Source organism: Myroides gitamensis (genome assembly GCF_029894455.1).
Lineage (GTDB): Bacteria > Bacteroidota > Bacteroidia > Flavobacteriales > Flavobacteriaceae > Flavobacterium > Flavobacterium odoratum.
The window spans coordinates 1,902,371-1,960,041 of the sequence record NZ_JARYHN010000001.1; the positions used below are offsets into that span (position 1 = coordinate 1,902,371).

A 57,671-nucleotide genomic window follows, 5' to 3' on the forward strand; every position below is an offset into this window, starting at 1 on the left:
TAACCACCCAAAGGGCTATACTCAACCCCAAATACACCAACGCTTCTGTTGGGTTTACAGTTTCTAAATGATGCCTTTGAAATTCACTCCCATAATAGATAATAGCAGGATGAGCGAAAATAAAATACAAGAAAAACAAAAGCCAAAAAAGCCCAAAAATCTTACTCATGTACGTGTTTTTTGTTTAGTTTTTTCGTGTAAGGTGAAGGTAAAACGCTAGTAGAAATCTATTTTTTGCTTGATGATTCTACAAAACTACAAAAAAAACAATAAAACGGAGCAAAGCGAAAAGGGGGTGCTTTGTGAAGTCGCTTTTTTGCTTTTTCCGAAGTTGTAAGATTTATCGATTAACTTGGCAAATTGCCATTTGCCACTACGGGATTTTACCTCTCACCACCTCACCTTCTCAAAAATCTACTCCTCCACTTCAAAAATCGCTTGGATCGAAACACTTGATCCCAGTGGCAATGAACTTGCGCCTCCCGTATTTCTCGTATGTTTTCCTTTTTCTCCCAAAACCTCAACGACCAAATCTGACGCTGGATTCATCAATACTGCGTGTTGTGTATAGGTATCTACCGTATTAAAAGCTCCAATTAATTGAACACAACGCTGTACTTTATTCAAATCACCTCCAACAGCATCTTTCAAAATAGCTAACACATTCAGCATGGTTACTTTTGTTGCTTCTTTTACCTGTTCTTCCGTAACATCTACGCCTAATTTTCCTGGGTTGAATATTTTCCCGTCTTTCAAAGCAACTTGATTAATAAACACCAAATTACCCGAACGTACATACAGCTCGTAATTACCTACTGGTTTAGGTAAGCTAGGCAATACTATCTTTTTATCCTTCAACTGTTGATTAACATCTACAACTGTTTGAGTTTCCTTGGTTTTCACTATAGCTGGTGATTTTTTAGTTCCGCGTAATGCACTTGCAACTCGAGCTAATTTCTCTCCTTGATTTTGAGCCAAATAACGCTCCTCTTGGGTCGGTCGTTCTCCTTTGTTAATAGACATCGGACTCGTAACGCCCAATACGGAATTTCCTTGTTTTTTGGTGGTATCTATTTGATCAAACCCTTGAATACCATTGGGAATTAACAACATTCCATGAACAGCTAATGTATTCCAAAAAGATTGCAACGCTAATTCATTTGCTGCTCCACTGCCCCCTGACATAAACACTGTCGCTGGTTTTTCTTCCAATGCACGTGCCGTCCATAGGTCAATCGTTTGTGCAAAGAAAGCACTCATTCCCGTACTCATATTGCCAAAATAAACGGGAGAACCAAAGGCGATTCCGTCGTATTGAGGCAATTCATCCACTTGTACCAGAGGAACAGTAGCTAATGCTGGATTATTGTTTTCTTTTACCTTTTTAATTGTCGCCTTAGCTCCTGGCCAGCGCTCAACACCTTGAGCAATTTCTTTGGCTAAAGTATACGTACCTCCTTGATCCGAATCAAGGAGTACTAAAATATGAGTGGTTGGTTCTTGTGCCATACTGCGTTGGGTACTTAAAGTTAATACGATTGCAAAAAGCAGGATCGATACTTGTTTCATCTTTATCAATTTTGACTTGTTCTATACAAAGATACACTTGCTTTTTTTATTAACTTTGCCAAAAAGTATATGCAAAACGACACACCTAAATGTGGATTGATTGAACAAAATCAGGGGAATTATAGGGATAAGCTATCCATTGATGCCTATTTTTGGTATGTCCAAGATTGGCAACATGATGCTTATACCCACTCCCATCAACGCTACCAATTGACCTATGTAGAGCAAGGGTATCAATATTTTCATCTGAATAATAAAACCTATTTAGTTCCACAACATCACGTTATTTGGATTCCCTCTCATACGGAGCATCGCATTAGTTCTGAAGCTAAAACGGTACACTTGCGTGTTGCCTTATTTAAAACCGTACCACAAGATGATTTCTTTCAACAAGTGCACGTTTTTTCAGCTCCGCCTGTATTGAAAGAGATGCTGTTGTACGCAAGTAAGTGGAATCAAGTCGTTGATGAAAATCCAGATCAAGCGCTTTTCATCCAAGCCATTCTGAGAAATCTTCCTGAATTCTGTCAGGAGAATGAGTCGCTGCGTGTAACGATTCCTACTCATCCGCGTTTATTGGAAGTTTGTACTTACATCCATACACACTATCACACCAACTGTGCAACTGCGGATTTAGCTAGTATTGCCCAGATGTCTACCCGAAGTGTACAACGCCTTTTTAAGCAAGAAACAGGTATTACTCTTCAGAAATACACCCAGCTCATTCGCATTTTAAAAAGCATTGAGCTCCGTGATACCCAGCAATATACGCTAAGTGAAATTGCACATCTCGTAGGATATAGCAGCTTATCCGCTTTTACGTTATCCTACAATACTATTATGAAATCCAAACCACACAAACACAAATAATAGTACTAACGATCCCCCCAATTGTTTAAATCTTTCCCCTCTATTTGCGAAGTTGTTATACTTTTTTCACACTCCTTTGCATGTAACCCATTCTTTTTACTTAATTTAGCCTCTAATTAAAAAAAACTAAATATGAAAAAATTAGGCCTACTTTTTAGCATTTTACTGACGTCATTTGCTTTTAATTCTTATGCTCAATCACCTATCAATATAGGGATTAAAGCGGGCGCTAACTTTACAAACTTTTCAAGTAATCCAAAAGACTATAGCAGCAAAACAGCTTCTGGTTTCGGAGTAGGTGCTATGGCGCGTATTAACTTAAATCGTTCGTATATTCAAGCAGATTTGATGTATTCAGAAAAGAGCATCAAGTTTGAATCTGATCTTAGCAGTGATAAAACAAAGATGAAAAACATCGAAATTCCTGTGGTATATGGATACAAATTATTAAAAAGTCCATTGTATAACCTAAGAGTTTTTGGTGGTGGTGTATACTCTGTTGTTTTGAACGACTTATCTAAAGGTTCTGTCGATAATGCATTCAATGAATTTGATAAATCTAATATCGGATACCGTGTAGGTGCTGGTGTGGATCTTTTAAAATTCACGGTAGACGTTTCTTATGATGGTGGTTTAAACAACGTAAGTAAGAGTTTCTCTTCAAAACCAAATACTTGGTTCATTGCTGTTGGATATAAATTTCTATAATCCCACTTCTCATTATAAAAAAAAGGCTATTACTATGCGTAGTGATAGCCTTTTTTTATTTTATCCCTTATTTTGCAACAGCCGTTGAACAGTTTATATTCAACACTAGTTTTACTTTAAATTTTTATTATTTTTGTGCTATGCAAAAGAACATCAACATTCTAAATAAACGAGCTAAGTTCGAATACGAGATCTTAGATAGATATACTGCTGGAATTGTACTGACAGGTACAGAAATTAAATCTTTGCGACTAGGTAAAGCTAGTATTGCAGAGAGTTTCTGTGAATTCCAAAACCTAGAGCTTTTTGTGATTAACTCTCAAATTGAAGAATATGCTAACAGTAGTCATTTCAATCACAAAGCAAAAACAGAACGCAAGCTGTTATTAAATAAGAAAGAATTAAAGAGTTTACACAAAAGTGTTCAGAATCAAGGATTAACTATTATTCCCTTACGCCTATTCATCAATGAAAAAGGATTGGCTAAGATGGACATCGCGCTGTGTAAAGGAAAGAAAAACTACGACAAACGCGAAACAATTAAAGATCGTGACAATAAAATTGCACTAGATCGTTTGAAAAAAGCGTTTTAATTTTAAGGGTTATGGGTTTGGTGTGATGGGTTATGAGGTATGAGGTATGAGGTGAATGAAAAGATGGTAAGATGTAAAGTACCGTAGTGGCAAATGGCAATTTGCCAAGTAATTAGATAAATTATGGAAATAAAAGATCTACTTCACAAAGCACAAACCTCACATAGGTAGGTTGCTTTTTTGTTTTTTGTGAAGTTGTAGGGGTTATCGACTAAAGACGATTTGCAAAAAACAACTTTACAAAAAAAGCCTCTTGCAAAAAAAGCCTCTTGCAAAAAACAAACTGTAGGTTAGGCACTGGCATTTAATAAACTCCTCCATATTTCCATTCCGCTTATCACACCCAGTATGTCGTCCTGAGGCTACGAAGGGTCGCATCCAGCGCTCACAGCATGCTGGACGAAATGACTAGCGTTGAGTGACGGATGCGATCCCTCCTTCGTCGGGATGACATACTGGGTGTGAATGGTGAGAAGATGAGGTGGTGAGAAGATTTCTAATTAAAACAGAGTTCCTTCTTTAATCGATAAATCTTACAACTTCACGAAAAAGCAAAAAAACGACTTCACAAAGAACAAACCTCACAAAGCCCCCCGACCCGACTCCACTTTTCCATTATTTATCTAAAAACAACAACATTTCCTCTGCCACTTCCTTTGGTTTTTCAGCCAATATAAAATGGCCACAATTTGGAATCTGCACTAACTTTAAGTTCGTTGCTACTGGTACCAAAGACCCCTTTAATATTTCGTATCCACTCCCTCCTATTCCCAATACAGGCATATTTAAATTTGCATACGTTTTACTGTCTTCAATATCTTGACCAAAGGCTTGATACCAAGCATTAGAGGCGCGTATTGCTTCTTTTGAATTATAAGCATGGGCATAAAGGTCTCGATCAAATTCAGAAATAGCTTCTTTATTTACGGTAAGTTGATCAAATAACCAATGAATAATAATCCCCATTCGGCCTTCTACTAACTGTTCGGGTAGTTCCCTTACTTGATTAAAGGCCAACCACCACGGATAAGTATAATTTCCACCAGGAATTGGCAACATAGGTAAATGATACATCCCTGCATTTGGATGAGGCGTATCTAACATCACTAACTTCGCTGTTTTCTCTGGATAATTACACGCAAAACTAAAAGCCACATGAGCTCCAATATCATGACCGCCAATGTAAACGCGATCAAAACCTAGTTGTTGAACAAGGGCATCAATATCTTTTGCCATATTTTTCTTTTCATAGCCTTGAAAGGGTTTGTCTGACTCTCCCATCCCTCGCATTTCAACGACAATTACCTGATATTTTGCAGCAAGCAACGGCATTATTTTATGATAAGCCCACCAAGTTTCAGGATACCCTGGCAGTAAAAGTAAAGGTTCTCCTTGCCCTCCAATTACATAGTGTAATTGCGTAGAATTAACGGTTAAAAATTTACTTTCAAACCCCTCTAATTCACTCTTTAACAACTGATTGGTTCCGTATTTTTCCATAACTATTCCTTTAGTATTTCGTCAACTTTCATTTGTACACCGTAAAACTAAATACTATTTTTACATCGTACAACCATGAAGTATACTTCATAGTTTGTAATTTAAAAAAAATTTAACAGATGAAGTTAATTAGCCAGTTAGCCAAAGAAGTAGGTCTTCCCATTGCAACCATTCGATTCTATGAAAAAAAGGGTCTTTTTAGAAGTATAATAAAAGAGGAAGTTACCACAAATAACTATGCATATTACGATGAAGAAGTCATCGATAAATTAAGATTCATTCAAATGGCTAAAGCCGTTGGCTTTACTCTATCCGAAATAAAGGAAGTTATTGATGCTTGGTACGAAAAGCAATTAACGAAAAAAGCCAAATTGGAAGTCTTAAACTTAAAACTCAAACAAATTGATGAGAAAATGAAAGAACTCAAAGCCATGAAGAAACAAATTGGCCTTTGTAAGTTTAATATTGAACATGATTTAAGTTAGTTGTGGTGGGAAGGGTGAGGCGGTGTGGTGGTGAGAGGAGTCAGGTGGTTAGAAGGTGAGGTGGTGAGGCGATGAGCAAAGAACAAACCTCACAAAGAACAAACCTCACAAAGAACAACCTCACAAAGAACAACTTCACAAAGAACAACTTCACAAAGAACAACTTCACAAAAAAGCAAATTAATCAAATTCGACAAGAATCATTCTTACACCCGAAATTAAATACTGCTTGAATAATCAAGTATACCACGGGAACCAATAAAATCCAAACTCGAGCATCAATAGCTTGAAAGAGCAGTAAAAAAGCGAGTCCTAATCGGACATAGCGTACAGGGGTCCATTTCTTAAAGTACTTGATTATCGTTTCCATATCATCCTTCCTTTTAATTCACTCAAAAGTAAGCTTATCTTTTTTGATTTACTGTAACAATTGTTACTGTACACGGAGCAAACAACAGCTAGATTTGCTCTACATAAATATCAAAACTTACGATTATGAGAAAAATGCTTTGGGCTATTGCCGTACTACTTGGAACCACAACAATGGTCAATGCGACAAACCTTACGCATACCGTAAACGAAGCAACTTTACAAGCAACAACAGGAAATCAGTATGCGATTTTAGTTCAATCAACGAAGAACTTACGCGCTTCTATTATGACGGCTTCGGAAATGAAAAAAGACAATCCAGCTATTGCTTTTGAAATTATCATGATGGGGCAGATGGTACAGGAATTAAACGATAAAGAATTACGTCCAACCTTAGATGCAGCAAACAAAGCTGGAATTAAATTAGTGGTGTGTGAATTTGCACTTCAAGTATATGGGGTGAGCTTAAAAGATCTACCGCCTTACTTTGTTGGAACGCCTAATGCTCATAAGTACCTGTTTCAATTAAACGAAAAGAACTATAATACACTTTCAATTTAAATAAACAACAACTTAACAAGTCCCTTTTTCCAAACAAAAAGCATCCCTCGGGATGCTTTTTTAATTCGTTTAATTTTTATTTTCTAACATCGGTACAAATTTAAAATCGCCGTGTTCGTGTTTTTCAAATTGAGTTTCATTGAGGCGGATGAGTTCAATCATCGTTTGTTGATCCTCCCCTACGGGAATAATCATGCGTCCTCCTATTTTGAGTTGTCCCATTAACGCTTGTGGGATAAAAGGAGCACCCGCTGTTACAATGATTGAATCAAAAGGGGCATAATTAGGTAATCCTTTATAACCATCTCCGAAGGTCAGCAATTTAGCACGAATCCCTAATTTCGGCAACAACAAAGCCGTTTTCTTATATAATTCCAACTGGCGTTCAATGCTGTATACTCTGGCTCCCATAGCGACTAAAACAGCCGTTTGATAGCCACTCCCCGTTCCTATTTCCAATACCTTATCCTCTGGTTTCACTTGCAATAACTGCGATTGAAAAGCAACGGTATAAGGGTGCGAGATGGTTTGACCTGCACCTATGGGGAAAGCGGTATTTTGATAGGCAAAATTTTCAAAACTCGAATCTATAAATAAATGCCTAGGAATGCGTCTAATCGCCTGAAGTACGGCTTGATCTTCAATGCCTTTTTCCTTCAATGCTTCAACCAACTGATTGCGCAATCCCTGATGCTTCGTAGAATCCTTCACTGTAATTAAATAATTTATACAAAAGTAACCAATATTTTTATAAAAAACACCTTTTAATCCCTTCCAAACAAAGTATTGCAAAAGATTTAAAGCTGAAATTTTACCCATTCCATAAATAAGTTTTATTTTTGTTCAAAATAATTTTTTATGCTTAAAATTGGCGTATTGGGAGCTGGGCATTTAGGTAAAATTCACTTGCGTTTGCTGAACCAATCAGAAAAATACGAATTAGTAGGTTTTTATGACCCTTTTGCAGAAAATGCAAACAAAGTAGCACAAGAGTTTGGTTACACCAAATTTGATAGCATTGACGAATTAATTCAAGCCGTTGATGTTATTGATATTGTGACTCCTACACTCTCCCATTTTGACTGTGCAAAAAAAGCCATTGAAGCGGGAAAACACGTTTTTTTAGAAAAACCCATTACAACTACAGTTGAAGAAGCGGAAGCTATTATTGACTTAGCCAAACAATACAACGTTTTGGGACAAGTGGGGCATGTGGAGCGTTTTAACCCTGCATTCGTTGCGGTAAGTGCTAAAATTGAAAATCCCATGTTCATTGAAACACACCGTTTAGCGGAATTTAATCCTAGAGGAACAGATGTACCTGTTGTGTTAGATTTGATGATTCACGATTTAGATGCTATTCTTAGCGTAGTAGATTCACCCGTAAAACACGTGAGTGCTAGTGGGGTATCTGTTTTAAGTGAATCTCCAGACATTGCCAATGCTCGTATTGAGTTTGAAAATGGATGTGTGGCTAACGTTACAGCAAGTAGAATCTCGATGAAAAACATGCGTAAATCGCGTTTTTTCCAACGTGATGCTTATATCTCTGTCGATTATTTAGAGAAAACATGTGAGGTAGTAAAAATGAAAGACGCTCCAGAAACACCAGGAGATTTCGATCTTATCTTGCAAAATGCCGAAGGATTAAAGAAACAAATTTACTATGATAATCCAAAGGTTTTACCAAATAATGCTATCTTAGATGAACTAGAAACGTTTCACGATGCGATTGTCAATCAAACAAGACCCGTGGTAACTCTAGAAGATGGTACAAAAGCTTTGCGTTTGGCTTATCAAATCATAGACGCATTTAAAAACTAACAAATCATTAACTCGTAAATACATACTTAACTTATGAAAAATATTGCTGTAATTGGTGCAGGAACAATGGGAAATGGAATTGCTCATACTTTTGCTCAAAAAGGCTTTAAAGTACTTTTAATCGATATCTCTGAACAAGCGATTGAAAGAGGAATGAATACGATTAGCAAAAATTTAGATCGAATGATTGCGAAAGGTTCTATTACAGAAGCAGACAAAAAAGCAACGATCGAAAATATTATCACCTATACAGAAATTAAAGATGGTGTTGTAAATGCGGATTTAGTTATTGAAGCAGCAACAGAAAATATCAATTTAAAACTAAATATTTTCAAAGAATTAAGCGCTGTTTGTAGAGAGGATGTGATTTTAGCATCAAATACCTCTTCTATTTCTATTACGCAAATTGCATCGGTTGTAAAAAACCCAGAGCGCGTAATCGGTATGCACTTTATGAATCCAGTGCCAATCATGAAATTGGTAGAGATCATCAGAGGATATAATACAACGGATGAAGTAACGAAAGCGATTATGGATTTATCGTTGAAATTGGATAAAACACCAACAGAAGTAAACGATTACCCAGGTTTCGTAGCGAACCGTATCTTAATGCCAATGATTAACGAAGCGATTGAAACATTGTATAATGGTGTTGCTGGTGTTGAGGAAATTGACACGGTAATGAAATTGGGAATGGCTCATCCAATGGGACCTTTACAATTGGCTGACTTCATTGGTTTAGATGTGTGTTTATCTATTCTAAACGTGATGTATGACGGTTTCAAAAACCCTAAATATGCACCATGTCCGTTATTAGTAAATATGGTAATGGCTGGTAAATTAGGTGTAAAATCAGGAGAAGGATTTTATGACTATTCAGAAAGCAAAAAAGCAGAGAAAGTGGCGAAAATGTTTTCTTAATTGAACAGTAAATAAAACAAACAATCATACCAAGACAATCGATATCATTGTCGATTGTCTTATTTTTTGATACCATATAGTAAAGAATGGCAAAAATAATTCCTTTTCAGGGTATACGCCCAACACGAGATAAAGCTAATTTGGTAACTTGTAGGTCCTTTGAAGACTACAATGCGGTAGAATTAGCCTATCTTTTAGATTACAATCCTTTTTCATTTCTACACGTTTTAAACCCAGCTTACGTCAATCCTCAAAAGGTAACTAGCGATAAGCGATTTAAAATGGTTGCAGCTAAGTTTAATGATTTTAAAAAGGAAGGAATCTTAACAAAGGAAGACACTCCCGTTTTATACCTCTATCAAATTGAGACAAAAAACTGGAAATTCACGGGTATTGTTGCGGGAACTTGCATTGAAGATTATGAAAATAACATCATCAAAAGGCATGAAGATACGCTAGAATACCGTGTTAATCTCTTTAAAGAATACTTGTATCACAGTCGATTTAATACTGAACCCGTACTGATGATGTATCCTGATAAAGAAGATATCAATGCGTGGATTACAACTTACAAAGAGAATCGTCCCATTTACGATTTTACAACCGTAACCAAAGAGCGACATACGATTTGGAAAGTAGATGATCAGGCGTGTATTGATTGGTTATGCCAAGAATTTGATGCTATTTCAGAGCTGTATATTGCCGATGGACACCATCGCTTTGCCTCTGCCGCATTACTCAAGAAAGAAAATGGTTTTGAACCGCATTCGCATAGCAATACGGTCATGACGTTCTTAATTGCAGAAAACAACATTAAAATTTATGAGTTTAATCGCATTATCCACGATTTAAACAATCATAGTAAAGAGGAGTTTTTAGCTTTATTAAGCGAGAAATTCAACGTAAAAAACAAGCAACAACAGTTGTGGAAACCCTCCAAAAAGATGGAATTTGGCATGTACTTGGACGGGGATTTTTACTCCCTCAAACTCAAGGATAAAATTAAAACAGACGATATTTTAATGCAACTCGATGCACAAATTTTGTATGACGCTGTTTTAAATCCTATCTTAGGATTGGATGATTTAAGAAATGATGCTAGAATCGATTACATTCCTGGAAATGAATCCATTGTAGCCATTAAAGAATTAGTTGATGATGGAGAATATGAGGTTGGTTTTATGTTATACCCAACCAATGTACACGAGATCAAACTAGTAGCGGATAATGATTTAATCATGCCGCCAAAGAGCACCTATATTGAACCTAAGTTCATGAATGGGCTATTAACCTACGAAATTTAAAAATACAATATGATGTCAATGATTGCTGAGAATCTAAAACGAATTAAAGCTGACTTACCTGCACAGGTACAGTTGGTTGCTGTTTCTAAAACAAAACCCAATGCGGCTATTTTAGAAGCATATGAAGCAGGACAAAGAGTTTTCGGTGAGAATAAGATACAAGAAATGACGGATAAGTATGACGCTCTACCTCAAGACATAGAGTGGCATATGATTGGGCACGTACAACGCAATAAAGTAAAGTATATGGCTCCTTTCGTCGCTTTGATTCACGCTGTTGATAGCCTGCGTTTACTAACTGAAATTGATAAACAAGCGGAGCGCAATAATCGCGTTATTCCATGTTTATTGCAGTTATTTATTGCGGATGAAGAAACGAAATTCGGCTTAAGTGAAGACGAACTATTCGAACTTCTAGACAGTGAAGCTTTCAAAGCCTTACACCACATTAAGATCCAAGGGTTAATGGGAATGGCAACATTTACTGAAAACCAAGATCAAATTAGACAAGAATTTTCTACACTACACCATATTTTTGAAAAGGTACAAACCTACAATCACTTACCCAATGTGGAATGCAAAACATTATCTATGGGGATGAGTAATGACTACCCTATTGCTATCGACTGCGGAAGTACAATGATTAGAATAGGAAGTACTATTTTCGGAGAACGCAATTACGAATTAAACAAATAAGATAATATTGTACGCAATTTTAGATATAGAGACCACAGGTGGTCAGTTTAATGAAGAAGGGATAACCGAGATTGCCATTTATAAATTTGATGGTCATCAGATTGTTGACCAACTCATTAGTTTAGTCAATCCCGAGAAAGAAATACAGCCCTTCGTTGTAAAACTGACAGGGATCAATAGTGCTATGCTTCGCTTAGCGCCTAAATTTCATGAATTAGCAAAACGCATTATTGAAATGACAGAAGATTGTGTGCTGGTAGCACATAATGCGGCTTTCGATTATCGCGTGTTGCGCAATGAATTTAGTCGTTTGGGATACAATTTTCAAAAAGATACGTTGTGTACTGTTGAGCTTGCCCAAAAGTTGTTACCTGAAATGCCTTCGTATAGTTTGGGAAAATTGGTGCGCACCTTGGGAATTCCCTTGGCAGACCGCCATCGTGCTTATGGTGATGCCCTAGCAACACTCAAACTATTTCAGCTACTCTTATCAAAAGACACCGAAAAGACAATACTAACTAGCATGATTAAGTCCGATATTAAAACAGGACTTAATCCCAAGTTTTTTGATATTACAGATAACCTCCCTACTTCGGTTGGTATTTACTATATCCATAACGAAGAAGGTGAAATCATCTTCATTGGTAAAAGTCGCAACATCAAGAAGAAGATCATGCAGCACTTTACCAATAATTCTGTCCTATTCAAAAAGGTTCAAAAAGAAACGTATACCGTTACTTTTGAAAAAACAGGAAATGAACTGATTGCTATTTTAAAAGAAGCAGAAGAAATTCTTTTAAATAAACCCAAATACAACAAAGTAACCAAAAAAGGGATTTTCCCCTATTCGCTGTATGTAAAAACCAACCTACAAGGTTATTTTTATTTCAGCTTAGAAAAAACAGATGGACGTAAAAGAAATCACATGGCTTTTACTTCTTTAGCTGAAGGGAGAAAATTTGTAGAAAAAATCACGGCTGATTTTGAACAGCCTTTTTACTTGGAAGTTTTGCATGAAAAAAAATCAAAAAAAGTAACAGAAGATACTTTTTGTACTACATTTGATTTAGCATTTCAAGAATATAATACGTTATTAATTAACTTATTACAACATTACAACCTAGATGATGGCAATGTGTTGATCCTCGATAAGGGACGCACCATCAACGAGAGAAGCGCTGTGGTGATGGAAAGCGGAAAGCTAGCCGGCTATTGTTTTTACGATTTGAATTATCAAATCAACGATCCCGCAAGGATTGCGGCAAACCTTACGCCTATTACCTTTCACCGCAACAACAGAAATATTATTCTCAATTATTTGAATAAGAAAACCGGTTATAAATTAATCCATTATTAAAAGTATATACGTTGAGACGCAGACTAAAAAATAAGTGGGATATTCTTAAACAGAAGATTTATATCATCATCTATGGCTCCAATACATTTGCTGGTAAACTATTCGATTTAGTTCTACTTGCAGTGATTCTATTGAGTGTGATTTTGGTTATGTTGGAGTCGATTGAGAGCTACGACATGAAACATCACACCCTACTGAAGGTATTGGAATGGGTGATTACTATTTTCTTTACGATTGAATACGTGTTGCGGATTATCTGTAACAAACAACCGCTGAAGTACATTTTCAGCTTCTATGGTATTGTCGATTTAATCTCGATTATGCCGATGTATTTGTCGTTCTTTGTTTCGGATTTAGGTATTTTATCTGTAGTTCGAGCCCTGCGTTTACTGCGTTTATTCGGTATTTTAAACTTAGTTCCTTACATCGGACAAGAGTCCAACTTAAAGCTTGCAATCAAAGCGAGTAGAACGAAAATCATTGTTTTCATCTACTTTATCGTGGTTGTTTCGATTTTACTAGGGGCCTTGATGTATGTTATTGAAGGCAAAGACAATGGCTTTACCAGTATACCGAAAAGTATCTACTGGTGTATTGTAACCCTTACGACAGTAGGTTATGGAGATATTGCTCCACAGACCACAATAGGACAGATGATTGCTTCGTTTATTATGATTATGGGATATGGTATTATTGCCGTTCCTACTGGAATTGTAACAGCGGAATTTACAAGCTTAAAACGAAATAAAAGCATTGATGCTAGACGAAGAAGAACTTGTTCTTCTTGTACAACAACAATTTATGATGATGACGCTAATTATTGCTATAATTGCGGCCAAAAATTAGGAGATGTCTTTACCCGATAAACCCCATTATTTACTTGTCGTTATTGGCCCAACAGCCATCGGAAAAACGGCTTTAGCTATACAATTAGCCCAACATTTTCAATGTGAAATTCTATCTTGTGATAGCCGTCAATTCTTTAAAGAAATGACGCTAGGTACTGCTGTTCCTTCCCAAAAGGAACTCGACGCTGTACCGCATCACTTTATTCAACATATCAGCATTCAGGATTCCTACTCTGTAGGGGATTTTGAACGTGATGCCATTGCGCATTTGGACCGCCTATTTGAGCAAAACAACGTGCAAGTACTGGTTGGTGGCTCTGGTTTGTATGTCAATGCTATTTTAGAGGGATTAGATGAATTCCCAGATATTGACCCGCGTATCCGTGAAGAACTCAACCAAGCCTTGGAAGAAAAAGGCTTGCCTTATCTTCAAGCTCAACTCAAGGAGTTAGACCCGGTGCACTACGAAAAGGTAGCCTTAGACAATCCGCAACGTGTTACACGTGCCCTAGAAGTTTCGATTGGAACAGGACAGCCCTACTCTAGTTTTTTAGCGAAAAAGAAGGTTCAACGCAACTTTATTCCCATCGTTATTGGTTTAGAAGCTCCGCGTGAAATCATGTATGATCGCATCAATAAACGCGTGGATCTCATGCTAGAGGGAGGACTTTTAGAAGAAGTACAAGCCCTACTGCCCTATCAAGAACTAAATGCTTTACAAACCGTAGGTTATCGTGAACTCTTCCATTATTTTAATGGAGAAGGTACGCTTGAAGAAGCGATCGAAGAAATCAAAAAGAATACGCGTCGATTTGCCAAGAGACAAATTACTTGGTTCAAAAGAACGCCAAACGCGACTTGGTATCCCTATCAAACAGACCCAAAACTGATTATAGCAGCGATTACCGAGCAACTAAATTAATCAATTATGCCCATTTCCAACCAATTTACATCCATTCACCAACAATCTTATGAAATAGACTTCTTTGCATGCTCTCCTTCTGGACATCTAAAATGGGTAGATTTATGTAAACTCATTCAAAGTGTTTCGGCAGATCATTCGGTGCTTGGTGGAATTAGTTTTTGGGATTTAAAAAAACACAACCAAGCGTGGGTACTTAGCAAATTTCGAATTGAAAAGAAAGCTGAACTCCCTCAATGGCAAGATAAGATTACTATTAGCACTTGGATTGAACGCTTAGATGGTGTGCGATCTATTCGAAATTTTGAAGTTTATCTCGGTGAACAGCTCATTGCAGTGGCTTCCTCTCTATGGGTGATTATCAATACGGAACGCCGTAGACCAGAACTCATTGCTTTACCCCACGAACATTTTATCAAATACACGGATAAAAAGGTAACGCAAGCGGAATTTGCAAAACTACACAAAGGAGCCTACCATAAAATTGATGAACTACGCGTTAAGCTATCTGATTTGGATATGGTGCATCACGTAACGAATATCAAATATTTGGAATGGTGTATTGACGCTGCTTTTGCTTGTCAACAAGCGGTAGATAAAATACAAGTCATTGACATGCACTTCTTAAAAGAAACGCGAATCAACGACACTTGTGAAGTGCATCTACTGCAAGAAAACAACCAATTACACTACCAAATTTGTGTGGATAGTGTGGTTCATTTTTATTGCTTGATGGAGGTAGAAGAATAATTGCAAACATGAAGTAGCGTTATTCTTACGTTTTAACGCTAAATAGACTGAAATGATAGACCAAGAATTAAAATATTATGAAGGAATTGAAAACCTAAAAATAGAGATTCCTACAAAAAATGATTATTATACTATTTTAATCTGTCATCACGGTTTTAGTACCATCAAAGCTGGATTTCACCAATTCAAATTAAATCCTGGTACAATTGCAATTATCTCTCCTAATGTTATACTCTCCACCAGTGATATTTCTCCTGATTTAGAAGTCAAACAATTATTTTTTACCAAAACTTTTTTACAAAAGATCTTTTTGAAGGATGAAATTGTTGATGAACTATTATTACTCAATAATAATTATCCGCCTATGTATGAATTACATACAAGATTTCAGCTTGTTGCAGATAAGTTTACAGCGATTAAAAATGAAATTGATTTGCAATATGCTTATCACCTTGATATTGTGCGACTGTTAGTAATGGAAATTTTGTATGAATACAACCGTGCTTGTGAGTTCTGTTTATTGGGATTTGAAAAAAACATGAATCGGAATTATCAAGTCACCTATGAATTTAAAAAACTAGTTGATCAGTATTTTTCAACTTGGAACTCTATTGGTCAATATGCCTCTACCCTCAATGTATCTGCAAAACATTTAACTGAGGTTGTCAAAGAAGAAACGGGACATACTGCCCTTCAAATCATACATGAACGAATCTTTTTGGAAAGTCAATTTTTATTAAAACACTCAACAAAATCAATAAAGGAATGCGCTTTGACTCTTGGTTTTGAAACGGCTTCTTACTTTTAAAGATTTTTTAAAAGTCATATGAATATTTCTCCTCATGCGTATAGAAAAAAACAATAACCTTCTTATTGTTCTTTTTCAAAAACACAAACTACACAATCAGGCTATCCTTTCCGAAAAAATTGAATTTTTTTCCGAATATTGGATATTGCTCCTCCCTTCCTTGTTCATGAACTTTGCAAAGTAATTTTAATTATTTAAAAATGAATGATATGGAAGTATCCCCTACCCATACACAAGCTTCTTGGGCGGTTCTTTTTTCAAAAGGGAATGCTCTAAAAGCAATTGTGCTCGCTTTAGGCGTAATGTTACACGCAACCAATGTTTATTTAGCAACAACTATTATGCCTTCAATTATAAAAGAAATTGGTGGAATTCAATACTATGCATGGAATACCACAATCTTTGTTGTTGCTTCTGTCATTGGGTCTGTTATTTCTGCCAATCAAATGACTAAATCAGGACCTCGAAAGGCTTATCAGATTGCAATTTTACTTTTTTCATTGGGTACACTACTGTGTACGTTTGCACCAACAATGTATATTTTACTTCTTGGTCGATTTATTCAGGGGTATGGTGGCGGATTGCTCTTTGCCTTATCCTACGCAATGATTCGCTTAGTCTTTACAGAAAATCTATGGTCAAGAGCCATGGCTTTAGTTTCAGCTATGTGGGGAGTTGCTGCTTTTTCGGGGCCTTTTATCGGAGGAATCTTTGCTGAACACGGGCATTGGAGATGGTCTTTCGGTATTTTACTCTTCTTTTGTTTATTTATTTTACTGGTAGCCACCGTTATAATTCCTCAGAAACACAACGCACAAACGGCAAGCCCAATTCCAACAGTAAAACTCCTACTACTTACCTTGTCTGTTTTAGCCGTTTCGATTGGAAGTATTCAGCAAAGTATAGGGAAGAATGTCCTAGGGGTTAGTGTCGCTATTTTATTACTTGCTGGAGTAATCTACTTAGAAAAAAACAGTAAAAACAGATTGCTGCCAACAGGTGCTTATAAAATATCTTCCATACTTGGTTCAACCTATGCAATTATGGCATTATTGACAATCGCTACCGCTATTGAAATTTACGTTCCTTACTACGCCCAAGTAATCAATGGTTTTACTCCTATACAAGCAGGATATCTAACTGTTTTAATAGCCTTAGGATGGACAATATCCTCTATTTTATTTTCTGGTTGCAAAGGAAAAACTATTCGCAACATCATCCTACTAGGTGCTTTTCTTATGTTTGTTGGATTAATAGGTTTGAGTTACATTAGTTTGAACTCTACTTTAGCTCCTACTTGGCAGCTTGTATTGAACTGTATTTTTCTTTTAGCAATAGGTGCAGGTATTGGAATGGGATGGCCACATTTATTAACTAAAGTGTTTGCCTTAGCTCCCAAAGGAGAGGAGAACTTAACCTCTTCCTCTATCACAACCGTACAACTTATAGCCACCTCATTTGGAGCTGCTCTCGCGGGATTAGTTACCAATCTAAGTGGTATTACCCAGTCAACAGATATAGTAGCTATAACAAACTCATCGCTATATCTATACTCTATTTTTGCAATAACTCCTTTAGTTGCTATTGTCTTGTTCCTTCGAGTTAAAAACAAAACCAACTAATCAATCGATCCTATCAAATTTACATGTAGCTTATACTTCCATTCTTCAACTATAATGATTGTTTTTTATAGTCGCTATTTCAGGACGGGACATATATTCATAAAAAAAGGTTTCTAATTCAATAGAAACCTTTTTTTATATCAATTTTATCGAGACTCATCTCCCCTCTCCATTTTCCTCTCTCTAAAAGTCTACCAAACGAACATTGGGCGTTCAGCCATCATTTCATTTACTTCATCTGCAACTTCTTCGATGATATCTTCATTTGTATGGTTAAGGATTACTTTATCAATTAAAGCAACGATTGTTTCCATATCTTCTTCTTTCAATCCTCTTGTCGTGATTGCAGGTGTACCAATACGGATACCTGAAGTTACGAATGGTGATTTATCATCAAATGGCACCATGTTTTTATTTACTGTAATTTCAGCTTTTACTAACGCTTGTTCTGCGTCTTTTCCTGAAATATTTTTGTTTCTCAAGTCGATCAACATCATGTGGTTATCTGTTCCTCCAGAAATGATGTCATATCCTCTTTTTACAAATGCATCTGCCATTGCTTTTGCATTTTTCTGTACTTGCAACATATAAGTGAAGAACTCATCTGTTAATGCTTCTCCAAAAGCAATTGCTTTTGCAGCGATGATGTGCATCAAAGGTCCTCCTTGGTTTCCAGGGAATACAGCACTATCCAATAAAGCAGACATCATGCGTACTTCTCCTTTTGGTGTTGTTAAACCAAATGGGTTAGGGAAATCTTTTCCAATCATGATCATTCCTCCACGTGGACCACGCAATGTTTTGTGTGTCGTTGTTGTAATGATATGACAATGAGGCACTGGATCATTCATCAATCCCTTTGCAATTAATCCTGCAGGGTGAGAAATATCTGCCATTAACAGCGCTCCAACGCTATCAGCGATTTCTCTAAAGCGTTTGAAATCCATATCGCGAGAATAAGCAGAAGCACCAGCAATGATTAATTTTGGTTGCTCTTTTTTCGCGATTTCTGCGATTTTATCGTAGTTTAATAAACCTGTTTCTTGCTCTACACCGTAAAATACTGGATTATACAATTTTCCAGAGAAATTCACTGGTGATCCGTGTGTTAAGTGTCCACCGTGAGACAAGTCAAATCCTAAGATTTTATCTCCTGGTTTTAAACAAGCAGAAAAAACAGCTGTATTCGCTTGTGATCCAGAGTGAGGTTGAACATTCACATATTCAGCACCAAAAAGAGCTTTTGCGCGATCAATAGCGATTTGCTCTACAACATCTACTACTTCGCATCCTCCGTAGTAACGTTTGTTTGGATATCCCTCTGCGTATTTATTAGTTAAACAAGATCCGGCTGCTTCCATCGTTTGCTCACTTACAAAGTTTTCAGAGGCAATTAGCTCAATACCGTGTACTTGTCTATCCCCTTCTTCTACGATTAAGTCGAAAATTTCTGTATCTCTTCTCATCTGAATTGTATATTTCGTTAAATTGACCTCAAATGTACAAAATTCGTTTGTTAATTTGCCCTATAATTATATATTTGATTAAACTATTCATTCAATTAATTAAGCAATAAATATGATGATTACGGCAAATGATCCGAAAAGAGAATCTTGGTTAGAAGTTCAGGCAAAATCTGACTTCCCGATCCAAAATATTCCTTTTGGGGTTTTTATTACGAAAGATGATATTGTAACAATTGGAACTCGTATTGGCGATTATGCCATCGATTTAAGTGCCTTACAAATGTTAGGGTATTTAAAAGGAATCGAACTGACAGACGATGTGTTTTTACAAGACAATCTTAATGATTTCATTTCTAGTGGAAAGAAAACATGGCGTGCAGTTCGAAATAGAATCGCTGATATTTTCGACAAAGCAGACCCAACCTTACAAAACAATGCCAAACACAAAGAGGCAGTTATCTTTAAAATAGAAGAAGTAGAAATGCAATTACCCGTATATATTGGTGATTACACGGATTTTTACTCGAGCAGAGAGCATGCAACCAATGTTGGTAAAATGTTCAGAGACCCAGCAAATGCCTTATTGCCAAACTGGCTTCACATTCCAGTAGGTTATCACGGTAGAAGTTCGACTGTTATTCCTTCTGGCATTCACGTAAAACGACCAATGGGACAGACGTTACCAAAAGGAGAATCACAACCTATTTTTGGACCTTCTACTCGCATTGACTTTGAATTAGAAACCGCGTTTATCACTACAGATGCCAATTTGTTTGGAGAAAGTATTCCGGTTGATGAAGCTGAAGAGCACATCTTTGGAATGGTCTTATTAAACGACTGGAGTGCCCGTGATATTCAAACATGGGAATATGTTCCACTAGGGCCCTTCTTAGCTAAAAACTTCGCGACCTCTATTTCTCCATGGGTGATTACCCTAGATGCTTTAGAGCCATTTAGAACAGTGAGTCCAAAACAGGACCCTACTCCTCTACCGTATTTACAACAAACAGGAGATAAAACATTTGACATCAATTTAGAGGTATATCTTCAACCAGAAAATGGTCAAGACAACCTAATTTGTGAGTCAAATTTCAAATATTTGTACTGGACTATGAGTCAACAATTGGCGCATCATACAGTTAACGGTTGTAAGATTAACGCTGGAGACTTAATGGGATCTGGAACAATTTCAGGAACTGCACCCAATAGCTTTGGTTCTTTACTGGAGTTAACGTGGGCAGGTGCAAATCCAATAACCTTAGCAGATGGTAGTACACGTACTTTTATCGAAGACTACGATACCATCACCATGAAGGGATATTGCCAGAATGACGACATCCGCATTGGCTTTGGAGAAGTAAGCAGTATGCTGCTTCCCTCAACAGCAACAATGAAGTAATAAAAAAAGGATTTCTCGAGAGAGAAATCCTTTTTTTATGAAGTGAAGTTTGTGCTTTGTGAGGTTTGCTCGGTTTGTTATTTGTGAGGTTTGTCGGAATCATCCAGTTATTTGGCAAATTGCCATTTGCCACTACAGGTTTTTTTCATCATCTCACCTTCTCACCACCTCATTCTCTATCTCATGGGTTTATATTTGTTTGCGTATTCGATGAATATATCTCACTGAGTTGTTATTTTGTTTTTGGTGTTCGATGAATATATCTCACCGAGTTGCTATTTTGTTTTGGTGTTCGATGAATCTACACTACGTTCCGATTTTCACTTCGTTTCGATTTTCACTTCGTTCTGATTTCACCACCTCATCATCTCACCCTCTCACCACCTCACCCTCTATCTCATGGGTTTATATTTGTTTGCGTATTCGATGAATATATCTCACCGAGTTGCTATTTTGTTTTGGTGTTCGATGAATCTACATTTCGTTTCGATTTTCACTGCGTTCCGATTTCACCACCTCACCTTCTCACCATAAACCGTCAACCATACCTCTAATACCCTTTATTTTGTTCAAACGTAGCATCAATATCGATAATCGTCTGTGGAATTGGAAAAATTCTACGGTACGGTTGTGATTGCGGTTTAGCTGATTGTGCTAAAGGCAAATCAAACTTTCCGAAACGCACCATCTGTGGTCTGCGTTTAATTTCCCAATACAGCTCATACCCCAATTCTTTGTACAATACCTCAGCATCTAAAGCACCGATTGGCTTACCTGCTGCAGCTGCGTGTAAAGCATCATGTGTACGAGTAGTACGAACGGTATTAATATCGCTCAATGCCAATCCGACATTCCCTTTTCTGAAATAAGCTTCAGCACGCAGCATATACATTCCACCTAAACGGTAGATTGGAATATCTACTTCCGAAGAACCATTATCCCCTTTAGAAGCATCAAATTCAAACTTAAAACAACGAGCTCCACGATTGATTTGATCCTGTTTAAAGATGGCTTCCGTAGGATTATCAAAATTAAAATCAGGGGTAAAATCCATCGGTGTTGTCGAACTTTTCTCCATTACCAAAGGCATGACTTTGATACGCCCATCTGTTGTCATTTCAAATTTCCCCGTTGCTTGTACTAACTTAGGACCATGTTGAACTCCAAATTGAATCCCTCTATTGAAGTGAAACCAAGGCTCTGAGGTTCCTGGTGCAATCGATGTCGCTGGTACAGATACATCTGTCCCATCATTTTTGAACCAAGTACCATCTTCATATTGATAGCTGCGTTGAAAACGAGGATCATCTTGATTTCCATTCCAACTATAGAAAAACTCGGGGCGAATCGCACTAGCATTCGTGCCTCTATTTTTGGCCGTTACGCGTTGATTTCGCTCCATTGTATTATAAGCCAAATCATTACTTGAGCCTTTGATATCCGAAACATACTGAACAACTGCAAAAATCATTTCTTTCGATGTATGATTATCCATCGCAAAATTGTGGAAGTAATTTTCCTCTAATTGAAAACGTCCTTCATCAATTAACAGGCTCGTATAGTGAATTACTTTATCCATATTAGAGCTCGAACCATCAGCTGCATTAGCATTAAAATCAAAAGTAGAACTTGCATTATAACGATCCTTATACACGGCGCGATTCATATAAAGCTCCGCTAATAACCCATAAGCCGCTTGCTTCGTAAAGCGCCCTACATGCGTTTGATTTTCACCTAAACTTGGCAAAGAAGGAAGTAACCCTTCTACTTCTGCAATAACAAAGTCAATATCTGATTCTGCCTTCAAAATTCGGATTGGTCCTTTAAGGTTATTGAGATCTTTATAAGGAGCCTGCCCGTATAAATCCAACAATTGTGCGATATAGAAATACAACAATCCCTTTGCTTCCGCTAGGTAAAATTCTTTTGAAGCTCCTTCTCCATTTAAGGTAATAGCTTCAATTGCGGTATAAGAACGCGTAACGCCATTCGTTAGATCATTGAAATTTCCTTGTACTAATCCGTTGTCTGAAGCCCAAGTAAACTCCGAGATGGCTCTCCATTTTCCTGCATCTCCCCAATCACTTCCTCTCGTTGGTAAAATAGCCACATCGCTACTTAATTCTTGTAAGGCAAACAATCCACCCGTTCCTACAAATAAATTTTGTCCCATACGAGCATAAGCAGAGGTCAATGCGGCAACGGGATTAATCTCAGATGAACCCAAATTTTCATCTAACACTTTTTCTTCCAAATCCGTACATGAAGTAGCTGCCAGAAGTGCCCCTACTACAAGTAATCCATTTACTTTATTGAATATTATATTCTTCATAATTAAAATTTCACAGTTAATCCAAATAGGAATGTTTTTGACGTTGGATAAGATGTATAATCAACGCCTATTGATTGGTTTCCACCTGTTGCTTTGTTTGAGTTAATTAGCGGATCATATCCTGAATAACCTGAGAGAGTCAATAAGTTTTGTCCACTAACATAAAAGTTCATGCTATCCAACCATTTTAAATCTTTCAATGGAACAGTATAACCTAAACGAACAGAATTCAAGCGAATGAAATCGGATTTCTCAATGTATAAATCCGAAAACTGAGGCGGATTACTGCTATTGGCTCCTGAATTGGCGTATTGTGTAGCGACATTTCGATCAGAGGCAAGATTATTGATATTCAACGCATTTAACATCGTATTATTCGCTAAATATCCTCCTGTTTGTCCAATAATAGAGAAGGAGAAATCCCAGTTCTTATACTTCATATACGAGTTGATACCAAACGTAAAATCGGGAATTGCACTTCCAGCAATCACACGATCATCCATACTGATGATACCATCCCCATTGACATCGCGGTACATATCTCTACCTTCTTCATCATATCCGATGTGATCCAAGGCATAAAAACTACCTAAAGCATACCCACTTTTGTAAATATTAGCCGTTACGCCTGATTGTCCAGGTCCTGAAATACTTCCAGAGAGGATTTGAGAAACAGGTAAATTCTTAATGGTATTAGATAAGAATGTTCCATTTACATCTACATTCCAAGAAAAATCGCCCTTATCAATGATATTTGATCCCAACATAAACTCAACACCTTTATTGACAATCTCTCCATCAATATTTACCCAAACATCAGACGTTGGACTTAATGGTTTAGAAGGGATATTCAAGATTGCTTCTGTAGTGGTTTTATTGAAGTAATCTAGTGTTCCATACAACTTATCATTCCATAAGCTAAAATCCACACCCACATTAAATTGGGTTACAACCTCCCATTTCAAATCGGGATTTGGTGTTCTAGAGATGGTAATACCTGGCATTAATTCTCCATCATCATTGAGGTAATATCCATCACTATAAGATTGAGAATAACTGGCTTGTGTAATTTTATTTTTCACTTCTTGGTTTCCTGTTTGTCCCCAACTCGCTCTTACCTTCAAGTTATTGACTACATTAGAATCCATCAAAAAGTTTTCTCTGTTGACATTCCATCCCAAAGCGAATGAAGGGAAATAGCCGTATTTGTTATTTTCTCCAAAACGAGTAGAACCATCCGCTCTTACAGAAGCTGTAACAAGGTATTTACCGTCAAAAGAGTAATTAAAACGCCCGAAGTACGACTGTAATTCATTTTCTTGACTATAACCAGAAACTCCGTTGAACTTTCCTTTATAACCAGGGTTATCCTTTGGAGATACACCATCATTTCGATCTGCAATTTCAGTAAAGTTTATCGTTGTTCCTGTATTGTAGAAATATTGATATGAAAAACCTCCTAAAACATCAAACTGATGTTTCCCAAAAGAGAAATCATAGGTCAAATAATGTTCTAATAGATGGGATTTACTTTCTACATTGGCTTGATAATATTGCCCACGAGGAGAGCGATCTGTAATATTTGGATAGATGGTTGTATTGCGTTCTGAATTACTCAAATCATATCCAAAGTTGAATTTATAATTTAAGTTAGGTAAGATTTTATATCCTAATTCTAAATTAGCTAATGCGCGAAGGGTTCTTGTTTCATCCTCATAAATATCTAATAAATACGCCGGGTTATAATGCGCATTCATATTGAAATTAGTGAACTCCCCATTTTTATCCTTTACACTCCACGTTGGATTAGCCATAAGCGCGTGAATCATCAGCTGTCCATCTGAACCTCCGTCATCAGAAGTTGGCACACCATCTTCTTTGATTTCACTTGCTGTTAAGTTCGCTTTAATGGTTAAACGGTCATTAAAGAATTTTTCTTCTCCATTGAAACGAGCGCTATTTCGATTGAACTCACTATTTTGAATAATTCCTTCTTGTTTCAAATTAGAGATTGATGCAAAATAACTTCCTCCTGATTTGGAACGTGTTCCAAAAGACAAGCTGTTATTTCTCGTCATAGCTGTTCTCAGAATTACATCTTGCCAATCGGTATTTCCACCATGATCAAAAGCAGGTTCTGTAATCTTGTTGCGATATTCATCTGCCGATAAGACGTCTAGTTTTTTGATGACACTCGAAAAACCAACAGAGCTATCAAATGTTAGCGTCGGCTCTTGAGAAGTTCCTTTTTTGGTTGTAATAATAACCACACCATTCGATCCTCGAGCTCCATAGATAGCAGCTGCAGAGGCATCTTTTAAGACTGTCATGGATTCAATATCACTTGCATTCAAGAAGTTCAATGGATTTTTAGCACTTGAGCTTCCAAAACCAACGTTACTTCCACCTGGTGATACATTTTCATTGGATAAAGGCATTCCATCTACCACAAATAAAGGAGTAGATCCGCTGCGAATTGATCCTATTCCGCGAATCGAAACATCAACTCCCGCACCAGGTTCTCCACTGGTTTGCACCACGCGAACACCGGACACTTTTCCTTGTAATAGTTGATCTGGTGAAATATTCACCCCATCTTTAAAGGTTGTAGGGCTTAATTGTGAAATTGCACCTGTTAAATCGCTTCTGTGTTTGTTTCCATATCCTACTTCTACTACAAGCTCATCTAGCATTTCTTGGCTTTCCTTCACCACGATTTGCACCGTATTTTGCGCAATCTTCGTTTTCTTGTGTTTGGTAACCAATAAATTCCACAACCACCACTTCTCCAATGCGCGCCTTTATTTCAAATGTCCCATTTTCGTCAGACTGCACTGCACGTTGTGTTCCTTTGATGTAAACCGTAGCAAATGCAACAGGTGAACCTTTCTCGTCCACAATTTTTCCTTTGATTTTTTCTTCCTGTACAAATGTCAATTCTTCTTTTGTAATCACATGGGCTCCAGGTTTTAAATGAGCAAATGCTGTTGTTGAACACAAAAGAATCATACAAGTACCAAATGATTTCCATTTAAAAAGGGCTTTTAATAAATGAAAATGAATGAGTCTTCTCTTCATGATTTAGTTTTAGTTTCAGTCTTGCAAAAGAATGCATCCAATGTTACCTCAGGTTTATTTCAACTTTATAATACCTTGATTAAATCATTACCAAAAAGGGCTGATGACAAACAAAGAATAACAATCACATAATAAAGGAGATAGCCCAAAACAAGAGGTATCCCTGTATTTTAGGCCCAAAGAAATCAAGAAGATGAAACAATTTATTTTTACACTCCTTATTGGAGGTTCACTAGCGAGTTATGCACAACAAGTGCCTTTACACCAAATTCAAGTCATCGGTTCGCACAATAGTTATAAGAAAGCGATTCACCCCAAATTGTATCAGCATTTGCTAGACAAAAATGCGCAGGTTCAAACACTTTATTATGAGCATCCCTCAATAGAAACACAATTAAACTTAGGGTTGAGAAATTTAGAGCTGGATATCTGGAAGGATGAGCAAGGAAATAAATATGCGAATCCAAGTGGGACGGCTATCTCAGGTGAAACCTACGAATGGACGGCTGCCATGGCTAAACCGGGGTATAAAATTTTCCATATGCCTGATGTTGATTTTGAAACCCATCAGCCCGATTTCATCCAACAGCTTCGAGAGTTAAAACAATGGTCTGAACAAAATCCAACGCATGAAACGATCTTCATTACCTTGGAATTAAAGGATGATAAAAAGGATACTACTACCGTGTTTACGCAAGCCAATATTCAAGAAATAAATACCCTTATTACTCAAGAATTGACCAGTAAACACCTGATTACTCCAAAAGAATTAAAACGCAAGACTGACTTTATTCAATGGCCTACAGTGGATGAAAGTAGAGGGAAATTTGTATGGATTATTGATAATACGGATTACCGTTTGGACTTATTTGATGCCATCGCCCTAGGTGATTTGGCTGTATTTCTTAACGTTCCCTTTACGCACCCAAAAGCGGGATGTATGATTCTCAATGACCCTTATGATGCAACTATTCCCAAATTAGCTGAAAAAGGAGTGATTATCCGAACACGAGCGGATGATAGTACGAAACAAGCGAGAGCAAATGATTATTCTACATTTGAACAGGCAAAGAAATCAAAAGCTCAAATTATTACAACGGATTATTATGTTCCTAGTCAGCTTTTTCCTTCTACTTATAAAGTTATTTTTGATCAGGGTACTTATGTGCGAATGCAGTAAGTGGTGAGATTGATGAAGGGGTGAGGTTTGTGCTTTGTGAGGTTTGTGCTTTGTGAAGTGCCTTACCCCTCATCGCCTCATCGCCTTTTTTTCAGAATTTATCTTGTTACTTGGCAAATTGCCATTTGCCACTACGCGATTTTACATCACACCCTCTCATCGCCTTTTATACCTGATAATCAATTCAAATGGGCGAATTGCCATTCGCCCCTACGGGATTTTACATCACACCCTCTCATCGCCTTTTATACCTGATAATCAATTCAAATAGACAAATTACCATTCGCCCCTACGGGATTTTACATCACACCGCCTCACCCACAACCCATAACTCCAAACCCATAACCCATAACCTTTTATACCTGATAATCAATTCAAATAGACAAATTACCATTCGACCCTACGGACGTGGGGATTAAATTGCACAGAATTACAATTAATTTTTCTAAATCACTGGTATTATCTTGTTTGACAATCCATTGTTTCCATTGGGTATACAATTCGATTCGCTCTGGATTGATTTCTCTCAGCCCAATATCACTGCCGTTTCGAAGCAAATACAAATCAAAGAGCAGTATTTTAAAATCTAATTTTTGTGCTTCTAACACACTGCCTTTACCCAACGTTGCTTTCATTTCAATTGGCATGAATAGCTCTAAACTTGTTGCTTCTTTATACGGTTTCCATTTTTCATGTCCAAAATCACTGTGATAGAAACGATGTTCACTGAGGTATTTGAGGTGATTTTTAGTCAAAGCATAATAATTCTTCGCTTGTAGAAAATCGTCATACTGCCCTTGAGTATTTTCTTTTTGATAGCGATCAAACAGCGCATCAAATTGTGCTACCTCTTGTAATTCAACTGTTTGAATAGCTATTTCTTCATTCTTAATTTCAACTACTTTATACGCAGGTGGATAGGCGGCTAAAGAAGGAACCTGTATATTCTGTAAGGCTAAATTCCCTTGTTTTTTCACACTTTGCTGGTGAATGTGCATATGACCCGCAAAATGCAAAGACAAGCCTGTCTCTAACCACAGCTGTTGGGTTTCTACTTTGGGAACACGATTCAACTGAAATTGATTCTTCCCTAATAGTGCAGTTAAAGCAGCCGTTTGTTCTGTATTAAAATCCAACAGTGGATAATGCCCAAAAGCGAGTAGTTTTTTCCCTCTTTTTTTCGCTTCTTCTACTACGGTTTTAATCCAATGCAGTAAATACATTCTCTCTTCGATTTGATGATATCCATCGCTTTTATTTTTAAACGTAGTTGCATTCACTTGTTGATACATATTACCATCAATCGCTAAAATCCACACCCCTTCTATAGGCTCCACGAGGTAAGTAAAATCAGTATAAGTCACCCCTTGACTCACATATTGTCGTTGTGCCAAACTAAAGTCTTGTTCTTTGGTATACGTTTCATACGCAAATGGATGAAAAGGCGTGGTATAAAACACATCCGTTGCTCTTGGTTGGAGTCCGAAGGTTTTTATGTACGGATACATGGAAGCATAGCCTAGTTCTTTCATTGGAGGATAGACTTGATCCTCTTTCGTTTTGACTAGATTGACATCAGAATACACGCCTATCACACGTCCCTCTTGCGTTAAAAAATCTGCTTTTCCGCTTTCTCGATCCAACTGATTCACTGCCTCATGATTGCCATTCGTTAGCAGAAAACGCATCCCATAGTGTTCTTCGAATTCTGTCAATAAAGCTTGGGTTGCTCTGAGGTTTACTTCTTGCCCATCATCGGTATAATCTCCACTGATGAGTACGATGCGCACCCCTTGCGCTGCTAAATCAACTAATGCTTGTCGAAAGGCAAAATAATTTTCATTGAACAATCGCGTAGAAGCCATCTGACCCGATAATGATCGTATAAATTCATATGTATTTGTTTGTGAATTGTAAAAGGGCTGCAAAGCAGCAGTGGGTTCTTTGAGGTAGATGTCATGTAAATGAGGGTCAGATAGCACACCGATTTTCACTCCCTCTTGTGCCCATCCACAAGCGCTCCAAAACAAAAGAACAACATAAAATCGCTTCATCATTTTCCTGTTTTATTTTCGAAATACAACCTCAAAGCAGCAGGTGTATCCGTATTGATGTAATCCACTTCTAAATCATATAAAGTTTGCCAAGCTTCTGGTGTATCTGGCGTAGCCCAAAAGCGAATCGGCCTTTGCATTTGCTGCGCTTGTACAATTCTTCGTCTTAGTTCTACTTTGTCTTTTTCTGGTAATTCCCCTACTCCTTTCCAAGTGGAGATGGATTGAAAATTATAACTCACCAAGCCAATTTTTTCTAGAATATCAGCTTCATTCTGCCAAGTATCCTGCACTTGTAAATCAATCATCACATAAGCTGGTACATGCAAAAAAGAACGAAGCGACGGCTTATTTCCTGAAATAACGAATTGAATCTTGTGTTTTTCAATCATCGTTTCGTACTTTTTTAATAACGGCACTAACAACGCCATCGAGGCTTGTGCATCTCCTTTCAAATCCACCAAAAACTGTAGATGGTCCGGATGACCAAATCCCATATTAACTGCTTGTTGTAAGGGCTCTAAATACAAACGCTCTATTGTTCGCTCTAGTTTAGCATCTTCCACATCATGTGCTACAAACAACGCTTGATCAACTAAAACTAAATCAATTTCAATGGAATTCATCCCTTGACTATACGCGTTCCAAAAGGGAACATTTCGATCATAATCATTGTGCGAATGAAATCGAATCGCTTTGTTTTGTGCTTGTACGAGGGTACAACAACAAAGCCATCCTAAAATAAAAGTTATTTTTCTCATACTTTATCTCTTGTTCTACTGTCTATCTCCCTATTTCTTTGGGTTTCACAGCGGTTAAAAGTATAAAGAATGCCATTCCAAAATGAGGTACTACCCATAACTTAAAGTAGAGTTAACCCTAAACTAAGAAATTCGACCTTCTACTTCTTGCTTCCTTACACTAATTTAAAGTAGGATCTGTTACTTTTTTAAAAACTCTGGTGTAAAACCCATCGTTCTCCTTCCATAAATCAGGTCTTTTTTGTACTTTTACCTTTTAATTCGTACGGAACTATGTCAAGAGTAATTTTATCTTTAGCAGGTGTAAATATTTACCAAAACAAACACCAGGTTTTATCTAATGTAAACTTAGAGGTGAATAAAGGTGAATTCCTTTATATTATTGGTAAAACAGGAGCAGGAAAAAGTAGTTTCATGAAAACGCTTTATGCTGATTTAGCCTTAACTGAAGGAGAAGGAACGATTGTTGACTATGATCTAAAGAAATTAAAAGAAAAAGACATTCCTTTTTTACGTCGTTCATTGGGTATTGTTTTTCAAGACTTTAAACTACTACCTGATCGCAATGTGTACGGCAATCTACAATTTGCTTTAAAGGCAACCGGATGGTCTGAGCAAGAAGCAATTGACAGACGTATTGAAGAAGTATTAGAGCGCGTGGGTATGTTGTCGCATTTAAAGAAAATGCCGCACCAACTTTCGGGTGGAGAACAACAGCGTATTGCTATTGCACGTGCACTATTAAATGATCCTGATTTGATTTTAGCGGATGAGCCTACTGGAAACTTAGATCCACAAACAAGCGCTGAAGTGATGGAATTATTGTTAGAAATCAACAAAAATGGACGTACTATTATTATGGTTACGCATGACTATGCCCTCTTGTTGAAATATCCTGCTAAAACACTAAAATGTGATGATGGTTCTCTTTTTGAAGTGATTCACCGCACCTCGTAACACCCTATGTTATCTATTGTTATACCGGTATATAATTACAATATTCTACCACTCGTAGAACGATTGCATCAAGAAGCGTCTACTTTGAACCTCCCTTTTGAACTGTTGGTTTGTGACGATGCTTCGACTCAGGTATTTCATCAGCAACAAATTGAAGCATTACCCCATACTCGTTGGTTGACTAATACAGTGAATCAATACGTGGCCTATACCCGTAATCGATTGCTAAAAGAAGCGCAATATCCTTGGGTTTTAGTCCTAGATGCAGATGTTATGCCTGTTTCTCCCACTTTTATTCAAGATTACCTTGCCCAACGCGAAACAGGGGTATTCTTTCAAGGTGGATTTACTTATCCTCCTATTGAAGCTGGTCAACAGCAATCGCTTCGCTTAACTTATGGTCGGGCAGTTGAACAGCACAACCACCTTCACTCTTGTTGCAATCTCTTTTTTAATCAAAACGTACTGCAGCTTCAGTTTGATGAAACAATTACGACTTATGGATATGAAGATACTTTATTTTTCTTGGCCTTAGCCAAACGTCAGATTGACGTTATCCGATTACCGAATCCAGTTGTTCACCACAGTACAGAAAGCAACCATACCTATTTAGAACGCAGCAAACAAGCGTGTTGGGAATTGGTGCGTTTGCTTGATCAAAACAAGATAAATACAGCAGACGTACAACTGAGTCGCCGATATAAGCAACTAGAACAATTGCATCTAACAACTCTTCTTTCGGGAATTGATTGGCTTTTAGGCACGCGTATTCAACGCAACCTCTTAGGAGCAAATCCGTCGATGACGGGGTTCAAGCTTTTTAAATTGTTAGCTTTTCACAAAGCTAAACGAGCGCATTTAAAAAAGTAATCCAACGCTGTAATACAACGGATTGATCATACTGTTGCATGTCTTTTTGCGCTTGCATCCCCAATTGTTTTCGAATTTCAGGTTGACGCATTAGATTCAAACAACAATCAATCATCGTTTGCTCGTCATTCAATGCAACGAGATACCCATTCTTACCATTATTAATCAAATCCGCAGGACCATAATCCACATCAAAGGCAACAACAGGAACCGCTAGTGACATCGCTTCTAAAAAAGCCATAGGCATTCCCTCCATCCAAGAGGTGTGCAACAGAAACGCACTGGCTTCTATTTCACGATAAACCTCTTCCACTTCCCCTTTCCAGATTACGGATTCATTGGTATTTTCTTTTAATTGCGCAACATAAGAAGGAGCACCTGTTCCACAAATCACCAAACGCCAATCAGGTTCTACTGCCTGCACTTGCTTCCAAATAGACAAAAGTGCTTCATAGTTTTTTTCTGGAACCAAACGACCAACAGCAATAACCTGCTGACTTGTAGATGACGGTTGATTTCGTGTAGTTTTCTCTAGTTCAATCCAATTGGGTATCACCGTTATATTGCTGTGTTTCCAATCTTTTTTTGACTGTTCATTTAGGACGATAAGTCCCGTAAAACGGTTACTCAACCACAAGGTAATGTGATCCATGAGCATGCGTTTAACCTTCGATTGAATAGGCGTCAATAAAAAATTACGCGATCCATGTACTTCAAGGTATATTGGAACCTTCGTCTGTAAGAAATAGGAAGCAAAATACCCTTTAATTCCGTTGTCCAAAACAAAAATAACATCCGGATGAAACGCTTCAACCCCCTGTTCTTGAACGAAATTATAATAGCGTCGCATCTGGGTCATTGTGCGAACAGGCGAAGAATAAAACTGCCATTGTACCTGAGCATCAAAAACATAAAAAGGTTGCTCACTGGTGTCATTTGTGCTAATAATTCGCACTTGATGTCCCAATTGAACAAAAGCTACTGTTTTTTGACTGAGTATACGCGCTACTCCTCCACCGCCTGTACTAGACGTGGTGATATACAGTATTTTTAGTTTCTTGATTCCCATGTATTCATGTACTGATTGGCAATTATTTTACAGTCGTGAATCTGCTGTACAAATGCTTGTGCTCGTTGTCCGATTTCATTTATTACAGCCTTATTATCGATCAACTCACTCAATTTATCGACTAAATAAGCAACATCAGGTTTAGCTGAAATACACACCTCGTCTTCCTTGAGTTGATATTGAAGTAAGAAATCCGCTGATGCACCCGTACAGACTACTTTTCCTTTAGCCATAGCCTCTAAGGCATTGTACCCTTGATCTTTTGAAAACACTTGATCCAAAACAATATGTGCTTTCTCTTGTGCTTTTTGATAAGTAACATAAGGCAATTGCTCTGCAATAACTACTTCGATTTGATTTCCATATTTTGTTTGGATATGCGCTAAGGCTTCTTCAAAATACCCAATTCCCTTTTGATAGTAATTGCCGCGATTGATCCCCAAGAAAATACACACGCGATTGATTTCCTTAGCCTTGAATGGTTGAATCCCCTCTAACACTACGGGATGTGGAATCAACCCTACATACTTGGGGTGGAATTTGTTTGGATTAACATAATCCAGATCACTAGCAATAATTCCCTTGCAGTGTTCCACAATCAGCTGTTGGGTTTTGATTACCCCTTTTTGGCGATATACATCCACGTAGGCGTAATGCGCTTTTAAATCGGGTTGCGTAAACAACGGTTGGAGCAAAGATAATTCTGCTGGATGCGCAGTCAAGTACTGTAAACCATGTACATCGATTCCACAAGAAAGGAGAAATACTTTTTTATTTTGAGTAAACACTTGGTTGAGCAGTTTCCTTTCCCAAGATGCCCCTGTTTGAATCGGGCGATCATTAATTAACTGCACGACGTCAAAATCTTTCAATTTCTTCAGCTGTCGTTGGGCTCTCCATCCTGTTTCTAGTTCAGCGATATCCCATCGAACAATCTTGTGTATGGCTTTGCGAATAAACGTGCCCCATCGGCTGTATGTCCAAGAAGGACGAATAGATAGATCTACTTGAAAATCTTTGAATTTATCCCCATCTCCCATCAACACAACTTCGTCTACCCCCTTGTGTTGGGATAGCCCTTTTTTCAAGGCAGAATGTAATCCACTATAATCTCCAATTAAAAGTATTCTCATTATCTTAGCCGTGATTTGCTCAAATGTACGTTTATCTTTTTATGTCTCAAAGGAAAATAAAAATAGCTCTACTTGGTGATACCCTTGCAAATGGTGGTGCAGAACGCATCCACAGTACGCTCTCTTTGTATTTGGAACAACAAGGTTTTGAAGTACACAACATCATCAACTTAGATGCTATTGCTTATCCGTATGGAGGTGTATTATACAATTTAGGGCCGTTCCAAACGCCTCATTTTTCACTGCGCAATAAATTCAAACGCTTTAAGCTTTTCCGTCAGTACATCCAAACCAATGCTTTCGATTATCTCATTGATTTTAGAACGCGAAGTAAACCGTTGACTGAAGTTTTACTTCAGTATTGGGTCTTTGATCATTGGTATATTCCAACGGTTCACAGCTCCCATCTTCCTTGGTACTTTACAACGCGTCCCTTTTGGGGAAAACGCATCTATCACAAAGCCAAACAGATTATTTGTGTGAGTCAAGCCATTGCGGATCAAGTCAAAGCGACCTATCACTATACGCAAGTGCAAACGCTGTACAATCCCATCGATCTAGAGACTATTCAACAGCAAGCGCAAGGCAGCTCTCCTTTTCAAGGGAAACGCTATATAGTTGCTTGTGGCCGAATGGATTCGACAATCAAGCAATTCGATCGTTTAATTGAAACCTATGCCCAAAGCGTACTACCCCAACAAGGTATTGATTTAGTTATTATAGGTGCGGGTCAGTATAAACAACAACTAGACGAACAAATACAAGCCCTACAGCTAACAACATCGGTTCACTTACCTGGGTTCCTAGAAAATCCTTTTCCGATTTTTAAAGACGCTTTGTTTTTTGTGCACAGCAGTCGACTAGAAGGTTTTCCGACTGTTTTATTAGAGGCTTTGGCTTGTGGAATACCGGTTGTTAGTTTTGATTGTCCTACGGGTCCAAGTGAAATTATTCAATCCAATTACAATGGGTTACTCCTTGAGAATCAAAATTTTGAAGCATTAAAAGAGGCTATAGAATTACTTGCCTTGGATGATACTAAACGAAATGCACTACAAGCCAATGCAGTAAAGTCAGTCTTGCCTTTTGATATTCAAGCTATTGGTCAACAGTGGTTAGCACTCTTGCGTTAAAGCTACAGATTCTAGGAATACATCATAGGATCGGATATAATCGCTTTCATCATATACCCCAGAATTAACGGTCAAACAAATCGTACCGGGATAAAAGTTTTCCAAGACACTCCAAACGCCAGGTTGCAACATCAACCCTTTTGTTGGATCGTTTAGCACCACTTTTCTCTTTTGGATGCCATCATCCAAGATCACTTCAAAACTTCCATTAAGTGCAAAGAGCACCGTTGTTTGTTCTTTGTGTGCATGCCCTCCTCTGCTTTTATCTTGAGGAACATCGTAAATAAAAAATACGCGTTTTATTTCAAAGGGAATAACTTCTCCTTGAATCACAGCGAGATTTCCTCTTTCGTCACTTATTTCAGGAACAATAATCTCACTACAATCAAAAATGGTATATTTTTTCATTTATTCTTGGCTATGTTTAGACTCCGAACGGCTAAAATACCAAGAAAAATAGACAACTAAAACACAACTGTAAATTATATACGCCAAAGTATAACCTAAAGTTGCTGCTTCGATACCGAAATGCCCAATCAAGAGGTAAGTCAATCCATAAAAACAACTAAAAAACAAGGTTTCACAAAGGAGATAAGGCCACAATAAACATTCAGTATAAAATAATAGTCCATAAATCAGAACAGCTCCTTTGATAAAATCACCCACCAATTGCCATTGCATATACTCAATCATAGGGCTAAAGCTATCGTCCAAAACCAAGGGAATAATCCAGCTACGCGTAAAATAAACGACTAGTAATCCCAAGGCAAACAACGGCAATACACCAGTTAGGTAGAGTCGGATGACTTTTTTCTTCTCTTGATACTGTTGGGCTTCTGCTAATTTGGGTAAAAAATAGGTAAAAGCCAAGGTGGTAATAAACAACATGTAAATCCCCGATATGCGTTGAATTCCCTCCCAAATACCTGCGAGTTCTACTCCTGTATTGTGCATGAGCAACTTGCGTACCCACAACAAGCATAACGGACTAACAACGGCAGAAAACAAAGCCATCACAGCATAGGAGAACAACGGTTTGATCAAGGAAAAATCAAACGGTTGCCATTTCAATTGCAGCATTTGTTTCACCCAAAAGAGGGAAACAAAAAACAGAATTACAGGGCTTAGGATCATCGCAAACAAGGCTCCACTTAATCCTTGGGTATATACGAGGTAAAAAGTTAAGAGCAATCCTGATATATTGCCTATAATATTGAGATATATAACTTTTTTAAACTGCGCTAATCCGGTCAAAAAGGCAATCCATATTCCGTTTAGCACTTGTAAAGGAAAAACAAAAGCCAAGCAGATAAATAGTTTAGGCATGGAAAAAGCCCCTGCAAAGAGATACTGATCGATTTGTTCTCGCCCTAAAAATAATCCCAAGGAAACCGCCAATAAAATACCAAGCATAAAGCGCAGTAAAGTGGTCACAAATTGCTCAATTCGCTGCTTATCCTCTCGATGGGAAGCCACATATTGCACAATTCCATTGGCTAATCCAAAGGAAGTAAAAGCTTCTAATGAGGCTAGCATATTACGGAAGTTTCCCATATATGCCATCCCAGAGGCACCCACAAACAAAGCAAGTATCTTAGCAGAAAACAAAGCCGTAATCAGCCGTACAACGATTCCTATTGTATTCAATAAGGTAACCGCAGTAAACTCGCTCTTCTTTATTTTTTGCCAAACTCCTCTACTCATTAATATGCGTTTATTGCTTGTATTACTTGTGTGATTTCTTCTTCTGTCATAAGGGGTGAAATTGGTATACTCACCACTTCTTGATGAATTAATTCTGTTACGGGCAATTGCAAATAACTAAACTCCACTAATGCTGGTTGCTGATGGGGTGGAATCGGATAATGAATTAACGTTTGAATCCCTTTCTCCAATAGATAACGTTGAAAATGCTCGCGTTCTGCTACACGAACAACAAAAAGATGAAAATTATGTGCTGCCTCAGACGAAAGGTGAGGTAAAATAATTTTGACGTTTTTAATCTCACGCATATAGCGGTAAGCCACTTTCAGTCGCTTTTGATTGTCTGTATCGAGATTTGGTAACTTCAAATTGAGGATGGCCGCTTGAATTTCATCCAAACGCGAATTGTATCCCTTGTACTTATTTTGATATTTGATGTGTGAACCATAATTGCGAGTCGCACGAATAACTTCTACCAAATCCAAATGGTTGGTCGTAATTGCTCCTCCATCTCCTAAGCAACCTAGATTCTTACTCGGATAAAAACTAAAGGCTGCTGCATCACCAAAGCCACCTGCTTTGTATCCATTTAAGGTAGTTCCATGCGCTTGTGCCGCATCTTCAATTAGCAGTAACCCTCTATCGTGGCAATAGTGTTTGATCTTGTCCATCTCATAAACTTGTCCATATAAGTGAACAACAAGCACAGCTTTGGTAGAGGACGTCATGGAATACGCAATTCCATGTACATCTAAGGTATAACTATCTAAATTAGGTTCTACGAATACGGGGTTTAATCCACAATCCAACAAGGCTAAAATAGTCGCGATATAGGTATTCGCAGGGACTAAAACATCGTCACCTACACTTAGCTTACCCAATTTGATGTAGCCATCAAAAATTAACTTCAACGCATCTAATCCATTGCCTACCCCTACACAAAAGGAAGTACCACAATAGGCAGCAAAATGCTCTTCAAAGGTAACAACCTCTTGTCCAAGCATGTATATCCCATCATGAAACAGTTGTTTCACGCGCTGTAGATAGGCTTCTTCGTAATGTGAATTGATCTTTTGTAAGTCTAAAAATGCTATCATGAATGTAGAGCAGTATGAGTTAATTTATGTTCTAAATATACAGTAAAAAATGGTACGGTGAACGGTGGGGTGGTGAGATTGGTGGGGAGGTGAGAAGATTAGACGGTGAGAAGTGGTGAGGCGGTGAGATTGGTGAGATTGGTGAGGTGGTGAGACGATGAGGGGTGTGATGTAAAATCCCGTAGGGGCGAATGGCAATTCGCCCATTTGAATTGATAATCAGGTATAAAAGACGATGAGGGGTGTGATGTAAAATCCCGTAGTGGCAAATGGCAATTTGCCAAGGAACAAGATAAATTCTGGAAAAAAAGACGATGAGGGGGTGTGATGTAAAATCCCGTAGTGGCAAATGGCAATTTGCCAAGGAACAAGATAAATTCTGGAAAAAAAGACGATGAGGGGGTGTGATGTAAAATCCCGTAGTGGCAAATGGCAATGTGTCAAGTAACTAGATAAATTATGGGAACAAAGATTTTATTCTGTCGAATCTCATCGTCTCATCGCCTAACCTCTCACCACCTTAACCCTTAACCCTTAACCCTTAACCCTTAACCCTTACCTCACAAAAAGGCTTCGGTCCAAACCCTAAACAAAAAAGCCCTACTCAAGAGTAGGGCTTTTCACTATATTAAGTAAGAATAATCTGATTTGACAAACGTTTCTTATTTTACTTTATTAACGATAGCTGCAAAAGCTTCAGGGTGATTTGTAGCTAAATCTGCAAGAACTTTACGGTTCAATTCGATGTTATTAGCTTTCAATTTACCGATGAATACAGAATAGCTTAATCCGTGTAATCTTGCACCAGCGTTGATACGCATAATCCAAAGAGAACGGAAGTTTCTTTTCTTTTGTTTTCTATCACGGTAAGCATAAAGCATTGCTTTTTCTACCGCGTTTTTAGCTACTGTCCAAACGTTTTTACGTCTTCCAAAGTAACCTTTGGCTTGCTTCAAAATTCTTTTTCTTCTTGCTCTTGAAGCTACTGAGTTTACTGATCTTGCCATTTCTTTACAAGTGTTTTTTGTAGTGGGCGACTTTTACAAGTTCTTCTAAATTACTAAGCGCCACTCCAGGGTTATTAAATAAATTTAACCGAATCCAGTTCTAGTTTCCTAGAATTAGATTAATCTTAATTGATCTTTGATGCTGTGCTCATCTGCTTTAGATACTAAAGTAGAGTGAGTTAAAGCTAATTTACGCTTTTTAGATTTTTTAGTCAAAATGTGACTTTTGAAAGCGTGTTTTCTTTTGATTCTTCCAGTACCTGTTAGCTTGAAACGCTTCTTAGCACTAGATTTAGTTTTCATTTTAGGCATTTTGTTCCTAGGTATTATGATTATCTTACTTAATTCTATTTTTTAATTCTTTCAGTGAGAGAATTATTTTGTCTTCTTTTTAGGAGCGATAAACATAGTCATACGTTTTCCTTCCAATACAGGCATAGACTCTACTTTTCCGAATTCTTCTAAATCCTGCGCTAATCTCAATAACAAAATCTGTCCTTGATCCTTGTAGATGATAGAACGACCTTTAAAGAATACGAATGCTTTTAATTTAGCTCCTTCTTTTAAGAACTTTTCTGCATTCTTTTTCTTAAACTCATAGTCATGCTCATCAGTTTGCGGACCAAAACGAATTTCCTTAACGGTAATTTGCGTTGATTTAGCTTTCAACATTTTCTCGCGCTTCTTTTGCTCGTAAAGGAATTTTTTATAATCAATTACTTTACAAACGGGCGGTTCTGCATTGGGAGAAATCTCCACTAAATCTAATTCTTGCTCTTCAGCTAAACGCAAAGCGTCTGCTAGTTTATATACACCCGTTTCGACATTGTCTCCGACAAGTCGAACTTCAGGAACACGGATTGCGTTGTTTACTCGGTGCAAATCCTTCTTCTCTTCGCGAGGTCTAAATCCCCCTCTTTGTCTTACTGCTATGGCTTTAAAAATTTAAATGCTTGGTTCTACAAGCGTTATACATCATTTGTTTTATTCTCCAAATTGTTTCATTGATGAACTCACTTCTTTTTGAACAAAAGCAATAAATTCTTCAATTTTCATCGTTTGATTTGACTTTCCAGCATCTCCGTGTTTACGCACAGAAATCGTACCGTTTTTCTCTTCCTCTTCTCCTACAATCAGCATATAAGGGAATTTTTGTACCTCTGCTTCACGAATTTTCTTACCAATCGTCTCATTTCTATTATCAACGACCGCGCGAATTTCGTCATTTTCTAGCAAATCTAAAACTTTTTTCGCATATTTTTCATACTTCTCACTCAAAGACAGTATAATAGCTTGCTCCGGCATCAACCAAAGTGGGAAATTTCCACCTGTATGCTCCAACAAGATTGCGATAAAACGCTCCATCGATCCAAATGGTGCTCTGTGAATCATCACAGGTCTATGCAACTCATTATCAGATCCTTTATACGTTAATTCGAAACGCTCTGGTAAATTGTAATCTACTTGGATTGTTCCTAACTGCCAGCTTCTTCCTAAAGCATCCTTTACCATGAAGTCCAATTTTGGACCGTAGAAAGCAGCTTCCCCGCTCTCAATCACGTAATTTAATCCTTTATCTTGTGCTGCGTTAATAATCGCTTGTTCTGCTTTTTCCCAGTTCTCTACAGATCCGATATATTTATCTGGATTACTTAAATCGCGAACAGATACTTGAGCGGTAAAGTTTTCAAATCCTAAAGATCCAAAAACATAAAGCACCAAGTCAATTACTTTTTTGAATTCTTCATCCAATTGGTCTGGTGTACAGAAAATATGCGCATCATCTTGAGTAAATCCACGTACACGTGTTAATCCGTGTAGCTCTCCTGATTGCTCATAACGGTAAACCGTTCCAAACTCAGCAAAACGCTTTGGTAAATCTTTGTATGACCAAGGTCTTGCGTTGTAAATTTCACAGTGATGTGGGCAGTTCATTGGTTTTAACAAGAACTCTTCTCCTTCTACTGGTGTATGAATAGGTTGGAAACTATCTGCTCCATATTTAGCATAGTGACCTGAAGTAACATACAATTCTTTTTGTCCGATATGTGGTGTTACTACTTGTTCGTATCCTGCTTTTTTCTGTGCTTTACGCAAGAAATATTCCAATCGATCTCTCAAAGCAGCTCCTTTAGGCAACCATAAAGGCAACCCTTGTCCTACTTTTTGAGAGAATGTAAACAATTCTAATTCTTTTCCTAACTTACGGTGATCGCGTTTTTTTGCTTCTTCTAATAGAGCTAAATAATCCGTTAGATCTTTTTGTTTAGGGAATGAAATACCATATACGCGAGTTAGCTGTTTGTTTTTCTCATCTCCTCTCCAGTATGCACCAGCAATAGATAAGATTTTAAACGCTTTGATAATTCCTGTATTTGGAATGTGTCCTCCACGACATAAGTCAGTGAATGTATCGTGATCACAGAATGTAATTGTACCATCTGCTAAGTTCTCGATTAATTCAACTTTATATGGGTTTTCTTCTTTTTTATACATAGCTAATGCCTCTGCTTTAGAAGCTGAACGCATTGTAAACTCATGTTTACCTCTAGCTATTTCTAAAAATTTATCTTCAATTCTCTTAAAATCAGCATCCGTTACTTTGTGATCCATAAAATCAACGTCATAGTAGAAACCATTTTCGATTGCTGGACCAATTGTCAACTTAATGCCTGGGAATAATTCTAATAATGCTTGCGCCATTACGTGAGAAGAAGAATGCCAAAATGCTTTTTTCCCTTCTGTATCATTCCATGAATATAAAACTAAACTACCGTCCGTCGTCAAAGCAGTGGTGGTTTCGATGGTGGTACCATTGAAGTTGGCAGAAATAATATTTCTTGCTAAACCTTCACTTATACTTTTAGCAACATCGAAAGGAGTTACCCCTGAGGCAAACTCTTTCACTGATCCGTCTGGTAATGTAATTTTTATCATAATTATTTTTAAAAAATGAGTTGCAAAGATACAGGTTTTAGCGAATAATAACAATACATTTTATTCGCTTTCCACGCTTTTCTGCTGAAATAAGTTCTCGAAGGCTTACTTCGTTTTCAAACCCTTGTTTTTTTCCATCTGTTGGATGATTTCTTGGCGGTAGGTATTCCCCCAATTTGCTAAGGATTGAATCACGGGAGTCAAGGTAATTCCGAAGGGAGAAATCTCATATTCTACCGCAACAATTGCCCCGTCAATCTCCGTTCGATAAATCAACTGATTGAGTTCTAAATCTCGTAATTCTTTGCTGAGTACTTTAGCTGATATATCACCTAAAGCCCGTTGAAGTTCCATGAATCGCAATTTATCGTGAAGCAATAAAGTCCCCAGTATATGGAGCTTCCACTTTCCACTCAAGATAGACATGCTATCTTTGATTCCCATTACATTTGTTTTACAGTTTGCTCGTTGTTCCTCCATGGTTGTACGCAATTGTGCTAAAGGTAAAGATACGAATTTTTTGTGAGGTCTGTGCTTTGTGAGGTTTGTTCTTTGTGAAGTCGCTTTTTTGCTTTTTCGTGAAGTTGTAAGATTTATCGATTAAAGAAGGAACTCTGTTTCAATCGAAAAATCACTTCTCTCCCTTTTCCACTTTCTCCTCTCCAATTGTTTTGTGAGGTTTGTAAAATCGTAAGATTTATCGATTAAAGAGGATTGTTGCAAAAAAAGCGAGAAGAGTTATGGGTTATGAGAAAATCTTTTTCATAGCAGATAATAGAAAACCAATTTACTTCAAAGCGTAAATCATTTTTACAAAAGACAATTTACCCCCAACGCAAGTCAAATAAAGAGCGTCAAATGTTTGAAAAGGCTGTAAAAATAAAAGGTGCTTGTGCTTTGTGAGGTTTGTAAAATCGTAAGATTTATCAATTAAAGAAGGAACTCTGTTTTAATCGAAAATTTACCTCACCACCTCACCCTCTCACCACCTCACCCTCTCATCACCTCACCCTCTCATCACCTCACCCTCTCACCACCTCACCCTCCCACCACCTCACCCCCCCACCACCTCACCCTCCCACCACCTCACCACCTCACCACCTCACCACCTCACCACCTCACCACCTCACCACCTCACCACCTCACCACCTCACCACCTCACCACCTCACCACCTCACCACCTCACCACCTCACCACCTCACCACCTCACCACCTCACCACCTCACCACCTCACCACCTCACCCTCTCATCACCTCACCCTCTCATCACCTCACCCTCTCATCACCTCACCCTCTCATCACCTCACCCTCCCACCCAATTACCTTTAGGTAACTACTTACCTTCCGGTTACTCTCCCCGTTTCTTCCCTACAATCGCCCTAACTTTGTCTCACAAATCAAAAACAAAACACCATGAATAAAAAATTAATCTATTGGATATCAACTGGTTTATTTAGTGCTTTTATGTTATTTAGCGCTTACAGCTATTTTACAGACCCAACCTTTAAAGACGCATTTACTTATTTAGGGTATCCCGATTATTTCCGCATTGAATTGGCCATTGCTAAAATCTTAGGTGTACTTGCTATACTCCTTCCTTTTATACCCCGTACGCTCAAAGGGTTTGCTTATGCAGGATTTACCATTAATATTATTGGTGCTGCCATTGCGCATTTAGCCATTGGTGAAGGAATTAGTTCTTTAACGATGATTGTTGTTGCCCTAGCGCTATTGGGTACTTCTTATTTTTCACAAGTAAAAGAAGTAGCCTAAATGCTCTAGGTATTCTTATCCTAATTTCCAGCTTTACGAAGGCTTACCATCGAAAAACGAAGTATTCTTTGCAGAAGGTTTCAAAAATTATAACAAAAAGTGTACTTTCGCACTGTATTTTACAACGCAACACACACATTTTATGTACAAGAGTATTCTCAAACCGTTTTTCTTTTCTTTAGACCCAGAGAAGGCGCATCATTTTACCTTCAATTCGTTGAAATTCATCAACAAAATCCCAGGTGTATCGGCTATTATTCGCTCGAAATTTCAGGTGAATGACACGCGATTAGAACGCGAGGTATTTGGATTAAAATTCAAAAATCCGGTTGGATTAGCCGCTGGTTTAGATAAAGATGCGAAATTGTACAGTGAATTGGAGCATTTTGGTTTTGGTTTTATTGAAATCGGAACGATTACACCTAAAGCACAAGATGGGAATCCTAAAAAGCGTTTGTTTCGCTTAGTTGAAGATCATGCTCTAATCAACCGCATGGGATTTAATAACGGCGGAATTGATCAAGCCATTGAACGCCTAAAGAAAAACAAAGGAACTTTAATTGGTGGAAATATTGGTAAAAATAAAGTAACACCAAACGAGCAAGCCATTGACGATTACGAAATTTGCTTTGATGCTCTTTTCCCTTATGTGGATTATTTCGTCGTGAATGTAAGTTCACCAAACACGCCGAATTTACGTGCTTTACAAGATAAAGAACCGTTGACTGCTTTATTGAATGCCTTGCAAACTAAAAACAACGGCAAACCAAAAAGCAAACCTATCCTTTTAAAAATCGCACCGGATTTAACGGATAGTCAGCTATTAGACATTATTGATATTGTGGCTGAAACAAAAATTGCAGGTGTCATTGCTACGAATACAACCATTAGCCGTGAAGGATTACAATCTGAAAAGAAAGTAGAAACGGGAGGATTAAGTGGTAAACCGTTGACTCAACGTAGTACAGAAGTTATTCGCTTCTTAGCAGATAAGAGCAACCGCGCTTTCCCTATCATTGGGGTGGGTGGAATTCACTCTCCGGCAGATGCAATAGAGAAATTAGAAGCTGGAGCCTCACTAATCCAATTATACACTGGATTTATCTACGAAGGACCGGCACTAATCAAAGCCATCAACAAGAAAATACTAGAACAATATAACTAAGAAAAATCCGCCGATGAGCGGATTTTTTGTTTTTACTATTTTAGCATAATCCTTTGTTTTTAAACACGATATCTCATAAAATAGGTAAACCACCATTTACCCTTACGTTTTATTTCGGCAACACAAAAAACATAAAAAAATTGGATTCCCATTTTTAAAATTGTAATTTTACGCATACCCAATCGGAAAAATACGATTATTACCAATGAAGGCAATCAACAAACCCACAAGCGACAAGAAAAAACCAGCGGTTGTACCTGCTGAGAAGTCTCGTATTGTATCTTCTAGAACGACAACAAAGACGAGGGCTACACAAAAAACAACAAGTAGAAAATCAACCGAATTGGAGAAATTCTCCCCTGCTTGGGTGGTTTTGCATCCCAAAGATTCGCCAGACTATAAACTCGAATTGATCGCTAAGATCCGAGAAGGGGTTAAAAAAATGGAATGGAAAGAATTAATTTCAGCTATTGGGGCGACAGAAAAAGAATTTGAATTTATCTTGCCTACTTCGATTAGCAGCATGCAAAAGAAAGAGGTTTATAGCTTACAGACATCCGAACGAATTTATGAGATTTCGAGATTATTTGGGTTAGGGTCTGAAGTTTTTGATAGCCTTGAGCAATTTAAAAACTGGCTTCTAACGCCTTCTAAGGCCTTGGGACACAAAAAACCTTTTGAACTCTTAGACAGCAGTTTTGGTTTTGAAATTGTAGAAAATGAAATTGCGCGAATCCAATATAACGTATACAGCTAATGGTTGTTTATCGCGTTGCCAATGTAAAATACAAGGATGCTACACTTTCTGGAATTGGTGCAGAAAAAGTGGGCGGTCGGTGGAATGAAATCGGAACACGGGCAGTATATTGTTCTGAAAATATCGCTTTAGCTTTATTGGAATACTATGTACACTCCGAAAACATCGCCAATCTACCTCAGCATATTTTAGTCGCTAAGATTGAAATACCCGATGATTTTATTATTACCGAATTAGTTGATTTACCAGAACATTGGAATCAATACCCCTATTCTACCAAAACGACTACTGTTTTTTCAACACTCGCACAGGACAGGAATTTCTTCGGTTTGAAAGTTCCCTCTACGCTTATTCCTTTGGAGTGTAATTTCATTTTAAATCCACTGTATAAAAACTTTGGTCAGATTGAAATCATCGAGTTCTTGGAACTCCCCATTGATCAACGATTAAAAACAGATAAGCATTAATATATCCTATACTAGAAAATCCGCTAATTAGCGGATTTCTTATTTGATATCTATTCTTCTTCCAGTACTGATGTACCTTTGGATCGATCCCCAGAGGTCCATTCCCATACTTCATGCAAGCGGATTTTTCCATTTCCCATTAATTCGGGTGTCGATCGACAGATTCCCGTCATCAATTCGCCCTTATCATTGACTTGATGATAACGCATATTGATGATCCCGTGTTCATCTACCAACCCCAATAAATGACCATATGCTATTTTTCCTCCACTGTATACCGAAGTCAGTCTGTTTCCCTCCTGTTTATAGTGAAAAACGGTTTCACCAGAGGTCTCTCCATTGGGTGTATTGCTCACCGGTCGAAATGTTTTATTGTTGTAGTTTATCATAGCTATACTGTATTTCCTCTCTTATTTAAAAGCTAATATAACTTTAAAAACAAAGCACCGATCGAAAAAAGCACAAACCTCAGAAAAAACTTCAAAATTAATTCCCACAGAATAAACCACTTACATCTTTTATGTAAAAAAAGCAGTAAATATCCCGAACAAAGCCTTGTGTTGCACACAAATTATACTATATTTGCACTCGCAATACGGAAGGTAAAGCAGACCACTGGAGAAATGGCAGAGTGGTCGATTGCGGCAGTCTTGAAAACTGTTGACTGTAACAGGTCCGGGGGTTCGAATCCCTCTTTCTCCGCAATAAACGCTGATAATCAATCAGTTATAGCATAAACACCCAATTTTACACCCAAAAATGTAAAGTTGGGTTTTTTTATGCAATTTATTTATGTAAATTGGCTTAAGATTTCACGAAATACGTATATAGGTGTTGTTTTGCGAAACCATATCGTATTTTGTTTCGTGAAAAAACAATGTTAGCAGAATTTATTAACCAAACTCACTACTAAATATGAAATTAAAAAAAGTTATTGTTCATAAGTACAAAAGTTTTGAAAGTGACCAAGAATTTGAAGTACAAGATGACATTACCATTTTAGTTGGAATGAATGAATCAGGTAAAACTTCTGTTCTAGAATCAATCGCAAAAACTAGATATTTTCAAGAGGATAAAAAGTTTAAATTCAACATAACTCACGATTATCCAAGACGCGAAAAAAAATCCATAGATAAATCAGGAGAAAACCCAAAAGCAATAACATGCTATTATTCTATAGATTCCGAAACATTTTTAAAAATTGAAAAAGAATTTGGTGTTGATGTTTTAAAAAATAGAAATTTTTCTATTACCACTAAATATGAAAACAATAGAAATTTTTCTGGTGTTGATGTAGACATATCCAAATTTTTAGAATTTAAGACAAAGCAATTAAGTTTTCATAGTAAAACAATTGTTGATAAACTTTCTAAAGTAAAAAACGATACAGACTTTGACAAATTAATTGCTGAATATAAAGATGAAACAGTACTTGCAAATTTAGAATCGCTAAGGAAATATTTTAAAAACAGTAACAATTGGTCAAATCCAATCGAAGAATATATAGCCACTAAAATAATCTCTCCAAATCTTCCTAAATTTTTGTATTACGATGAATATTATTCATTGCCATCAAGAATAATAATCGAAAACATGATTAGAGAAGATATTGATGAAGAAGAAATGAAAACGGCTAAAGCTTTATTAGAATTAGCTGACTTAGATCCTGAAGAAATTCTTGAAGCTAAAGATTTTGAAGATTACATTGCAGAGTTAGAAGCAACTGAAGCGATAATAAGTGACGAATTATTTAAGTATTGGTCAACAAATGATAACCTTTCAATTGAGTTTAAAATTGAAGCTAAGGAAGAAAAAGTTACACGAAAAGCTAAAGACCATTACAATCGCGATGAAATTATTGAAGTAAATATTGTTGAACACATATTAGATATACGTGTTAAAAATCAAAGAACTAGAGTTTCTCTACCTTTAAAAAATAGAAGTAAAGGATTTAATTGGTTTTTCTCATTTCTAGTTTGGTTCAAAAAAATACAAGAAGATAATAATTCCAAATACATTTTGCTATTAGATGAACCAGGATTAAATCTACATGCATCTGCTCAAAGTGACATGCTAAGATTTCTAGAAGACTTGTCTGAAAATTACCAAATAATTTATACAACACATTCACCATTTTCGATTCCAACTGACAAACTTGAAAGAGTTAGAACTGTTTTAGAAACAGAGAAAGGGTCAAGAATATCAGACAGTATACAAGAAAAAGATCCAAACACTTTGTTTCCTCTACAAGCAGCTCTTGGCTATGATATAGCGCAAAACCTCTTTATTGGTAAGAAAAATCTATTGATTGAAGGTGTTTCTGATTTAGTATTTTTAACTTCAATGTCATCTTTATTTGAACAAAACAGTAAGGAGTATTTGGACGAAGAAATCACATTAGTACCAACTGGCGGATTAGAGAAGGTTTCGACTTTTATATCTTTAATGAGAGGTAATAAATTAGAGATTGCTTGTTTATTAGATTCTTTTACAGATCCAAAAGGTCAAGCAAAGTTTGAAAATATTATTAACCAAAAACTAATTCATAAAAATAAAGTTAGATTCTTCCATGAATATCTTACCGATTATTCACAAGCTGATATAGAAGATTTATTCAAAAAAGAAGATTATCTAAAACTGTTTAATAAAGCATTTACAGAACATATTGATATTAAATTAGGTGATTTAGATACAAATTTAAAACCAACACTTACGCAGATTAATAAACACTTAGGAATCAAGCGTTTTAATCATTATCGACCAGCATTGGAATTATCTAAAGGATTTTTAAAATTTGGAGATTTGAGCCAAGAGACAATTTCAAATTTTGAAAAATTGTTTAACGATATAAATAAAATGCTAAAATAACTTCTGCAAACATCATATTGGCGAAATGGCGAGTTAAGGGAAAAATTGAAAGTTTCTCTTTTTTTGTCGCAACAGCGATTTATATTTTCTTTTTACATAAATTTAGAAAATAATAAAAGGCTGTTGCTTAGCTTAGTGCAAGATTGAAAGTTTTGGCTTTCTAATTCGCCAATATGCAGCTCGTTAGCTGTAAGACTTAACTAAAAATATAATACTAATATCAAATAAATAATTATGAAAACATTTGGTGATATTTTAAATTCACAAATTAATTTTTTAACCAGAAGAGATAAAGTTCTTAGTATAAATTATGAATTTTATTTAAACTTAGTTTATCAAATAGGTAACAAGGGACAAATTCCAGATGGTAGTTTAATAAAGTACCAAAAAGGAACAAATAGTAATATTAATATTGTTGAGGAATGGGTAGAACTTAATGATGATGAAACTTGTTCTATGAGAATAGGTATTGTTGTAAATAATACAAACCACTTAGTTAGCTTATCAACAAAACAAGAAAAATCAAATATTGATCTAACTGTAACTACAGATTTGGAAGTCAGAAACTATCAGTACAATTTAGAAAATAACAAAATATCAGATCTAAATTTTGATGATGTTGTTTCAAATATCTTTGAAGATATAGTAAATTCTTACAATAATTGGTTTAACATTTAAAAGTCCTACAGCTAACGTTAGGGCGATTTGCGCAATGTCGGGTTAAAGCTAAAATATGATATTTTAGCTTTCCATTTCCGCTACTGACGCCAAGCCCCGAAACGTTAGTAAATCTTTTAAAATAGTGTGAACCTATCCCAACAAAGTTATTCCTTTTTCTCCACTCTTTGAAAAACTTAGCTGTTTTAGGATTTTTGCAAAAAAATTGATTTACATTTTCTAATTGATTTATTAATAACTCTTTTTCATTTACTAAACGCTCATATTGGGTTTTATCAATGGTATTCTTAGATGCTATAATCATTTAAAAGCCTGTTATTAAAAGAAGAAAGACATTCAATACAATCAAATACAATAACCTCTTTGAGCTAGCAACCTTATGAATCTTTAAAAGTTCCTCATTGATTTTTGTTATCTCTCGATGAAACACTTCAAAGTCATTCTGTAATCGTTAACTTTGCTCTTTTTCGATCTGTCGGAGTTTAGCAACATTTACTGTTACTTTGATATTTATTTGAATACATCTATAGTTAGACATATATTATATCAAATTGTAGATTCATATTTATATAAGTACTTTAAAAAGAAGTAAAACTGTAAAAGCATCTTTACAGTTTTACTTCTTTTTAAAAACAAAGGCACCTTATAAGATGCCTTCATCTGCAAAAGAGTAGTAACTCTCTCCTGTTATAATTAAATGATCTAAAAGAGTAATATCAAGTATCTTACTTGCTTCTTTTATCTTTCTTGTGATTTGTCTATCAGCATCACTTGGTGCTAATTTTCCTGACGGATGGTTGTGTATAATCAAAAATCCCACTGCATGCGCTTTTAAAAGAGCGGAGAAAATGATTCTTAAATCTACTATTGTACCTGTTATTCCTCCTGAGGAAACTTCTAATACTCCAAGTACTTTGTTGTTATTTGAAAGCATAAGTACTTTAAACTGTTCTAATAATTCAATCTTGTTACTATCCCAAGCTTTTAATGCTATTTGATATGCACTATAAGAAGATGTAATTTGAGGTCTCTGTGAAGCCTTTACTTTTGATTTGTAAATCAATTCTACTTCTGAGGCAATAAGCCATTCTTTGTTTAAAACTGTAGTTTCCATAATATTAAATTTTTAAATTAATTATGGAGCCACAATTGGTAATGGCTTAGCGAGCGCAAGAAGCAACGCAATAAAGCGAAGACTTTAGTCAAGTATTTATGGGGGAATTTCTTGTTAGCGAACCGCTAGGCATTGCCTAACTTTGTGCAATTATTAATAAAAAAAAACTATAATAAATGTATCTTAATCTTTAGTCTGATAACACTCTTTAGCAAATTCATAAAGCTTACCAATGAAATAATAAACTCTGTTCCACTGTTCTTCTGTGTATTTAACCGTTGGGTATTTGATATTAGGATAATTTCTAAGACATGTATAATTATCAAATAACATTTCTTTTATCTCCTTATTACAGTCAATTACAAGACCTAATTCAGGAGCATACCATTGAATTAAACGCCATAGGTAACTTGTAGTGTGTACTTGTGGCATATAATCCATTTTAGCAAAGAGTATAGCTATTAAAAGTTGTTGTAAGGTATACTTATAAAAAATCACATCTGCATCACTCTGACAACCTTCTATTTGATAATTAAGCCTTTTTACAATAGGTTTAAGCATTGATTTGCACTCTACCCAAAACTTTAATTTAAGTTCACTTAGTGGAAACGTTTCTAAATCTGGATTCTCAGCTATTAAAGGCTCTCCAATCCAAAGTTTCTCCTTTGTGAGATTCTGTTTAAAGAAGGTATCATAAACAGGTATATGCAAATACCAATTTGATTTTTTAATCAGGATTACGGTTACATCAACTAAATCCTCAGTATGAAAAGAAACGTATTGTCTTATATTACCCTCTTCATTAATGTGCAGCGTCTCAATACTTGCTAGTAATAGTAAATGTAACTTATGAGAAGTAGAATCATCAGAGTTTAAGAGTACCTGATCGTTAGTTCGTCTTTTTATTAGATAAAATGACTCTACTTTCTTATACTTCAAAAGTATTTTTCTTGTTCGCTCTTCAAGTTCTTCTTGTATTTCCGTTATCTGTTTGGGATTATTTAAAGAGAGTAGCTTTTGCTTGTTTACAATGAGCTTATATTTAGTGAGGATTCTATGTGGTATTTCTACGTACATCGCTTCTAAAAAATCCTGAGCTATGTTAAGTAAATATCCTACTATTGGTTTTTCATAGGGTTCTATCTGTTCAGCATTTTTCTTTAGTTTTAGCTCTTCTCTAAATAATGAAGTCATATCTCTTGTATAAAAATCAAAGTCCTCTTTGAAAATATCTTGAACAGTAGAGCAATGGCTAAACACGAAATTTAGAAAAGAAGCAGTACTACACTGAATACTTCCTGATAATATAGGTTGAACTCTTTCTTTAGTATCTTGTATTACTTGCTTTATACCAAGTATAGCAGATTGTTCATCTATGTGATTAGCTTTCAGCTCCTTTTTTAAAGACTTTAAAAACTTCGTGTTTCTTTTGTAATGCTTAGCAAACCATTTAGAAACAAAGCTTTCAAAATCATTTTCTTTCTGTTTAGATTGGTGCAAACTAAATAATGGTTCACTATCGTGTAAAGAACCATAAACGAGATTTTCTTTTTGACAATTTAATGTTGAATACATTATATTCTGAAAAGAGTCAGATTGATAAAAGTCCTTGATACACAAACAGTAAATATTTGCTTGGTAGTGATTAATCCCCTTAGTAATCCATTTGCTTCTACGGATATTATTTAGTTCATCAGTATCATAAAAACAAAGAGTAATAATAGGATGATTGAGCAAGTTCTTCTGCGAATAAAAAATAAACCCTACTAAATTTTTTTCGATTAAATCTTCAAGTTCATGTCTTAATTCGCTTGATAGTTTCAAGCTTGAAAGGTTGTTAATGATTGATTTCATAATTACAGTATTTAAGGTTAACAACTGCAAGTTCTTACCTTGATTTACGGTAATCTATTCGAACAAAGGATATTATAGTCTCTAAATGAATAGTTTATCCTCTGTAAAGAGATCAAATTTATGAACCTAAAATTATATTATTATGACTAATAAAGAGAATATTAAAAGGCTTATAATCACTCGAGAGCAAGTAGTTAATGTGGTGACTATTATAAGTGAAGATGAAATGGTTTTATTGCAAATGATAGATAATATCTTACTTGCATTAAATAATCCAATTGTAATGGAGCATTACAATAACTATCCTAAATATATTGAAGAATACGGGATTGAAAAACTCTTAAAACGGGAAGTTGAATTCGAAGATACTGCTAAGTTTGAGTTTGAAGTTGTAAATACATTAATGGCTTTACAATTACTTATATGTTGTGCTTTTGAACTAATCAAAGAGGGTAAGTTAGTTGATTATAAAAAACATGAAAAAGAAGTATTAGAGAAAAATAGCTTTAGAATATATGCCATAGAAAAGATTATAAACATAATGGGTTTCGAGTATTTTATGGCTCACATTTATAGTCTTGTTATTCTTGTAGTAGGCAAAGAGAGTTACAAGACAATAACTGACTTGTTTTCCAGTCAAGATATATCTGTGTTAGAAAAGGAGAATGTACTTGATGATAATCCTATTATGCAATATAATAAGGAAGTTATAATTTGGTTTGGAATGATACGCATATTTATTGATTTAATGACTTGTATTGTTGAATTAAATACAGACCAAGATAATACTCAGGTTGATTAAACGCATATTTTATTCGTGATATAGAATAGTTTACCAATACAAGGGAAGGTACTTTTATATAAACCTTAAAGAATTGATTATGAAAAAAGTAAAAATTCCCTTAGAAGCTCATATATGGTATAGAGAGCCTATTAAAAATCCTTATGATATGTTATCTCGTTTGTTTGAAGTTGTAATTCCTTCTGAATTAAAACAATATTTGAGTGAATTAATGATCTATACTCATAAAAACGAAATATATCAACAACAGAGTCCTCATGTCGTTTTTTTAATCTATTCTATATTACGTTCAATAGTGCGCGGTTGTTATAAAATACGAAGTAACTCAAATAAGTATTATATTCTTAAACCATTAAAGAAATCAACTGTAGCTGAGTCTAAAGTATTTTTAGGATCATTGTCATTAGATGAGTATTTAAACCCTTACATGGTATTTGAGGATGCTTTTGAAAAGCAATCAGTAATAGATATGGAGATTGATTTATTTGAAATTGTAGAGTTTGCTCTTGGAAATTTTATAGAACCGCCTTCTACAGAAATTAATATTTCTTTTATCAATATCAATAGATTGATTGAGGCATGTTGGTTAATCTGTGAAAGAACTGAGTAGTCATGGCAAAACAAGAACATTCATTAGAATCATACTATTGGACAAAAGACAATGTTGAATGTCCATACGAACTACTGAACTGGCTTAGAGAACTTGCGGATATTGAATATTTTCAAGAACAATTACGAAGTTATTGTTGCTATACTTTAAGTCATAAGATGTATGATAAAATCAGTGCTTCTGAAGTTATCTATGATGCAACTGTTTTACAATCTATATTTAAAGCAGGATATAAGATATATCTAAAACCAAAGAAGTTTACTAAAAAAGGACTTACTGTTTCGGAAGTATCTGAGAAAGAACTAAAAAAATTGAAGTATCTTAATAATGATGAATATAAGAATCCCTATATAGTATTTGAGAATGTCTTTAATCGATTTACTATTGAACAAGTAAGTAAATCATTCTTTGATTTAATTTTAGCTACAATGGCTAATAGTTTATATCATAAAGATTATTGTTGCAATGTCTCAATGCTGAACTTTCATAAAATGTTGGATGCTTGTAAACTCATTCAACAAAGAGATAAAACTACTTATCAATAAATATTTATCTAAAAAAGAAAAAGGTAGAATACCCTTCATAGTAGTTCTACCTTTTTTTATTATATACGATACGATATAATCTAATGTCTATTTACTTTGAATAAGCTTTTCTAAACGATTCATCATTTCTTCTTTCTCTTTAAGCATACGCTCATACAAGGCAATTTTTTCATTATGTAATTGTACAATTGTCTCAATAGGGTTAATATCACAATTATAATTTTGAACTGAATGATCGTGGAATGTATTTGAGATAATATTTAGAACTTGATCTGAATCAAAGTTTTCAATAGCTTCAACAGGTACTTTAAGTACCTTAGAAATCTGTTGTAGTAATGAATTATCAATTACTTCCTTCTGTTCCAACATAGATATCTTCTTTTGATTCCAATCCTCTCCCAAATCAAAAGCAAGAACCTCTTGTTTGATTCCAAGCATTTCTCTAAAACGCTTTACATTTCTACCTTGGTGTATTTTATGTTCCATAATTAATAGCTTAGTTTAAGAAGGCTCAAAAGATACAGCCATTGATTTAAAAAAGATTGAATCGTAAAGTTACACAAAAAACTAATATTTGAAATACTTCACCTAACAATGTTGCTATTTCAGTTTGTATATGCACAAACAAGCAACCAAGAAAAAGAAGATATTAAGCAGTACTAAGTACAGAATCTTCTTTGAGTTAATAGACCTATTTACTTTGTAATGCTGTTCATTAATAGCTTGTAATCTAACGCAAAAATGATTCAGATAAGAGTGAAGTCGTTCTGTTTGCTCTTCCTCTACTTTTTTAAGTTCAGACACGTTTACTTTAACTTCAATATTCTTTATCCTTTTAGATAGCTCAACTTGCTGAGCAATATTTCGTTTCATTGTTTCTTGTAAGTAAACTACTTGTTGAAATAGTAGCTCAGTGAGTTCTGTAAGTGTAGGTTGTTTTTTGGCCATAGTTAAAGACTTAATGTTTGTATTTGTTTTCGCTTTTTCTTTTTAGTCATATCCAGAGTATATTCTTCGTAATAATTTCCAAAGGAGTTTAGAAAACTAAACAGACTGACTGTGTTTGTATTCCAATTCTCAAATGAAATCTGTGTACCTTGATCTTTGAAAAGAACTGTGTTAAACAAATCATCACTACGTTTGGGAATGTTATTTTCAAATAGTTTATTTAGTTTTAGATTGCGATCAACCTCACTTGCCTTTAAGTTTGTATTAGTTGGTAAATGAATAAACCGATACCCTTGAATATTCCATTGTTTGTTTACACTTGGTTTTACTTCTATTTGATGCATACGCATCATATCGATATACCGCTGTAAATTTTTAGGTTGCTCTTTTAAAACATAGTAGTGCGCTTTTTTAATCTCTTGAGCTACTTGCTTTTGATTAGCTTTTATTTGTTCTTTTTTGTTTTCGTTCTCTTGTCTTATAGAAATCCAACCATACTTTAAAGCTATTTCATGAGCGATGCGTTGGGCTTGAAATCCGATATAATTATCCTTAAGTGCCTTACCGTTTTCATCAATGCGGTTTGCGAGTACATGAATGTGCTTGTGCTCTTTTTCAGTATGAACAAAAGCAATGTATTGCGCATGTTTGGGATCTAACTTTAAACCAACTAAAAAATCATGGACAAGATTGTTTAAATCTTGATCTGTCATCTTCTTACTATCTTCAATAGTAGGTGAGATAACAGCGGAGATTGTATTGTTCTTACAACGTGAGTTTTGATTTTGCAATATCTGCATAGTTTGAAACATATCTTTTGGAGTTTCCCCCGAAAGATTGTTTCTAACAAGCTCATATCCTTTTTTATCATCAATTACATAATTGAACAATGCTGTACCTCCTATACACGTTTTTGCTTTAGCTATCATATTATTTTAGTTTTTGAAGGTGATCTCTAATTAAGTTTGCGGTTTCAATGGTAGTCTCTTTTACTTGGGTGGTATCACCAAGTTTAAACAGGTTACCAATTCTTCTAAAGTTATCAGCAAACTTGTTTAGGAGTTTGTAAACCTCAATTTCATCTTGTGTTAGTTTGTAGCTAAGTGCGTACCCAAGTGCAGTACTACGCAGGTACTCAGAAACGCTACGACCGATTTTATCTGCTTTGTTTTTTATAAGCAGAGATTCCGTTAGAGTAACTCTAAATTCTATCTTATGTTCTCTTTTCATCGTCTTACCAATTTTGCGACCTTCGGGAGAAAAACGAGTGGTCTTTGTTCCGATTCAAATTTTCAATTTGTAAGGACAAAGACACATCTCGATAATTAGGACGTCAAATCACAGTGCATAATCCACAGGTCAAATCACCTTTTCGGAGTACACAAGTCAAATAACATCCTATACTTCTCACACCGAATTGTCAAGGTTAATAGTTAATAAATAATCATTTAAGTCTTTGTTCTCTTGATATAATAAGCGTCCGTCAACAACATTATTTCCATAAGTATCAAGCACTTTTTCTGTAGCTAAATCACCCGCTTTGTCATTGTCAAAAAGACAAACAATCGATTCATACTTAATTTTATTAAACTCACTCAACAGTACATTATTTAACGTTGTAACCGAATTGAGTATGATATAATCAAAGCGGTATTCTGTATTTGGGTAAAGAGTCAGAAAGCTTATAAAGTCACTCCAAGACTCTAAGAGGATTACCTTCTTAGAATTATTGCAGATATAAGAAACAGCTTTAGAGCCTAAACACATCTTTACATATTTGTTTCGAAGTTCATACCCGTTTTTATCATTTTTAAATCCAATAGCATAATACGATTTGTCATTTAAGGAGTAGTGTATCTCTTTACAATACTTTTTAAGCATTCTAAGACATAGTTTTCTACTTTTGGCATATTGTATAAGGTGGATATTAGTTACCTCTTTAATTGATGTTATTTCGTAATTCTTTTCACTTTGAGAAGTTGTGTTTAGAACAGTCGGTTGAACAAATGAAAAAACACTGTTATCTAAAATGTTCAAAGCAGATTTTAGATCACAATTATTATATCGCATTACAAAATCAAGTGTTGTTCCGCCAGTGCCTTCTCCAAAATCGTAATAGAGGTTCTTGGCTAAGTTGACTTTAAATGAAGGTGTTTTTTCTTGTCTAAACGGACTGATATACCACCAACTCTCATTAGCTATTCTCT

Annotated in this window: 59 protein-coding genes and 1 tRNA gene (2 of these 60 running past the window's edge); 30 read left to right on the forward strand and 30 right to left on the reverse strand. The window is 36.2% G+C overall.

Annotated elements, in window-relative coordinates; translation table 11 throughout:
- A protein-coding gene (locus M2306_RS08360; RefSeq protein ID WP_259188238.1) for a hypothetical protein crosses the window boundary here: on the reverse strand, positions 1-169 show its 5' portion. 809 nt of this gene lie to the left of the window's left edge; the window shows 169 of its 978 coding nt (coding positions 1-169); it begins with the start codon at positions 167-169; its stop codon lies off the left edge, out of view.
- A gap of 245 nt (positions 170-414) precedes the next feature.
- Positions 415-1,569, reverse strand: coding sequence for an Atu1372/SO_1960 family protein (locus tag M2306_RS08365; RefSeq protein ID WP_259188237.1), 1,155 nt, complete (start codon positions 1,567-1,569; stop codon positions 415-417).
- A 69-nt stretch (positions 1,570-1,638) separates the two neighbouring features.
- Between M2306_RS08365 and M2306_RS08370 the strand changes: the two genes are divergently transcribed.
- From M2306_RS08370 to smpB, 3 genes are all read left to right on the forward strand, one after another.
- Positions 1,639-2,439 carry an AraC family transcriptional regulator gene (locus tag M2306_RS08370; RefSeq protein WP_259188236.1) on the forward strand — a complete coding sequence of 267 codons (801 nt, stop codon included), beginning with the start codon at positions 1,639-1,641 and terminating at the stop codon, positions 2,437-2,439.
- A 132-nt stretch (positions 2,440-2,571) separates the two neighbouring features.
- Complete coding sequence (locus M2306_RS08375; protein ID WP_115089833.1) at positions 2,572-3,147, forward strand: porin family protein; 576 nt, start codon at positions 2,572-2,574, stop codon at positions 3,145-3,147.
- 140 nt (positions 3,148-3,287) lie between these two features.
- A complete protein-coding gene (gene smpB, locus M2306_RS08380; protein WP_115089832.1) occupies positions 3,288-3,740 on the forward strand; it encodes an SsrA-binding protein SmpB in 453 nt (150 codons plus the stop codon).
- A 615-nt stretch (positions 3,741-4,355) separates the two neighbouring features.
- Here the strand turns inward: smpB and M2306_RS08385 are convergent.
- Positions 4,356-5,240, reverse strand: a complete 885-nt coding sequence (locus M2306_RS08385) for an alpha/beta fold hydrolase (protein ID WP_259188233.1) — start codon at positions 5,238-5,240, stop codon at positions 4,356-4,358.
- A gap of 119 nt (positions 5,241-5,359) precedes the next feature.
- On the opposite strand from M2306_RS08385, the gene M2306_RS08390 reads away from it, so the two are divergent.
- Positions 5,360-5,725, forward strand: a complete 366-nt coding sequence (locus M2306_RS08390) for a MerR family transcriptional regulator (RefSeq protein WP_259188231.1) — start codon at positions 5,360-5,362, stop codon at positions 5,723-5,725.
- A gap of 184 nt (positions 5,726-5,909) precedes the next feature.
- Here M2306_RS08390 and M2306_RS08395 read toward each other — a convergent pair whose 3' ends face one another.
- On the reverse strand, positions 5,910-6,095 hold the full coding sequence (locus M2306_RS08395) for a hypothetical protein (RefSeq protein ID WP_115089830.1): 186 nt from the start codon (positions 6,093-6,095) through the stop codon (positions 5,910-5,912).
- 125 nt (positions 6,096-6,220) lie between these two features.
- On the opposite strand from M2306_RS08395, the gene M2306_RS08400 reads away from it, so the two are divergent.
- Positions 6,221-6,655 (forward strand): DsrE/DsrF/DrsH-like family protein, encoded by a 435-nt coding sequence (locus M2306_RS08400; RefSeq protein ID WP_259188230.1) that lies wholly within the window; start codon positions 6,221-6,223, stop codon positions 6,653-6,655.
- A 69-nt stretch (positions 6,656-6,724) separates the two neighbouring features.
- On the opposite strand, the gene M2306_RS08405 is transcribed toward M2306_RS08400, so the two are convergent.
- Positions 6,725-7,366, reverse strand: a complete 642-nt coding sequence (locus M2306_RS08405; protein ID WP_060873251.1) for a protein-L-isoaspartate(D-aspartate) O-methyltransferase — start codon at positions 7,364-7,366, stop codon at positions 6,725-6,727.
- Between the two features lie 147 nt (positions 7,367-7,513).
- Here M2306_RS08405 and M2306_RS08410 point away from each other — a divergent pair, with 147 nt between their 5' ends.
- The 10 genes from M2306_RS08410 to M2306_RS08455 all read left to right on the forward strand — a co-directional run bounded on the left by M2306_RS08410 (position 7,514) and on the right by M2306_RS08455 (position 17,707).
- Positions 7,514-8,479: a Gfo/Idh/MocA family protein gene (locus tag M2306_RS08410; protein ID WP_115089829.1), complete on the forward strand. Its 966-nt coding sequence runs from the start codon at positions 7,514-7,516 to the stop codon at positions 8,477-8,479.
- 33 nt (positions 8,480-8,512) lie between these two features.
- The gene (locus M2306_RS08415) at positions 8,513-9,400 is read left to right on the forward strand and encodes a 3-hydroxyacyl-CoA dehydrogenase family protein (protein WP_002991373.1); all 888 of its coding nucleotides are present in this window, start codon (positions 8,513-8,515) and stop codon (positions 9,398-9,400) included.
- A gap of 86 nt (positions 9,401-9,486) precedes the next feature.
- Positions 9,487-10,704, forward strand: coding sequence for a DUF1015 domain-containing protein (locus tag M2306_RS08420; RefSeq protein WP_060873074.1), 1,218 nt, complete (start codon positions 9,487-9,489; stop codon positions 10,702-10,704).
- Positions 10,705-10,716: 12 nt separating this feature from the next.
- On the forward strand, positions 10,717-11,400 hold the full coding sequence (locus tag M2306_RS08425; protein WP_002991369.1) for a YggS family pyridoxal phosphate-dependent enzyme: 684 nt from the start codon (positions 10,717-10,719) through the stop codon (positions 11,398-11,400).
- A gap of 7 nt (positions 11,401-11,407) precedes the next feature.
- The gene (locus M2306_RS08430) at positions 11,408-12,757 is read left to right on the forward strand and encodes an exonuclease domain-containing protein (RefSeq protein WP_259188227.1); all 1,350 of its coding nucleotides are present in this window, start codon (positions 11,408-11,410) and stop codon (positions 12,755-12,757) included.
- 11 nt (positions 12,758-12,768) lie between these two features.
- On the forward strand, positions 12,769-13,623 hold the full coding sequence (locus M2306_RS08435; protein ID WP_002991366.1) for an ion transporter: 855 nt from the start codon (positions 12,769-12,771) through the stop codon (positions 13,621-13,623).
- On the forward strand, positions 13,607-14,527 hold the full coding sequence (miaA, locus tag M2306_RS08440) for a tRNA (adenosine(37)-N6)-dimethylallyltransferase MiaA (protein ID WP_259188225.1): 921 nt from the start codon (positions 13,607-13,609) through the stop codon (positions 14,525-14,527). Before M2306_RS08435 ends, miaA begins: the two co-directional genes overlap by 17 nt.
- A gap of 6 nt (positions 14,528-14,533) precedes the next feature.
- Complete coding sequence (locus tag M2306_RS08445) at positions 14,534-15,277, forward strand: acyl-[acyl-carrier-protein] thioesterase (protein WP_115089826.1); 744 nt, start codon at positions 14,534-14,536, stop codon at positions 15,275-15,277.
- A gap of 52 nt (positions 15,278-15,329) precedes the next feature.
- Positions 15,330-16,085 carry a helix-turn-helix domain-containing protein gene (locus M2306_RS08450; RefSeq protein WP_259188223.1) on the forward strand — a complete coding sequence of 252 codons (756 nt, stop codon included), beginning with the start codon at positions 15,330-15,332 and terminating at the stop codon, positions 16,083-16,085.
- A gap of 209 nt (positions 16,086-16,294) precedes the next feature.
- On the forward strand, positions 16,295-17,707 hold the full coding sequence (locus M2306_RS08455; RefSeq protein ID WP_115091595.1) for an MFS transporter: 1,413 nt from the start codon (positions 16,295-16,297) through the stop codon (positions 17,705-17,707).
- Between the two features lie 191 nt (positions 17,708-17,898).
- Here M2306_RS08455 and glyA read toward each other — a convergent pair whose 3' ends face one another.
- The gene (gene glyA / locus M2306_RS08460) at positions 17,899-19,173 is read right to left on the reverse strand and encodes a serine hydroxymethyltransferase (RefSeq protein ID WP_002991355.1); all 1,275 of its coding nucleotides are present in this window, start codon (positions 19,171-19,173) and stop codon (positions 17,899-17,901) included.
- A gap of 112 nt (positions 19,174-19,285) precedes the next feature.
- Between glyA and fahA the strand changes: the two genes are divergently transcribed.
- Positions 19,286-20,572, forward strand: coding sequence for a fumarylacetoacetase (fahA, locus tag M2306_RS08465; protein WP_181816676.1), 1,287 nt, complete (start codon positions 19,286-19,288; stop codon positions 20,570-20,572).
- A 550-nt stretch (positions 20,573-21,122) separates the two neighbouring features.
- On the opposite strand, the gene M2306_RS08470 is transcribed toward fahA, so the two are convergent.
- Genes M2306_RS08470 through M2306_RS08480 form a run of 3 tightly spaced genes read right to left on the reverse strand, consistent with a single transcriptional unit; the run spans position 21,123 to position 25,982 of the window.
- Complete coding sequence (locus M2306_RS08470) at positions 21,123-22,904, reverse strand: RagB/SusD family nutrient uptake outer membrane protein (RefSeq protein WP_259188219.1); 1,782 nt, start codon at positions 22,902-22,904, stop codon at positions 21,123-21,125.
- Between the two features lie 2 nt (positions 22,905-22,906).
- Positions 22,907-25,696: a SusC/RagA family TonB-linked outer membrane protein gene (locus M2306_RS08475; RefSeq protein WP_498882818.1), complete on the reverse strand. Its 2,790-nt coding sequence runs from the start codon at positions 25,694-25,696 to the stop codon at positions 22,907-22,909.
- Positions 25,587-25,982, reverse strand: a complete 396-nt coding sequence (locus M2306_RS08480; protein ID WP_498882819.1) for a carboxypeptidase-like regulatory domain-containing protein — start codon at positions 25,980-25,982, stop codon at positions 25,587-25,589. Before M2306_RS08480 ends, M2306_RS08475 begins: the two co-directional genes overlap by 110 nt.
- Positions 25,983-26,175: 193 nt before the next feature.
- Here M2306_RS08480 and M2306_RS08485 point away from each other — a divergent pair, with 193 nt between their 5' ends.
- Entirely contained in the window at positions 26,176-27,162 is a 987-nt protein-coding gene (locus M2306_RS08485) for a Ca2+-dependent phosphoinositide-specific phospholipase C (RefSeq protein ID WP_259188217.1), read from the forward strand.
- Positions 27,163-27,536: 374 nt separating this feature from the next.
- Here the strand turns inward: M2306_RS08485 and M2306_RS08490 are convergent, their stop codons facing one another.
- Both M2306_RS08490 and M2306_RS08495 read right to left on the reverse strand, forming a co-directional pair.
- Entirely contained in the window at positions 27,537-29,216 is a 1,680-nt protein-coding gene (locus M2306_RS08490) for a metallophosphoesterase (RefSeq protein WP_498882820.1), read from the reverse strand.
- On the reverse strand, positions 29,216-29,977 hold the full coding sequence (locus M2306_RS08495) for a PI-PLC domain-containing protein (RefSeq protein WP_259188214.1): 762 nt from the start codon (positions 29,975-29,977) through the stop codon (positions 29,216-29,218). Before M2306_RS08495 ends, M2306_RS08490 begins: the two co-directional genes overlap by 1 nt.
- A 273-nt stretch (positions 29,978-30,250) precedes the next feature.
- Between M2306_RS08495 and M2306_RS08500 the strand changes: the two genes are divergently transcribed.
- Complete coding sequence (locus tag M2306_RS08500) at positions 30,251-30,934, forward strand: cell division ATP-binding protein FtsE (protein WP_060873087.1); 684 nt, start codon at positions 30,251-30,253, stop codon at positions 30,932-30,934.
- Between the two features lie 6 nt (positions 30,935-30,940).
- Positions 30,941-31,804: a glycosyltransferase family 2 protein gene (locus tag M2306_RS08505; protein WP_259188212.1), complete on the forward strand. Its 864-nt coding sequence runs from the start codon at positions 30,941-30,943 to the stop codon at positions 31,802-31,804.
- Here M2306_RS08505 and M2306_RS08510 read toward each other — a convergent pair.
- Positions 31,779-32,873, reverse strand: coding sequence for a glycosyltransferase (locus M2306_RS08510; protein WP_259188210.1), 1,095 nt, complete (start codon positions 32,871-32,873; stop codon positions 31,779-31,781). The two genes, M2306_RS08505 and M2306_RS08510, sit on opposite strands and share 26 nt — an antisense overlap.
- The gene (locus M2306_RS08515; protein ID WP_259188208.1) at positions 32,855-34,006 is read right to left on the reverse strand and encodes a glycosyltransferase; all 1,152 of its coding nucleotides are present in this window, start codon (positions 34,004-34,006) and stop codon (positions 32,855-32,857) included. Before M2306_RS08515 ends, M2306_RS08510 begins: the two co-directional genes overlap by 19 nt.
- 41 nt (positions 34,007-34,047) lie before the next feature.
- Between M2306_RS08515 and M2306_RS08520 the strand changes: the two genes are divergently transcribed.
- On the forward strand, positions 34,048-35,139 hold the full coding sequence (locus M2306_RS08520) for a glycosyltransferase (RefSeq protein ID WP_259188206.1): 1,092 nt from the start codon (positions 34,048-34,050) through the stop codon (positions 35,137-35,139).
- On the opposite strand, the gene M2306_RS08525 is transcribed toward M2306_RS08520, so the two are convergent.
- From M2306_RS08525 to M2306_RS08560, 8 genes are all read right to left on the reverse strand, one after another.
- Positions 35,122-35,547 (reverse strand): sugar 3,4-ketoisomerase, encoded by a 426-nt coding sequence (locus M2306_RS08525; protein ID WP_115089815.1) that lies wholly within the window; start codon positions 35,545-35,547, stop codon positions 35,122-35,124. The two genes, M2306_RS08520 and M2306_RS08525, sit on opposite strands and share 18 nt — an antisense overlap.
- Positions 35,548-36,843 carry an O-antigen translocase gene (locus M2306_RS08530; protein WP_259188203.1) on the reverse strand — a complete coding sequence of 432 codons (1,296 nt, stop codon included), beginning with the start codon at positions 36,841-36,843 and terminating at the stop codon, positions 35,548-35,550.
- Complete coding sequence (locus M2306_RS08535; RefSeq protein ID WP_115089813.1) at positions 36,843-37,940, reverse strand: DegT/DnrJ/EryC1/StrS family aminotransferase; 1,098 nt, start codon at positions 37,938-37,940, stop codon at positions 36,843-36,845. The genes M2306_RS08530 and M2306_RS08535 overlap by 1 nt, the downstream gene beginning before the upstream one ends.
- A 662-nt stretch (positions 37,941-38,602) precedes the next feature.
- Positions 38,603-38,947: a 50S ribosomal protein L20 gene (rplT, locus tag M2306_RS08540; protein WP_002991328.1), complete on the reverse strand. Its 345-nt coding sequence runs from the start codon at positions 38,945-38,947 to the stop codon at positions 38,603-38,605.
- A gap of 114 nt (positions 38,948-39,061) precedes the next feature.
- On the reverse strand, positions 39,062-39,259 hold the full coding sequence (rpmI, locus tag M2306_RS08545) for a 50S ribosomal protein L35 (protein WP_002991327.1): 198 nt from the start codon (positions 39,257-39,259) through the stop codon (positions 39,062-39,064).
- 63 nt (positions 39,260-39,322) lie between these two features.
- The gene (gene infC, locus M2306_RS08550) at positions 39,323-39,829 is read right to left on the reverse strand and encodes a translation initiation factor IF-3 (RefSeq protein ID WP_002991325.1); all 507 of its coding nucleotides are present in this window, start codon (positions 39,827-39,829) and stop codon (positions 39,323-39,325) included.
- A gap of 102 nt (positions 39,830-39,931) precedes the next feature.
- The gene (gene thrS / locus M2306_RS08555) at positions 39,932-41,884 is read right to left on the reverse strand and encodes a threonine--tRNA ligase (protein WP_115089812.1); all 1,953 of its coding nucleotides are present in this window, start codon (positions 41,882-41,884) and stop codon (positions 39,932-39,934) included.
- Positions 41,885-41,989: 105 nt separating this feature from the next.
- Positions 41,990-42,364, reverse strand: a complete 375-nt coding sequence (locus M2306_RS08560) for a winged helix-turn-helix transcriptional regulator (protein ID WP_230848105.1) — start codon at positions 42,362-42,364, stop codon at positions 41,990-41,992.
- 932 nt (positions 42,365-43,296) lie between these two features.
- Here M2306_RS08560 and M2306_RS08565 point away from each other — a divergent pair.
- The 4 genes from M2306_RS08565 (at position 43,297) to M2306_RS08580 (ending at position 46,045) form a co-directional block, all read left to right on the forward strand.
- Positions 43,297-43,656, forward strand: coding sequence for a DoxX family protein (locus tag M2306_RS08565; RefSeq protein WP_259190721.1), 360 nt, complete (start codon positions 43,297-43,299; stop codon positions 43,654-43,656).
- Between the two features lie 142 nt (positions 43,657-43,798).
- A complete protein-coding gene (locus M2306_RS08570; protein WP_115089808.1) occupies positions 43,799-44,821 on the forward strand; it encodes a quinone-dependent dihydroorotate dehydrogenase in 1,023 nt (340 codons plus the stop codon).
- Between the two features lie 205 nt (positions 44,822-45,026).
- Positions 45,027-45,578, forward strand: coding sequence for an Xre family toxin-antitoxin system antitoxin (locus tag M2306_RS08575; RefSeq protein WP_002991316.1), 552 nt, complete (start codon positions 45,027-45,029; stop codon positions 45,576-45,578).
- The gene (locus tag M2306_RS08580) at positions 45,578-46,045 is read left to right on the forward strand and encodes an RES family NAD+ phosphorylase (protein ID WP_259190720.1); all 468 of its coding nucleotides are present in this window, start codon (positions 45,578-45,580) and stop codon (positions 46,043-46,045) included. The genes M2306_RS08575 and M2306_RS08580 overlap by 1 nt, the downstream gene beginning before the upstream one ends.
- Positions 46,046-46,095: 50 nt before the next feature.
- Here the strand turns inward: M2306_RS08580 and M2306_RS08585 are convergent, their stop codons facing one another.
- Entirely contained in the window at positions 46,096-46,434 is a 339-nt protein-coding gene (locus tag M2306_RS08585; RefSeq protein ID WP_115089806.1) for an avidin-fold protein, read from the reverse strand.
- Between the two features lie 228 nt (positions 46,435-46,662).
- Here M2306_RS08585 and M2306_RS08590 point away from each other — a divergent pair.
- From M2306_RS08590 to M2306_RS08600, 3 genes are all read left to right on the forward strand, one after another.
- Positions 46,663-46,747: transfer RNA gene (locus M2306_RS08590), tRNA-Ser, on the forward strand.
- A 213-nt stretch (positions 46,748-46,960) separates the two neighbouring features.
- Positions 46,961-48,913 (forward strand): AAA family ATPase, encoded by a 1,953-nt coding sequence (locus M2306_RS08595; RefSeq protein ID WP_259190719.1) that lies wholly within the window; start codon positions 46,961-46,963, stop codon positions 48,911-48,913.
- A 234-nt stretch (positions 48,914-49,147) separates the two neighbouring features.
- Positions 49,148-49,591, forward strand: coding sequence for a hypothetical protein (locus tag M2306_RS08600; RefSeq protein WP_259190718.1), 444 nt, complete (start codon positions 49,148-49,150; stop codon positions 49,589-49,591).
- Here the strand turns inward: M2306_RS08600 and M2306_RS08605 are convergent.
- From M2306_RS08605 to M2306_RS08615, 3 genes are all read right to left on the reverse strand, one after another.
- Entirely contained in the window at positions 49,581-49,895 is a 315-nt protein-coding gene (locus M2306_RS08605; protein WP_259190713.1) for a hypothetical protein, read from the reverse strand. The two genes, M2306_RS08600 and M2306_RS08605, sit on opposite strands and share 11 nt — an antisense overlap.
- Before the next feature lie 339 nt (positions 49,896-50,234).
- On the reverse strand, positions 50,235-50,705 hold the full coding sequence (locus M2306_RS08610) for a JAB domain-containing protein (RefSeq protein ID WP_259190712.1): 471 nt from the start codon (positions 50,703-50,705) through the stop codon (positions 50,235-50,237).
- Between the two features lie 183 nt (positions 50,706-50,888).
- Positions 50,889-52,559: a hypothetical protein gene (locus M2306_RS08615; protein WP_259190711.1), complete on the reverse strand. Its 1,671-nt coding sequence runs from the start codon at positions 52,557-52,559 to the stop codon at positions 50,889-50,891.
- Positions 52,560-52,701: 142 nt separating this feature from the next.
- Here M2306_RS08615 and M2306_RS08620 point away from each other — a divergent pair, with 142 nt between their 5' ends.
- The 3 genes from M2306_RS08620 (at position 52,702) to M2306_RS08630 (ending at position 54,516) form a co-directional block, all read left to right on the forward strand.
- Positions 52,702-53,361, forward strand: a complete 660-nt coding sequence (locus M2306_RS08620; protein ID WP_259190710.1) for a hypothetical protein — start codon at positions 52,702-52,704, stop codon at positions 53,359-53,361.
- Between the two features lie 79 nt (positions 53,362-53,440).
- The gene (locus M2306_RS08625; RefSeq protein WP_259190709.1) at positions 53,441-53,971 is read left to right on the forward strand and encodes a hypothetical protein; all 531 of its coding nucleotides are present in this window, start codon (positions 53,441-53,443) and stop codon (positions 53,969-53,971) included.
- A gap of 2 nt (positions 53,972-53,973) precedes the next feature.
- Positions 53,974-54,516 (forward strand): hypothetical protein, encoded by a 543-nt coding sequence (locus tag M2306_RS08630; RefSeq protein WP_259190708.1) that lies wholly within the window; start codon positions 53,974-53,976, stop codon positions 54,514-54,516.
- An 87-nt stretch (positions 54,517-54,603) separates the two neighbouring features.
- On the opposite strand, the gene M2306_RS08635 is transcribed toward M2306_RS08630, so the two are convergent.
- The 5 genes from M2306_RS08635 to M2306_RS08655 form a co-directional block, all read right to left on the reverse strand.
- Positions 54,604-55,002 (reverse strand): helix-turn-helix domain-containing protein, encoded by a 399-nt coding sequence (locus M2306_RS08635; protein WP_259190705.1) that lies wholly within the window; start codon positions 55,000-55,002, stop codon positions 54,604-54,606.
- Between the two features lie 114 nt (positions 55,003-55,116).
- On the reverse strand, positions 55,117-55,464 hold the full coding sequence (locus M2306_RS08640; protein ID WP_259190703.1) for a hypothetical protein: 348 nt from the start codon (positions 55,462-55,464) through the stop codon (positions 55,117-55,119).
- 2 nt (positions 55,465-55,466) lie between these two features.
- Positions 55,467-56,393 carry a relaxase/mobilization nuclease domain-containing protein gene (locus tag M2306_RS08645; protein WP_259190702.1) on the reverse strand — a complete coding sequence of 309 codons (927 nt, stop codon included), beginning with the start codon at positions 56,391-56,393 and terminating at the stop codon, positions 55,467-55,469.
- A 1-nt stretch (position 56,394) separates the two neighbouring features.
- Positions 56,395-56,694, reverse strand: coding sequence for a plasmid mobilization protein (locus M2306_RS08650; RefSeq protein WP_259190700.1), 300 nt, complete (start codon positions 56,692-56,694; stop codon positions 56,395-56,397).
- A 177-nt stretch (positions 56,695-56,871) separates the two neighbouring features.
- A protein-coding gene (locus M2306_RS08655) for a DUF8464 domain-containing protein (protein WP_259190698.1) crosses the window boundary here: on the reverse strand, positions 56,872-57,671 show its 3' portion. Its footprint extends 67 nt past the window's final position; 800 of the gene's 867 nt are visible here — the last part of the coding sequence; the start codon falls outside the window, past its right edge; the stop codon is at positions 56,872-56,874.

Coding starts and splice junctions, on each gene's coding strand:
- M2306_RS08650 (WP_259190700.1), bottom strand. CDS start 56,694: ATGAAAAGAGAACATAAGATAGAATTTAGAGTTACTCTAACGGAATCT.
- M2306_RS08640 (WP_259190703.1), bottom strand. CDS start 55,464: ATGGCCAAAAAACAACCTACACTTACAGAACTCACTGAGCTACTATTT.
- M2306_RS08620 (WP_259190710.1), top strand. CDS start 52,702: ATGACTAATAAAGAGAATATTAAAAGGCTTATAATCACTCGAGAGCAA.
- M2306_RS08520 (WP_259188206.1), top strand. CDS start 34,048: ATGTCTCAAAGGAAAATAAAAATAGCTCTACTTGGTGATACCCTTGCA.
- M2306_RS08580 (WP_259190720.1), top strand. CDS start 45,578: ATGGTTGTTTATCGCGTTGCCAATGTAAAATACAAGGATGCTACACTT.
- M2306_RS08450 (WP_259188223.1), top strand. CDS start 15,330: ATGATAGACCAAGAATTAAAATATTATGAAGGAATTGAAAACCTAAAA.
- M2306_RS08615 (WP_259190711.1), bottom strand. CDS start 52,559: ATGAAATCAATCATTAACAACCTTTCAAGCTTGAAACTATCAAGCGAA.
- M2306_RS08375 (WP_115089833.1), top strand. CDS start 2,572: ATGAAAAAATTAGGCCTACTTTTTAGCATTTTACTGACGTCATTTGCT.
- M2306_RS08470 (WP_259188219.1), bottom strand. CDS start 22,904: ATGAAGAATATAATATTCAATAAAGTAAATGGATTACTTGTAGTAGGG.
- glyA (WP_002991355.1), bottom strand. CDS start 19,173: ATGAGAAGAGATACAGAAATTTTCGACTTAATCGTAGAAGAAGGGGAT.
- M2306_RS08425 (WP_002991369.1), top strand. CDS start 10,717: ATGTCAATGATTGCTGAGAATCTAAAACGAATTAAAGCTGACTTACCT.
- M2306_RS08455 (WP_115091595.1), top strand. CDS start 16,295: ATGGAAGTATCCCCTACCCATACACAAGCTTCTTGGGCGGTTCTTTTT.
- M2306_RS08585 (WP_115089806.1), bottom strand. CDS start 46,434: ATGATAAACTACAACAATAAAACATTTCGACCGGTGAGCAATACACCC.
- M2306_RS08630 (WP_259190708.1), top strand. CDS start 53,974: ATGGCAAAACAAGAACATTCATTAGAATCATACTATTGGACAAAAGAC.
- M2306_RS08385 (WP_259188233.1), bottom strand. CDS start 5,240: ATGGAAAAATACGGAACCAATCAGTTGTTAAAGAGTGAATTAGAGGGG.
- M2306_RS08560 (WP_230848105.1), bottom strand. CDS start 42,364: ATGGAGGAACAACGAGCAAACTGTAAAACAAATGTAATGGGAATCAAA.
- M2306_RS08445 (WP_115089826.1), top strand. CDS start 14,534: ATGCCCATTTCCAACCAATTTACATCCATTCACCAACAATCTTATGAA.
- M2306_RS08480 (WP_498882819.1), bottom strand. CDS start 25,982: ATGAAGAGAAGACTCATTCATTTTCATTTATTAAAAGCCCTTTTTAAA.
- M2306_RS08395 (WP_115089830.1), bottom strand. CDS start 6,095: ATGGAAACGATAATCAAGTACTTTAAGAAATGGACCCCTGTACGCTAT.
- M2306_RS08565 (WP_259190721.1), top strand. CDS start 43,297: ATGAATAAAAAATTAATCTATTGGATATCAACTGGTTTATTTAGTGCT.
- rplT (WP_002991328.1), bottom strand. CDS start 38,947: ATGGCAAGATCAGTAAACTCAGTAGCTTCAAGAGCAAGAAGAAAAAGA.
- miaA (WP_259188225.1), top strand. CDS start 13,607: ATGTCTTTACCCGATAAACCCCATTATTTACTTGTCGTTATTGGCCCA.
- M2306_RS08400 (WP_259188230.1), top strand. CDS start 6,221: ATGAGAAAAATGCTTTGGGCTATTGCCGTACTACTTGGAACCACAACA.
- M2306_RS08600 (WP_259190718.1), top strand. CDS start 49,148: ATGAAAACATTTGGTGATATTTTAAATTCACAAATTAATTTTTTAACC.
- M2306_RS08365 (WP_259188237.1), bottom strand. CDS start 1,569: ATGAAACAAGTATCGATCCTGCTTTTTGCAATCGTATTAACTTTAAGT.
- M2306_RS08625 (WP_259190709.1), top strand. CDS start 53,441: ATGAAAAAAGTAAAAATTCCCTTAGAAGCTCATATATGGTATAGAGAG.
- M2306_RS08370 (WP_259188236.1), top strand. CDS start 1,639: ATGCAAAACGACACACCTAAATGTGGATTGATTGAACAAAATCAGGGG.
- M2306_RS08510 (WP_259188210.1), bottom strand. CDS start 32,873: ATGGGAATCAAGAAACTAAAAATACTGTATATCACCACGTCTAGTACA.
- M2306_RS08390 (WP_259188231.1), top strand. CDS start 5,360: ATGAAGTTAATTAGCCAGTTAGCCAAAGAAGTAGGTCTTCCCATTGCA.
- M2306_RS08570 (WP_115089808.1), top strand. CDS start 43,799: ATGTACAAGAGTATTCTCAAACCGTTTTTCTTTTCTTTAGACCCAGAG.
- M2306_RS08610 (WP_259190712.1), bottom strand. CDS start 50,705: ATGGAAACTACAGTTTTAAACAAAGAATGGCTTATTGCCTCAGAAGTA.
- M2306_RS08530 (WP_259188203.1), bottom strand. CDS start 36,843: ATGAGTAGAGGAGTTTGGCAAAAAATAAAGAAGAGCGAGTTTACTGCG.
- M2306_RS08410 (WP_115089829.1), top strand. CDS start 7,514: ATGCTTAAAATTGGCGTATTGGGAGCTGGGCATTTAGGTAAAATTCAC.
- M2306_RS08495 (WP_259188214.1), bottom strand. CDS start 29,977: ATGAGAAAAATAACTTTTATTTTAGGATGGCTTTGTTGTTGTACCCTC.
- M2306_RS08485 (WP_259188217.1), top strand. CDS start 26,176: ATGAAACAATTTATTTTTACACTCCTTATTGGAGGTTCACTAGCGAGT.
- M2306_RS08635 (WP_259190705.1), bottom strand. CDS start 55,002: ATGGAACATAAAATACACCAAGGTAGAAATGTAAAGCGTTTTAGAGAA.
- smpB (WP_115089832.1), top strand. CDS start 3,288: ATGCAAAAGAACATCAACATTCTAAATAAACGAGCTAAGTTCGAATAC.
- M2306_RS08525 (WP_115089815.1), bottom strand. CDS start 35,547: ATGAAAAAATATACCATTTTTGATTGTAGTGAGATTATTGTTCCTGAA.
- M2306_RS08420 (WP_060873074.1), top strand. CDS start 9,487: ATGGCAAAAATAATTCCTTTTCAGGGTATACGCCCAACACGAGATAAA.
- thrS (WP_115089812.1), bottom strand. CDS start 41,884: ATGATAAAAATTACATTACCAGACGGATCAGTGAAAGAGTTTGCCTCA.
- M2306_RS08595 (WP_259190719.1), top strand. CDS start 46,961: ATGAAATTAAAAAAAGTTATTGTTCATAAGTACAAAAGTTTTGAAAGT.
- fahA (WP_181816676.1), top strand. CDS start 19,286: ATGATGATTACGGCAAATGATCCGAAAAGAGAATCTTGGTTAGAAGTT.
- M2306_RS08515 (WP_259188208.1), bottom strand. CDS start 34,006: ATGAGAATACTTTTAATTGGAGATTATAGTGGATTACATTCTGCCTTG.
- M2306_RS08415 (WP_002991373.1), top strand. CDS start 8,513: ATGAAAAATATTGCTGTAATTGGTGCAGGAACAATGGGAAATGGAATT.
- rpmI (WP_002991327.1), bottom strand. CDS start 39,259: ATGCCTAAAATGAAAACTAAATCTAGTGCTAAGAAGCGTTTCAAGCTA.
- M2306_RS08645 (WP_259190702.1), bottom strand. CDS start 56,393: ATGATAGCTAAAGCAAAAACGTGTATAGGAGGTACAGCATTGTTCAAT.
- M2306_RS08535 (WP_115089813.1), bottom strand. CDS start 37,940: ATGATAGCATTTTTAGACTTACAAAAGATCAATTCACATTACGAAGAA.
- M2306_RS08505 (WP_259188212.1), top strand. CDS start 30,941: ATGTTATCTATTGTTATACCGGTATATAATTACAATATTCTACCACTC.
- M2306_RS08500 (WP_060873087.1), top strand. CDS start 30,251: ATGTCAAGAGTAATTTTATCTTTAGCAGGTGTAAATATTTACCAAAAC.
- M2306_RS08575 (WP_002991316.1), top strand. CDS start 45,027: ATGAAGGCAATCAACAAACCCACAAGCGACAAGAAAAAACCAGCGGTT.
- M2306_RS08490 (WP_498882820.1), bottom strand. CDS start 29,216: ATGAAGCGATTTTATGTTGTTCTTTTGTTTTGGAGCGCTTGTGGATGG.
- M2306_RS08605 (WP_259190713.1), bottom strand. CDS start 49,895: ATGATTATAGCATCTAAGAATACCATTGATAAAACCCAATATGAGCGT.